The sequence below is a fragment of the Amycolatopsis sp. MJM2582 genome (assembly GCF_000754115.1).
In the GTDB taxonomy this organism is placed as follows: domain Bacteria; phylum Actinomycetota; class Actinomycetes; order Mycobacteriales; family Pseudonocardiaceae; genus Amycolatopsis; species Amycolatopsis japonica.
Genome location: NZ_JPLW01000001.1, coordinates 1,390,568 through 1,447,155, shown reverse-complemented (window position 1 = coordinate 1,447,155; position 56,588 = coordinate 1,390,568). Strand labels below are relative to the sequence as shown.

Here is a 56,588-nt window from a genome sequence, read left to right as displayed (position 1 = left end):
GTTTCGCTTCCCTCCCCCGTCGTTCCTCGGCCCCCAGCGAAGCCGATCACGCACGGGGTTCGCAAGTGGCCCGGGACAGTGGACCGGAACCTGCCACGGGATCGCGACGGCAGAACGGCCGACTCGGGTGCTGGAACAGGCCGTTTGCGGCGGCGGTGGTGATCTTGGGCGGATTCGCCGCCGGTTGCGCGGTTCGCTGCTACGGTCACTCACCGGAGTCGGCGGTGGACAACAAGTTGGTCGCGGCCGTTGGGAGAAACCATGACACGACCGGGAAGCGCAGGTGATTACGCCGAGGCCGACTTCGGGACCTCGAAGCAGATCCGCACCGCCCATCGAAGTCAAGAACAGATCGTCCTCGACGCCCTCCTGCGGATCGGGAAGACCGCCTGATGCGATCCACCGCCATGTTCCTGACCTCGGCGACACTGGCATCGATCGCGTCGCTCGGAGGCTGCGGCGACGAGAATGCCGACACCCCGCCCTCGATCAAACCTCCATCCGCCGGAGCTCCTGCCGTGACAGATCCGATCACGAACACCTCGGCGGTCGAATCAGACCCGTGCGCTGCTATTCCCGCCGCGGAGATCGAAGCCATCGCTGGGAAGGTCAAGCGGACACGTGCCGAGGACACGACCTCGGGCGCGGCTTGCACCTGGGTCTTCGGCAACAAAGACGGACTAGGCGCCCTCTACACGCAGCACGCTTCGGGAAGCCTCACGACCTTCAAGCCAGTGGATCCGATAGAGGGATACCCCGCCGTCGTATATGCCAACGGGGGCGAAGGCAAGGGAAACCGCACTCTCACCGTCGGTGTTCGGGACGACCTCGTCTACAACTTGACCCCGCGGCTTTCCAGCGAGCGCCCGTCCTATTCGGACCCCTGCGGCCTGGCGGTCAAGGTGGCCGCGGCGGCGATCAAGAACCTCAAGAAGTCCTGATCAGGCAAACCGGCTTTCCACGGCAAAACACACTGGTTCGTCCCACCTTTCGATGGTGATCTTCCGCGAAGGGGCTGATCAACGCTTTACCTGCTGCTATCGTCACCGGTTGGAGTCGGTAGGGAACTACGGGTAGGTCGCGCCCCATCGCGGCCCGTGCGGGGAGGCACGACATGACAGGACCGGGAAGTGGCCCTCAGGGGGTCTACAACCAGCTCAACACGACACCGCAGCAGGCCCCGCCGCCGGGCTCGGGGTTGATTCAGGGCGCCGCCGCGGCACCGCCACCGCCTGGTCCGCCGCCGAACTACACCGAACTGGGTAGCGGCCAGGCGAAGGCCGACTTCGCGGCCGCCTCGGCGAACGGGGGCTGGGAGTTCGATCCGGTGGCGATGGACCACGTGATCAAGTCGCTCGAGGACTGCATCGACACCGACTTCCGCCTGGCACAGAACGAAGCCACCTGGCTGACGCAGATCAAACCGCCCGGCGATGAGGTCGGCAGCCAGGGCTACACGACAGCCGCCAACGCATCTGGCGCTGCCTACCAAGCATTTCTCAAGGGTGCTCAGGACTACACCACGTCCTATGTCAGGACTCTTAAGCAGATCCGGACCGCCTATCAAGCACAGGACCAGGCGGCGATCGACGCGCTCCGCCAGATTGGAAAAGTCGACTGATGCGACCCACAGCTGCCTTCATCACCCTCGCGACGTTGGCCTCGGTTGCCTTGCTCGGTGGCTGCAGCGATCAGAAGTCCGGCACACCCACACCGACGAGCGCACCCTCCTCCACCGGACTGCCCTCTAACGGAGCTCCGGCCGTGGCCGATCCGATCACCAACACCGCGGGTGTGGAGACAGACCCGTGCAGTGCGATCCCCAACCCGGTGATCGAATCCATCGGCGGCAAGGTCAAGCGGACCGATCTTGAGAAGTTGAGTATGGGCAACTCCTGCGCTTGGATCTTCCAAGAAGCGCCGAACACCGTCAGCGCGGGGCTCGTCACCGGGAACAAGGACGGCCTGAGCGCCTTGTACGCACAGAACGCGACTGGTGGCCTCACCACCTTCAAGCCGGTCGATCCGGTCAACGGGTACCCAGCGGTCATCTACGCCAACGGTGGCGAAGGCAGGGGAACCTGCACTCTCGCCGTCGGTGTCCGAAACGACCTCGTCTACACCGTTATCCCGCGCCTGAGTGATGACCACCCTTCCTTTTCAGACCCATGCGGGATGGCGACCAAGGTCGCTGAGGCAGCGCTCAAGAATCTCAAAGGGGCGTAGGCCATGACCTACAGTGGCTGGGAGATCTTCACCAAGCTCAATACCTACCCCGAAACCACGGCGACCCTGGACAGGGCACAGCAGGCATCTCATAGCTTGATGGACACCCACGGGCGCATCAGCACGGCCATGGAGAAGAGCCAAACCGCCCTGAGTGCCTTCTGGAAGGGCAAGGCCGCCGACTCCGGAACAGCAGGCCTCGCCCCGCTCATCGCGACGTCCAAGATCGCCGGCGAGAACATGGACCGCGCCCGCCAGTCGATGTTCGATCAGAACGCCTCCTTCCATTACACGCGCGGCAATGTCCGCCCGGTCGAGAAGGAGCGCGCGGGGGACAGCGGGCCCGAGGACATCCTCTCCATCGGCGCGAGTGACGACGAGATCGCGGCGGCGAAGTTCGACGCCGACACCAAGCACAACGTCGAGATCTACGAGCCGTACTACCAGAGCACCCAGCCGCGGCAGCAGTCGCTCGCGCCGGTCTATCCGGCCGCGCATGATCCGAACGTGTCGGCGGGGCCGATCACGCCGGATCCGATCGATCCCGGGCAGACCAAGGTCAGCGGGTTCAGCGGCGGGCCGGGCGACTCCGGGCGGCACAGTGCTCCCGGTGGGTACACCGGTGGGCCGAGTTCGTACAGCGCGCCTCCGGGGGCCGAGGGGTATCAGGCGCCGAGGCCGCCGCAGGTTCCACCGGCGCCGCGGGTGCCGCAGATGCCGCGGCCACTCCCGTCTCCGCGGCCGAACGACCAGACCGACCTTTCCCGGGCGAACGACCGGATCCAAGCGAAGCCGATCGACTATCGCCAACCCGGCTTCGGGCCCGGCGGGCCGGGCACCGGTGGTCCCGGTGGCGGCAACGGCTTCGGGCCGGGATCGGGCGGTTTCAGTGGCGGTTTCGGGCCCGGCGGCGGGTTCGGGCCGGGTGGGTCGACGGGCGGGCCAGGGAGCATGGGGCCCGGTCGCGGCGTCGGCGCCGCGATGCCCGGTGAAAGCGCGATGCGCGGTACGCCGGCGGGCGGTGCCGCGGCGGCGGGTCGTCCCGGCGCGCCGGGTATGGGCGGCGGCGGCATGGGTGGCGGCGCCGGCAAGGGCAAGGGCGGCGAAGACGAGGAGCACCAGCGCAAGATCACGCTGCAGGAAGAGGACGGCGACTCCCTCTTCGGTGGTTACGACGGTGACAAGCCGGTTCCGCCGGTGATCGGCGCGTAACGTGCTGCAGAAACCCGTCGAACTGACGCTTCAGACCTACGAAACCCTGCTGGACCAACACAACCTCGGCGACATCCATCCGACGCTCGTCCGCGGCGCGCAGTGGTATCTGCCCGAGGAACGGCGTGAGCTCGCCGCCACCGCGCAGTCCGAATTGGACAGACAAGGACTGCTCAGACGCGGCAAGATCGACGACGAATTCCTCGACACACTGCGTTTCCTGCAGCGGCCGGCCGTGGAGTACTACTCGTGGGTGAAGTCCGAGGGACGTGAACGGACGGTTCGCGCCGCGGGAAGTGGCCGGGAAGCGGTCAGCGTCGTTCTGGTCGACAAGGTCGTCTACCTGACACCGACACGGCCGGACACGCTGGCGCAGGATTTCACCGGTCTGCTGCCCGAGGCACCCGCCGCGCGCACGCCGTCCTTGAACTGCTCGGAAGCCGATCTCCAGGTCCTGATGAAGGGCGAAATGCTCACCGGCTCCGGCCCGAGCATCCGCGACGCCAAGAAGATCCTCCAATGGATCCGGTCGCCGCACACCTTCTTCGGCAGGCTTTACGTCGCCATCCGTGACGGCGGCGGCAACCGGAAACGCGTCGAAAGGCCGCCGGGCTGGATGGACACCGAACACGGCCGCGTCGTGTTCGGCCCGGACGCCAAGGGCTGGGTGAGCCTCATGGGCGCCGGGCCGCACGAAATCATCGCGAAGGTCGTCCAGCTGGAGTCGCAGCTTCGCGGACGCTAGCCCTGGTGGTTCGGGTTCAGGACCCGCGAGAGGAACGTCTTCGTGCGCTCCTCCTGCGGGTCCCCGATCACCTGGTCCGGCGCGCCCTGCTCGACGACGACGCCACCGTCCATGAACAGCACGATGTCGGCCACTTCACGCGCGAACTGCATTTCGTGCGTGACGACGAGCATCGTCATACCCTCTTGCGCGAGTTGCCGCATGACCGCGAGGACGTCGCCGACCAGTTCCGGGTCCAGCGCCGACGTCGGCTCGTCGAACAGCATGACGTCGGGATCCATCGAGAGCGCCCTGGCGATCGCGACGCGCTGCTGCTGCCCGCCGGAAAGCTGTGTCGGCAGCGAAGACTCCTTCTCCGCCAACCCGACCTTCGCGAGGTTCTCCCGCGCGACGCGTTCCGCCTCTTCCTTGCCGCGCTTCAACACCTTGCGCTGAGCGACGGTGAGGTTTTCGAGCACGCTCAGGTGCGAGAAGAGGTTGAACGACTGGAAGACCATGCCGATCTTCGTGCGGGCGCCGTCGATGTCGACGTCCGGGTCGGTGATCTCGCTGCCGTTGACCACGATCTTGCCCTGCTGCGGTTCCTCGAGGAGGTTGACGCAGCGCAGCAGCGTCGATTTGCCGGAACCCGACGGGCCGATGATGCAGACGACCTGGCCGCGCTGGACCTCCAGGTCGATGCCCTTGAGCACCTCGAGCTCGCCGAACGCCTTGTGCAGTCCCGAAACTTCGACGATCGTCTGGGTGCTCATACCGTTCCTCCGCCGGGCACTCCGGCTCCGTATTTCTTCTCTAGCCGCTGCTGCAGGATCGACAGCGGAATGGTGATGACGAGGTAGCACAGACCGGCGACGACGATCGGGGTCAGGCCCTTGGCCTCCAGCAGCGCCTGACGGCTGAACTGCGCGAGTTCCTGCTGCGCCGGGGTGGTGCCGAGCAGGAACGCCAGCGAAGAGTCCTTCGTGAGCATGATCAGCTCGTTGGCCAGCGGCGGCAGGATGATCCGGAACGCCTGCGGGATCACGATGGTGATCATCGTGCGGGCGGGTGACATGCCGAGCGAACGCGCGGCCTCGATCTGGCCGCGCGGCACCGCCTGGATACCGGCGCGAATGGTCTCCGCCATGTAGGCCGAGGACACGATGCCCAGCGCCAGCATGATCGCGACGTTGCGCGGCAGCTGGGTGTTGAACGCCGTGGGCACACCGATGCCGACGGCGAGGAAGATCAGCAGCGCGGGCAGACCGCGGAAGAACTCGATGTACCCGCGCGCGAACCAGCGGTACGGGCCGACCGAGGAAAGTCTCATGAGGGCGAGCACGAGGCCCAGCCCGAGGCCGAGCGCGAAGCCCAGCGCGGTGAAGATGACGGTGTTCTTCAGCGCGACCGTGATCACGTCCGGGAACTGCTTGGCGGCGACTTCGAGGTCGAAGAACGCCTTGCCGATCTTGCTCCAGTCGGCCAGCAGCGCGAGCACGATGACGATCACCAGCAGCAGGACGTATTGCCCGGTCCGGAACGCCGAACGTCGCTGGCGGCGGCTCAAAGCCATTTCTCTCCTCAAACAGGTGGCGACAAACCTGTGGCCGGTGCGCGGGGCACCGGCCACAGGGGACGGATTATCAACCGGCGGTCGGGCTGCCCGGCTGCCAGGTCGGCGCCTTGCCGAACCACTTCTGGTAGATCTGCGCGTAGGAGCCGTCCGCCACGGACGCCTTGAGCACCTCGTTGACCTGGCCGAGGAGGGCGCTGTTGCCCTTCTTCACACCGATGCCGTAGAACTCGTTCGTCTTGAACTCGGTGACGACCGTCGTGTCCGGGTTCGTCTTCGCGAAGTCGTAGAGCACGCCGTTGTCGTTGACGCCCGCGTCGACCGTGCCGTTCTTGACGGCCTGCTCCAGCAGCGCGAGGTCGTCGAAGGTGACGATCTCGGCGCCCTTCGCCTTCTCCTTGGCGTAGTCGGCGCCGGTGGTGGCCGACTGGACACCGATCTTCTTGCCCGTCACGTTGGAGAGGTCCTTGATCGGCGAACCGGTCTTGACCAGCAGCGCCTGGGTCGCCTCGAAGTACGGGTCGGAGAAGTCGAACTTCTCCTTGCGCTTGTCGGTGATCGTCATACCGGCCGCGGCGAGGTCGCACTGTCCGCTGTTCATCGCCTCGCCGGACTCGATGTTCTCGAAGGCGATGTCGACGATGCTCTGCTCGACACCCAGCTTCTTGCCGACCAGGTCGACCAGGTCGACGTCGAAGCCGACGATCTTGTCGCCCTGCTTGACCTGGAACGGCTGGTAGGGCAGGTGCGTGCAGGTGGTGACCTTGCCGGACGCGACGAGCTGGACGCCGCCGGCCGCGGTTCCGCCTTCCTCGCCGCACGCGGACAGCGCACCCGCGGCCAGGGCGAGCGCCGGGATCAGGGCGAGCGCTTTGAATCGAGCCACGTCGTCACTCCTCGTAGTTCCCATGTGTCGAGAGCACGCATATTGCCACTCATCCGGCGGCAATCACAGCACTACGACGTTACAGCGCCGTTTCGGCCGTCACGGGCGTTGCATGAGGTATCGCGCCGACATGGCAGGGTGAGCGAGTATGGCGACCATGAACAACAACTCGGCGCCCCGTCTCCCACCTGCGGGCCGCCGCCCGCGGACGACGACGTCGGCCCGGCGCGCGGCGAAACCCGGGGCGCAGTTCGACGGCTATCTTTCGCCGTCGCGGCCGCACGCGGGCGCGTACGACGAGATGTTCACCGCCGACGGCACGGTCCGCCAGCCGTACCGCGCGCTGTACGAATCGATCTCCGCGCTGACGTCGGCGGACCTTTCGTCCCGGTCGGCGGCGATCGACCGGGCGATGGTGGATCAGGGCATCACGTTCTCGCTGTCGGGCCAGGAACGCCCGTTCCCGCTCGACCTGGTGCCGCGCGTGATCACCACCGCCGAATGGAGCAAACTCGAACGCGGTGTGGCGCAACGGGTCCGCGCGCTCGAAGCCTTTCTCGCCGACGTGTACGGCGACCGGCAGATCCTGCGTGACGGCGTCCTGCCTCGACGGCTGATCACCTCGTGCGAGCATTTCCAGCGCGAGGCGTTCGGGATCAACCCGCCCAATGGCGTCCGCATCCATGTGTCCGGTGTGGACCTGGTGCGCGACGAGGAGGGCACCTTCCGGGTACTGGAGGACAACCTCCGCAACCCGTCCGGCGTGTCGTACGTGATGGAGAACCGCCGCACGATGGCGCGCGTGTTCCCGGACCTGTTCGCCCAGCACCGGGTGCGCCCGGTCGGCGATTACGCCTCCCATCTGCTGCGCGCGCTGCGGGCGGCGGCCGCGGCGAACGTCGCCGACCCGATGGTCGTCGTGCTCACGCCCGGCGTGCACAACTCCGCGTATTTCGAGCATTCGCTGCTGGCCAGGCTCATGGGGGTCGAGCTGGTCGAAGGCCGCGACATGTTCTGCCGGGACAACGTCGTCTACTTGCGCACCACCGAGGGCGAGCGGCAGGTCGACGTCATCTACCGGCGGATCGACGACGAATTCCTCGATCCGGTGCATTACCGGCCGGATTCCGTGCTCGGTGTGGCCGGGATCCTCAACGCGGCGCGCGCGGGCAACGTGGTGATCGCGAACGCGGTCGGCAACGGCGTCGGCGACGACAAGCTCGTCTACACCTACGTGCCCGAGATGGTGAAGTACTACCTCAACGAGAAGCCGCTGCTGCCCAACGTCGACACCTTCCGGTGCTGGCTGCCGGACGAGTTCGACCACGTCATGCGGCATATGGACGAGCTGGTGATCAAACCGGTCGAAGGTTCGGGTGGGTACGGCATCGTGTTCGGCCCGGAGGCGACGCAGGCCGAGCTGACCGCGCTCAAACGCAAGGTCCGCGCGAACAAGCGTGGCTGGATCGCCCAGCCGGTGGTCCAGCTGTCCACCGTTCCGTCCAAAGTGGACGACCGGCTGGCGCCGCGGCACGTCGATCTCCGGCCGTTCGCGGTCAACGACGGCAAGGAGATCTTCGTCCTGCCGGGCGGGCTGACCAGGGTCGCACTCCCGGAGGGCAGCCTGGTCGTCAACTCGTCGCAGGGCGGCGGTTCCAAGGACACCTGGGTGCTGGCGCCACGCTCCTCGACGGCGGAACGGGAACTGGACCGGCCCGCGCTCGGCGCACTGTCCCAAGTGGACGGTCTGGTCGCCGAACAGGGCCCCGAGCTGACCACCACCCAGCAACAGCAGCAGCAACAGGCATAAGGGAGGTTGATGTGCTCGCCCGCAACGCGGAATCGCTGTACTGGATCGGCCGGTACGTCGAACGCGCCGATGACACCTCCCGGATCCTCAACGTCTCCGTGCACCAGCTGCTCGAAGACGCGAGCGTCGACCCGGACCACGCGAGCCGCCAGCTGCTCGCCGTCCTCGGCATCTCGCCGGAGGGCATGGACACCCTCGACGTGTGGAAGCTGACCGAGCTGGTCGCCTACGCCAAGGACAATCCGGCGTCGATCGTCGGCTCGATCAACTCTGCCCGCGAGAACACGCGCGGCGCCCGCGAGGTCGTCTCGACCGAGCTGTGGGAATGCCTGAACGCGACGTGGAACGCGGTGCCGGACAGGCAGCGGTACGCGCGCCGCGCCGGACCGCACGCGTTCCTCTCCTTCGTGGAGGAGCGCGCGGCGATGTTCGCCGGGCTCGCCGATTCGACGATGAGCCGCGACGACGGCTGGCTGTTCATGGTGCTCGGGCGCTCGGTCGAACGCGCGGACATGGTGGTGCGGCTGCTGCTTTCGCGGGTGCAGGACAGCGCGTCGTCACCCGGCTGGATCACCGTGCTCCGTTCGGCGGGCGCGCAGGACACCTACCTGCGGACCTATCGCGGCGCGCTCGACGCCGCCCGGGTCGTGCAGTTCCTGTTGCGGGACACGCTCTTCCCTCGTTCGGTGTTCCACGCGTTGCGCCAGGCCGAGGAATGCCTGGAGCGGCTGGATCCCGGCGTCAACTCGCGTGCCAACGAGAAGTCCGAGGCGCTGCGGCAGCTCGGCCGCGCGCGCAGCGAACTGGAGTTCCTGCGGCCGTCGGATCTGCTGGAGGACCTGCCGAAACGGCTCGGCGCCCTGCAGACCTCGATCAAGGACATCGGCGACGCGGTTTCGGTGCAGTACTTCCATTCGTCGCCTTGGGTGGCCTGGAGCGGTGCGGAGGTTTCGCTGTGACCTGGCAGCTTCGGGTGGCCCACCGGACCGGGTACCGGTACGCGACCCCGGCCACGCAGTCGTACAACGAGGCACGGCTGACCCCGCGCTCCGACCGGCGGCAGACCACGGTCGTGAACCGGGTCGAGACGACGCCGGCGACCCGTGCTTACCGGTACACGGACTACTGGGGCACCGTCGTGACCTCGTTCGACCTTCACGCGCCGCACACCGAGTTCACCGTGCTCGCGACGTCGGTGGTCGAGACCGCCGACGAAGGCGAGCCGGTCCGTTCGGCGACATGGAAGGACCTGCGCAGCGACACCGTTGTCGACCACCGCACCGAGTACCTGACGCCGACGCCGTACACGCCACGTGATCCGGAGCTGACGAAGGTCGCGCGTGAACTGCGGAAGGGGCTCGATCCGGCGGAGGCCGTGCTCGCGGTCTGCGAATGGGTCAACCAGCAGCTGAAGTACCAGCCAGGGACGACCGGCGTGCACAGCACGGCGACCGACGCGTGGCGTGCGCGCGAAGGGGTTTGCCAGGACTTCGCGCATGTCACGCTGGTGATGCTGCGCGCGATCGGCGTCCCGGCGCGGTACGTCTCCGGGTATCTGCACACGAAACCGGAGGCGAAGCTCGGCGAGACGGTCGAAGGCGAAAGCCACGCCTGGGTCGACGTCTGGACCGGCGGCTGGTGGGCCTACGACCCGACGAACGCGATCCCGGTCGGGCCGCGGCACGTCTGGGTCGCGTACGGCCGCGACTACGCCGACGTGCCACCGCTCAAGGGCATCTTCACCGGTGGCGGACAGTCCACTTTGGACGTCTCGGTGCAGCTGACCCGGCTGACCTAAGCCCTGCGCCGCAGCAACAACCAGAGCAAATAGGCGCCGCCGAGGGCTGCCGCCACGACGCCCGCGGGCAGCAGCGAGGACTCCAGCAGCCGCTGGCCGAGGTAGTCCGCCGCGACGACCAGCGCCGCGCCGACGAAGGCCGAAGCCGCCAGGTTGGGCCCCGGCAGACGCGTCATCCGGCGCGCGAGCTGGGGCGCGGCGAGCGCGATGAACGGCAGCGGCCCGGTCGCGGCGGTGGCGGCGGCGACCAGCGCGACCGCGACCAGCACCAGGGTCAGCCGCACGCGGTGGACGTCGACGCCGATACCGGTGGCGGTGTCGTCGCCCATCTCCAGCATGCGCAGCGCGCGGCCGTTGGCGAATACGACCGGGGCGAGCACCGCCACCGCGATCGCCAGCGGCACGAAGAAGCTCCAGTCGCGGCCGGCGAGGTCGCCGACCAGCCAGCCGACGGCCTGCGCGGCGGCTTCGAGGTTCGCCTTCACCAGCAGGTACGAGTTCACGCCGACCAGCACCGCGCTGACCGCGATCCCGAGCAGCACCAGCCGCGAACTCAGCAGACCGTACGGTGCGCACAAGGCCATCACGACCAGCGCGGTCAGCAGCCCGCCGACCAGCGCGCCGACGGAGACGAGCCCCGGGCCGGAGCCGAAGAGCAGCAGGGTCACGATGCCGCCGGTCGCCGAGCCGGTGGTGAAGCCGATGATGTCCGGGCTGCCGAGCGGGTTGCGCGTGATCGTCTGGAAGACCGCGCCTGCCAGTGCCAGCGCGGCCCCGACGAGGATCGCGACCAGCACGCGCGGAAGCCGTCCCATGACGACCAGGTACTGCGCCTTCGTGCCCGAACCCGCGAGTGTGGCGAGCACTTCGCCTGGGCTCATCTCGTAGTCGCCGGTGCCGACGGAAAGCACGACGAGCGTCAGTGTCACCAGGGCCAGCGCGGCGACGACGATCACCGATCGTCCGTCCACACCGGACTCACGGCGGGCGAGCGCGGTCATCGGCGCACCGCCTTCAAGCGCCGGGCCACGATCACGAACGCGATCCCGCCGACGACGTCGGTCATCACGCCGACCTGGATCTCCCCCGGCGAGCCGAGCAGGCGGCCGAGGACGTCGCAGCCGAGCAGCAGCACCGGCCCGAGCAACGCCGAAATCAGGAGCACCCATCGCTCGTCCTGGCCGATCAGCGTGCGGACGACGTGCGGGATCATCAGGCCGACGAAGGCGATCGGCCCGCAGGCCGCGGTCGCCGACGCCGAAAGCAGGCCGACGGCGACCATTCCGGCGACGCGGACGAGCGCCGGATTCGCGCCGAGACCGCGTGCCGTGTCCTCGCCGAGCGCCAGCGCGTTCAGCGCGCGGGCCAGCACGATCGCGATCACCACCCCCGCGACGAAGAACGGCAGCAAGACCGACAGCTGATCCAGGTTCCGGTTCACCAGCGAGCCGACCAGCCAGAACCGCATGGCCTGTAGGTTGTGCGTGTTGACCATCTGCATGCCCTGGTTGATCCCGACGAACACCGCCTGGACGGCGACACCGGCCAGCACCAGCCGCAGCGGGCTCGTCGCCCCGCGTGTCCCGCCGATCACCGAGACCAGCGCGGTTCCCGCGAGCGCCCCGGCGAAGGCGAACCAGACGTACTCGCCGGGCGAAGTCACCGAGAACAGCGTCGAGCCGAGCACGATCGCGACGGCGGCACCGTGGTTGATGCCGAGCAGACCGGGTTCCGCGACCGGGTTGCGGGTGATCGCCTGCATGAGCGAGCCCGCCAGCGCGAGCGCCATCCCGACCAGGACGCCGAGCACCGTGCGGGGCAGGCGATCGTCGCGGACGACGACGTCGTTGTAGCTCCCGTCGTAGGCGAAGAGGGCATGCAGGACTTCGCCGAGCGAGAGACGGTTCGAGCCGAAGCCGATCGACAGCAGGATGACCGCGGCAAGCGCTACCAGCGACCCCGTCAGGACCAGCGCTCTCAAGGAAACGCTGGTTCTCCCGGTTGTGCCGCGCTCCGTGACCTGGACCATGGCGTTCACGATAAGGGAAGGCTAGCCTAACGCCGAACTTCGGTCCCTCGCTGAAAGAAGATCTCCATGCACCTCTCCCGACGCGGCTTTCTCGCCGGCACCGCGGCGCTCGGCGCCACCGGCCTCCTGACCGCCTGCGGCTACCAGGACGAGACGCCCGCGCAAGGAGGGGGCGCGACCTGGTCGTTCACCGACGACCGCGGCCGGAAACTCGAAGGCGAGCGGCCGACGCGGATCGTCGCGCAGGTCACCGCGGCGGCGGCGCTGTGGGACCTCGGCGTGAAGTCGGTCGGGATCTTCGGCCCGTCGAAGTTCGCCGACGGCAAACCGGACCCGCAGGCGGGCGGCGTCGACCTGAACGCGGTGACCTCGCTCGGGAACGTGTGGAACGAGTTCAACTTCGACAAGTTCGTCTCGTTGAATCCGCAGCTGCTGGTCAGCGTGATGTACCTCAAGGAACAGATGTGGTACGTCCCGGACACGCAGACGGAGAAGATCGACAAGGCCGCGCCCAGCGTCGGCGTCCGGCTGCAGGACATCTCGATGCCCGAAGGGATCGCGAAGTTCATCGCGCTCGCGAAGGCGCTCGGCGCCGACACCGAGACTCCGGCGATCAAGGCCGCGAAGGAGGAGTACGAGAAGGCTGACGCCGCGCTCGCCGAAGCGGCGAAGAAGGCCGCCGGGCTGAAGATCCTTCTCGTGTCCGCGCAGAAGGACGCCGTCTACGTCTCGAACGCGCCGAAGTTTGCGACCTCGAAGCACTATCAGAGCAAGGGGCTCGACTTCGTCACGCCGGAGGCGCCGGACGAGAGCCAGGGCGGCTACTACCAGCAGATCAGCTGGGAGAACATCGGCAAGTACCCGGCCGACGTGATCATGTACGACAACCGCGGGGGTTCGCTCTCGCTCGGCCCGGACGGGCTCGGCGGCGTGCCGACCTGGGCTCAGCTGCCCGCTGTGAAAGCCGGGAAGCTGATCCCGTGGAACAACGAGACGCCGTTCTCCTACCAGCGTTTCACGCCGCAGCTGACGGAACTGACCGCGGCGCTGAACAAGTTCGCCTAGCCCAGGAACTCCCGTAACGCCGCCGCGAGGTCGGCCGGATTCTCCTCGGCCATATGGTGCCCGGATTCGATCGCGAAGCCGCGGACGTCGTCGGCCCATTCGCGCCACACCGCGATCGGGTCGCCGTACAGCTCGGCCATGTCGTCGCGGCTGGACCACAGCATGAGGACGGGACAGCCGAGCTTCCGCCCGGCCGCCTTGTCGGCGTCGTCGGCTTCGCGGTCGGGCCCGAGGCCGGCGCGGTAGTCCTCCAGCATCGCGTGGACCGTCTCGGGATCGTGGATCGCGCGCAGGAAGTCGGCGTGGTTCTCCGCGCCCATCGCTTCGGGATCACCGCCGTACCAAGCGTCCGGGTCGGCGTTGATCACCCGCTCGGCGGGTTTCGCGAGCTGGCCGAAGAAGAACCAGTGCCACCATTTCCGCGCGAAGTCCGCGTCGGCCCGCGCGAGCGCCTCACCGATCGGGACGCCATCGAGGACGACCAGTTTAGTGACCGCTTCGGGATGGTCCATGGCCAGCCGATGCGCCACGTAACTGCCGCGATCGTGCCCGGCGACGGCGAACCGTTCGTGGCCGAGATGCCGCATGAGGGCGACGATGTGCCTGGCCATGGCACGTTTCGAGTGCGCCGAGTGGTCTTCGGCGGTCTCGGGTTTCGAGGACTGGCCGTAGCCCGGGAGATCCGGGCAGACGACGGTGAACGCGTCCGCGAGCCGCGGCGCGACGTCGTACCAGGTGGTGTGGGTGCGGGGATGTCCGTGCAGGAGGACGAGCGGCGGCCCCGATCCGCCATGGCGGACCCTGAGGGTCACTTCGCCCGTGTCGACGTTTTCGAGCTCGAAGCCTTCGAACATGATCCTCCCGCGCGTGCAATGAAAGGTCCTTTCCTTGCAAATTCTGCTAGGAAAGGACCTTTCATTGCAGCGTGAGCCGGGGAATCAGCTCTTGGCGTGCGCGTCCAGGATGTGCGCGACCGCCTCGGTGACCCGCTGCGCGAAGTCGATGTTCAGCCACTCGTCCGGCACGTGGATGTTCGAGTCCGGCCCGCAGGCGCCAGTGACCACGAACTGCGCGTCCGGGTACTTCTCGCCGAGCAGCCCCATGAACGGGATCGATCCGCCCATGCCGAAGCTCTTGTGCGGCTCGCCGAAGACCTCGCCGCTGACGTGGTGCAGCACCTCGTCGAGCCACGGCGCGGTGTCCGGCGCGTTCCAGCCGTTCTCCGCCTGGAAGTCGCCGAGCTCCACCGAAGCGTCGTACGGCACGTCGGTGGTGAGCACGCGGCGGACCGCCTCCATCGCGGCCTGCGCGTCGGCGGTCGGCGGCAGGCGGAAGCTCAGGGTGAGCGTGGTGCTGTCGCGCAGCACGTTGCCTGCGTCGGCCGGGAGCGGGAAGCCCTCCGCGCCGATCACCGAAAGCGTCGGCCGCCACGAGTTGTTGAGCAGCAGTTCCAGATCGTCGTCGGAGACCGTCCGGCCGACCACCGGGAAGAGTGTCTTCGCCGCACCGGGCGCGATCTCGACGACACCGCGAGCGTCCTCGACGCGGTTCTCCGGGATGTCGACGCTCAGCTCGGCGAGCTTGATCTCACCGGTCTCGGCGTTCTCGATGCGGTCGAGCAGGACACGCAGGACGCGGAACGAACTCGCCACGATGCCGCTGGCCATGCCGGAGTGCTGCGCGGACTCGAGCACCTTCACGGTGACGTTGACGTGCAGCATGCCGCGCAGGCTGGTGGTCAGCCACAGGCGCTTGTAGTCGGTGCCGCCGGCGTCGAGGCAGACGACCAGCGAGACCGCGCCGAGCTTTTCCTTCAGGTGCTCGACGTAGGCGGGCAGATCCGGGCTGCCGGATTCCTCCCCGGTCTCCAGCAGCACGACGGCGCGGGAGTGCTCGCCACCGGCGGCGCGCACGGCTTCGATCGCCGTCGTCGCCGCGTAGCCGGAGTAGCCGTCGTCGACCGCGCCGCGGCCGTACAGCCGCCCGTCGCGGATCACCGGCGTCCACGGGTCGAGCCCCTCGGACCAGCCGCCCACCGGGGGCTGTTTGTCGAGGTGCCCGTACATGAGCACGGTGCCCTTGTCGGCGGCTTCGGACGTCGCCGGGATGTCGACGACCAGCAGCGGGCTGCGGCCTTCGAGCTCCACGACCTCGAGCGTCGCGCCGGGGATCTCCCGCGCGGCGATCCAGGAGCGGACGTGCTCGACGGCGGCGGCGAGATGGCCGGTCTTCGCCCACTCGGCGTCGAACGCCGGCGACAGGGCCGGGATCGCCACCAGGCCGGACAGGCTGGGAAGGACGTCGTTCGTCCAGTTCGAAACCACGGTTTCGCGTACGGATTTCTGCTCCACGTCCGCCATCCTGCCACGGGTGCCGGAGAGTGGGATGGATCACAACGGCGGGCACGGATCGTCATCGCCCGCGCCGGACAGGACACCCGTCCGGGTCCGTCGTCCGCTGGTCGGCCCGCGGGTGAATTCCCTACTTTCGGCGGCCCCACACTCGGGCGTCCTAGCATTTTCCCTGATCAGGCACCCTTTCTCAGCAACAAATCAGCATCCGCCACTGACCAAAACGGCATCCGGCATGCCAGGATGTCCGCACGAACCGTCAACGCCGACGGTGACCCAGCGCTTCAGATCCGACGCGCTGGTCCCCGCCGGCGCAGTCACTGTGGCCGCCACAAGTGGCCGCCAGAGGCGCCGACATCAAGGAGAGCAGCGCATGCCGTCCGAACACTGGACGCACCCGGAACCTGGAGACGGTCCCGCCGCCGTAGCGGCGCAACCTTCCCCCGAACAGGTGATCGCCGGTTTGCGAGCAACGAGCGAAGGTGGCGCTGAGCTGACTCAGCTGCTCACCCCCGAAGGCGAACGGGTCTCCTCGCCGCAATTCGACCGCTACGTCGACGACATCGACGCCGAAGCCCTCAAGGGCCTGTACCGCGACATGGTCCTGGTCCGCCGCGCGGACCGCGAGGCCAACGCGATGCAGCGCCAAGGCCAGCTCGGCATCTGGGTGCCGCTGCTCGGGCAGGAGGCCGCGCAGATCGGCTCCGGCCGCGCGCTGCGGAAGGGGGACATGGCGTTCCCCAGCTACCGCGAGCACGGTGTCGCGTACACCCGCGGCGTCGACCTCAAAGAGGTGCTCGGCATCTTCCGCTGCACCGACCACAGTGGCTGGGACTACCAGGCCCACGGCTTCCACCCGTACACCATCGTGATCGGCAACCAGGTGCTCAACGCCGCCGGTTACGCGATGGGCCAGAAGTTCGAAGGCAAGGTCGGCGACGACGACAGCGAAGCGACCATCTGTTACTTCGGTGACGGAGCGACTTCGCAGGGCGACGTGCACGAAGGCTTCGTCTGGGCCGCCGTCTACGACGCGCCGCTCGTGTTCTTCTGCCAGAACAACCAGTGGGCGATCTCCGAGCCCACCGAGCGCCAGTCGCGCCTGCCGCTGTACCAGCGCGCCCGCGGCTACGGCTTCCCCGGCATCCGCGTGGACGGCAACGACGTCCTCGCCTGCCTCGCGGTCTCCCGCTGGGCGCTGGAGGAGTGCCGTCACGGCAACGGCCCGGTGCTGATCGAGGCGTTCACCTACCGGATGGACGCGCACACCACCACCGACGACCCCACCCGCTACCGGCTCTCCGACGAGCTGGAGGAGTGGAAGCTGAAGGACCCGATCGAGCGCGTCCGGGCGTACCTCGCCCGCGGTGGCGGCGCAGACCAGGCGTTCTTCGACCAGGTGCAGGCCGATTCGGACGCGTTCGCGGCCGAACTGCGCGACTACTGCTTCAACATGCCCGAACCGCCACCGGACCGGATCTTCTCCAACGTGTACGCGGAGTCCACTCCGCTGCTGGACGCGCAGCGTGAAGAGTTCCTGTCCTACATGGACGGTTTCGTCGGGGCGGGGGAGCACTGAAATGGCCGACCTCCAGAAACTCACCATCGGCAAGGCCCTCAACCTCGGCCTCCGGCGCGCCATGGAAGAGGACCCGAAGGTCCTGATCATGGGTGAGGACGTCGGCAAGCTCGGCGGCGTCTTCCGCATCACCGACGGCCTGCAGAAGGACTTCGGCGAGCAGCGCGTGCTGGACACGCCGCTCGCGGAATCGGGCATTATCGGCACCGCGGTCGGCCTCGCCGTCCGCGGTTTCCGCCCGGTGTGCGAAATCCAGTTCGAAGGCTTCATCTTCCCTGGCTTCGACCAGATCTCCAGCCAGGTCGCGAAGCTGCACTACCGGACGCAGGGCAAGATCAAGATGCCCATCGTGATCCGGGTGCCGTTCGGTGGCGGCATCGGCGCGGTCGAGCACCACTCGGAGTCGCCGGAGTCGCTGTTCGCGCACATCCCCGGCCTGAAGGTCGTTTCGGTTTCGAACGCCGTCGACGCCTACTGGGGCATCCAGCAGGCGATCAAGTCCGACGACCCGATCCTGTTCTTCGAGCCGAAGAAGCTGTACCACTCGGGCGCGATGAAGTCCGAGGTCGACACCGACACCACGCCGGACCCGCTGTTCAAGTCCCGCGTCGTCCGCGAAGGCACGACGGCCACCGTCGTCGCGTACGGCCCGTCGGTGAAGGTCGCGCTCGACGCGGCGACCGCCGCCGAAGACGAGGGCAAGTCCCTGGAGGTCATCGACCTGCGGACGCTGTCCCCGCTCGACCTGGAGCCGGTTTTCGAGTCGGTGCGCAAGACCGGACGGCTCATCGCGCTGAGCGAGGCGCCGTCGGAATCGTCGCTGACTTCGGAGATCGCCGCGCGCGTGCAGCAGAAATGCTTCTACTCGCTGGAAGCCCCCGTGCTGCGGGTGACCGGATTCGACACGCCGTACCCGCCGGCCAAACTCGAGGAGCACTACCTCCCCGACCTGGACCGGGTGCTGCACACCGTCGACCGTTCGCTCGCCTGGTAAGGGGGAAATCGCTGAAATGCCCGAGTACAAACAATTCCCCCTGGCCGACACGGCGGAGGGGCTGACCGAGGCCGACATCATCGCCTGGCAGGTCAAGCCGGGTGACACCGTGACGGTGAACCAGATCGTCGTCGAGGTCGAGACCGCGAAGGCCGCCGTCGAACTGCCCATCCCGTGGGCGGGCGTGATCACCGAACTGCTCGTCGAGCCGGGTCAGACGGTGGAGGTCGGCGCGCCGATCCTCACCATCGACGTCGACCCCGGCGGCAAGGCGGCCCCGGCACCCACCGCTCCCGCGGCGGAAGAGCCGGCGGAAGAGGAGATGAAGCCGCTGGTCGGCTACGGCTCCAAGGCCGTCGTCACGCAGCGCCGGGCGCGGAAGGGCGCGGCTCCCGCTGCTGCTCCGGTGGTCGCGGCTCCTGCTCCCGTCGCACCTGCCGCGCCTGCGGTCGCTTCGAAGCCGAAGGGCGGGTACGTGCCGCTGGCGAAGCCGCCGGTGCGCAAGCTCGCCAAGGACCTCGGCGTCGATCTGCACGCGCTCACCGGCACCGCCGACGGCGGCGTCATCACGCGTGACGACGTGCAGGCGGCCGCCAACGGTTCGGCCGCACCAGCGGCTTCGTCGTCCACTGTGGATAGTGGTTACGACCCGGCGACGCGGGAACGCCGCGTTCCGATCAAGGGCGTCCGCAAGGCCACCGCCGCCGCGATGGTGCAGAGCGCCTACACCGCCCCGCACGTCACGGAGTTCCTGACCATCGACGTCACGCCGATGATGGAATTCCGGGAGAAGCTGAAGAAGTCGCGCGAGTTCGCCGGGGTCAAGGTCACCCCGCTGACCTTCGCGGCGAAGGCCGTCTGCCTGGCGGCCAAGCGCACTCCGGACGTCAACGCGGTGTGGGACGAGGCTGCGCAGGAGATCGTCTACAAGGACTACGTGCACCTCGGGATCGCCGCGGCCACCCCGCGCGGGCTCGTCGTGCCCAAGGTCCGTGACGCGGATTCGATGTCCCTCAAGGAACTCGCGATCGCGCTCACCGAGCTGACCGACGTCGCCCGCGAGGGCAAGACCACCCCGGCGGCGATGCTCGGCGGCACGATCACCATCACCAACGTCGGCGTCTTCGGCGTCGACACCGGTACGCCGATCATCAACCCCGGCGAGTCCGCGATCCTGTGCCTCGGCGCGATCAAGGACACCCCGTGGGTGGTCGACGGCGAGATCAAGGTGCGCAAGGTGCTCCAGCTTTCGCTGAGCTTCGACCACCGCGTGGTCGACGGGCAGCAGGGCTCGGAGTTCCTGGCCGACGTCGGCGCTCTGCTGGCCGACCCGGCGGTCGCGATCACCTACTGACGTTTCGCGCGTGAAGGCCCCCTTCCCTCGGCTCAGTCGAGGGAAGGGGGCCTTCACGCGCATCTACTTCTTCGGCCCTGGCGGGTAGCGCCACCAGGGCATAGGGCTGGCCGAGACCGGAACCGACTCCTTCACCAACGCGTTCCGCAAGCCCGCGAGCTTGGCTTGGATCGGCACGATCAAGGGGACGTCGGAGCCGAAGTCGAACAGCTCTGGCTCCGGTTCGTGCGAGAAGAACATCCCGTGCGGCAACAGTGTCCCGCCCCATTCCCGGTTTTCCGCGCCGTCGGGCCTGCTCACCTCGACCGAGATCCAGAACGTGATCTTCGCGCCGTCCTTCTTGATCGGTGCCGGTTCGGCCCGCCAGCGGGTGAAGAGGTCCGCGAAGGGCCATTCGCTGGGATTGGCGCTCGCTTCGAGCGGGGTGCCGTGACGCGAATCCGTCGTGACGGCGAAGGTCAGGTCCTGGTCCGGGATCCGGGGATCGATCAGCGGCCCGCCCAGTTCCTCCGTCCAGTTCAAGCCGGCGAATTGCCGTCCGCCGGCGAGGACGGGGAACATCCCCTTCGCGCTGACCGCACCCCATCGCCAATGGGTGTGGAAACAGTGGAAAGCCCCCGGCGAGGACGGCAGGCTGCCGTCCTCGGCCGAAGGGAAGTGGTGGTAATTGTCCCAGGTTTGGAGATCGGGGCCGGTGTCGCGCTTCGTCCGCTCCCGGAGCCCCGGCCCGATCAGGTCGTGATGCAACGGTTTCTCCGCGCCCGCGAACACATCCTGCAGCAGTGGTGGCCTTCCGCCGTGGATGTTCTCGTCGGCGATCGAGAGACTGACATGCTCTTCATCGCGGAACACCCCGCCGAGGTCGTGTCCGTCTCCCTTCCGGTGCAGCGCCAGGTCGAACCGGAGGTCCGCGCGGAAGTACGACGGTCCGGGGAGATTCTCCTTGCCCGGTTTCAGCCGGAACTCCAGCAAGGGGAAGAACCTGGCCGCGCGGAGAACCGAGCCGGGTTCGTGCGCGGGATGTTTCGAGTACGCCCCGAACAGATAGCGCTGGCTGACGGTCAGGACATCGTTGCGGACACCGGGAATCGCGATCTCCGCCTCGTAGTCCACCCCGAGCCCGCCGACCACCGGATAGAGTGCGAAGTCGCCGATCGACTGCCCGCCGCGGACGAGTTCGTAGGGCGCGCTTTTCGCGTGCATGTCCTTCCCGAGGACGAAGGCCCGCTTTTTGGCCTTGAGCAGCGGAACCGGTCCGCCCGAACGGATCCGCGGCGGTGGCGCGGCGACCCAGACCCTCGGGAATCGGATGTCGGAGGCCAACGGATAGTCCCGATGCCAGACGGAGTCGAGGATCAGCCCGCCGTCGTCCAGCCGATCGCGGAACTCCCAGCCACCGAAGAATCGCTCAGCCATTCGTGCCCACCACTCTCAGCATCGCTTTCTCCGTGACGTCGTTGACCACGTCCCGGACCCGGGCGACGACGTCCCAGACACCGACCCCCACCCTGGCCGAAGCCCCTCGGGACAGGGAGACGAACTCGGCCGGCGCCAGCGGTGACCACGCCTGCCAGCTGTATTCGAACCGCCCGGAGCCGCCGACCGTGAGCGCTTCGAGGGCGACTCCGCCCGGAAACCGCGTGGGCACCAGGCGCACCGCCATCGAGTGCCCGCTCGCCGGAGAGATCACGGCGAGCTCCTCGCCCCAGCGAATCCAAAAAGGACAGATGGCGTCCCGTTCCTCGTCCTCGTCGCCGCTGAGATAGATGAGCCCCGCCTCCTTCCCGTGTTCGTGAAAGGTCTCCGGATCCGGTGAAGGCAGCCTGGCGACGGTCGTGTCCGCTACGAGCAGACGACAGGTGGATCCGAAGGAGCGGACCACCCCGGCGGCGTCCACCCAGATCTCCACCATCTCCCCGAACACCGGCACCGGCGGCTCGGCCGGAGACGGCCGGAGCGTGCGAGCGAAGCGGCAGACCGTGGTGCCGCCGCGATCGCCACCGCCTTCGGAGCCCGCCCAGGTGTCGAGCAGACGAAGGTCGACGGGCACGATTCCGGCCAGGCGCCCGTCCTCCGCCGCGAGCCGGCGTCGCGCATCGGCGAGGAACGCCGCCGCGGCCTCACGGGCCTGGATCGGTGACGGCGGTCGAGGCCCGCCCGTCCGGCGGGCGCCGCCGAACCAGAGCGCCCCGCTGGCCGGATGCACCTGAAGCCGGCGCTCCCGCACGTCCGGGAACAGCGCGCGCTGGATCAGTTCGGCCTTGCCGCCGATTTCGGCGGGGTCTCCCGGGCGATAGATCCGGATCGACTCCTTGACCTTCGGCGGCCCGTGCGGCGGTTCGGGCCGCGACGGCGGGACGATCGGCTCGATGAACGGTGCTCCCGGCGGCGGGTCGTGATGGAACACCCGCACCCCTATCGCTGCTGCCCGGTCTTGGGGTCGTACTCGACCTCCACGGCGACGACCTGGTCGGTCGGCAGGACTTCGACCCATTCATCGAAGATCTGGTAGGGCAACGCCGGGCGGAACCCGCCGTCGAGCGGGTCGAAACCGGTTTCGAACACGCGCTCCGTGGCCAGAGTGTTGTCCATGTTCGTATTGGCGGCCTCGAGTTCCTTGGCCAGTTCGTCGAGTACCCATCCGATGGTCTGGCCACGCCAGGTCTCCGGGTCACCTGTCTGCCATTCGTACTGTTTGCCGAGAGCGGCCTCGCCCTCGACATCGGCGCGTTTCAGCCAGTCGATGGCCTTGGTCTCGTGGCCCGGCCGGATCGGGAGCACCACCTTGACCCAGGCGGCGTTGAGGAATTCGTTACGCCGTTCGTCCCCGTCGGACTGGATCAACCAGCCGAGCGAACTTCCGGTGGGCGCCGGGTTCGATTTCTCGGTGATCAGGTAGTTGACGCGGTATTCCGGGTCCTTGACGGGATCGCCCGGCCCGCGGTTCTCCGAGCTGGTGTGGGAATACCAGCTCACCACCGTCTCGCCGTCGATCGGATCCGGCGACTTGTTGTCCCAGTTGTGCGGCGGCACCGGATAGCGGCCCTTGGTGTCCGGCCCCGCCGGGTCGGTGACGTTCATCGGCCGCCAGTAGTCGGGTGCGACGAAGTAGAGCATCCGGTCGACGTCGAACATCTGCCGGATCAGCTCGGCGGCCAGATGTCCGTCCGGGACCTGTTTGTTGAGCTGCTTGACCAGATCCGCGAACACGACCTGGCGTTCCTCCTTGCGGAGTTCCTCCGACGACCGGGCACGGACCTTGCTGACCAGGTCGACCCGGTCACTGACGGCCTGCGCGTACGTGCGGCGCTGGATCACCGCGACCGCGGCCTCGTACTCCTTGAGCGCACGGTCATAGGATCCCTGGTCCGGGTGGGACTCGGGCGGTACCCACGTCAGCGAGAACGTCAGCGTCATCGAATCGGTGCCCGCCCAGCTGGCTTCGCTCGCCGTCAAGGAGAACTTCCCGCTCTTCGCGTTCTCGGGCCGTACTTCGATGTGGTGCGGGATGAGTTTGGCCGGCCCGCCGTTGCCGTTCTTCGCCTCCAGGACCACGATCCGGTCGCTCAGCTTGTACCCGGGAGCGGGCGGGACGGCCACGAAATCGTTGACCGCGTGGACGTGCTCGTTGTCCTCGTCCTCGTTGTTCATCCACAGCAGGCTTCCGTCCAGCAGATACGTCGCGCCGTTGTGCGGCGGGTTGCTGTTCTCCCGGTGATACCAGCGAAACGGGAAGACGCCGGTGAAGGTGACCGTCTTCTCTTCGAGTGCTGCGAGTGGCTCGGGTTTGCGCAGCGACGAAAGGTCCGGAGCCGGCACCACGTGGACGAGTTCACCGAGCCCCAGTTTCCGGCCGGGCGCCACCGACGGCTTCGGATCCGTTCCTGGCGGCGTGATCCCGCCTGGCCCGAGGAACACCTGCCAGCTCAGCTGCGTGCCGAGATGTTGCATCTGGACACCGACCTTGCGCATTTTGCGCCGCAGCTCGTAGTTGACGAGCTTGTTCGTGGTGTTCTGCACGACGTACCGACGGCTGGAGGTGTCCGTGGTCTCCGTGACGGTCTTGAAGGTCGTCTTGAAGTTACGGACGATCTCGCTGCTGACCTTCGAACTCTGCGTCCGGCTGTGCTTGTGGGTCTGTTCCGACGATTTGCCGGTCGACGTGGTCGTGCTGAACGTCGTGCTGACGTCGCCGTGATAGATCCCCGCGAACTTGGCCCCGGCGCTGGCACTCGCGCCGAGTGTGGTGTCGTTCGCGTTGTCCTCCTTGACCGCGTCCGCGACGTCGGTCTGTTCGGTCAGGCTCTCCTCGACCCGGCGCGTCGTCTGCTCGGACTGCTCGGCCGTCCGTTCGGTCAGCGTGCGGCGTGAGCTCGTTTCGACGACCTCGACGGTTCCGCCGGGGCTCAGCCAAAGATGCCCGGCGGGAACACCGAGGAAGGTGTCGAACTCGAAGAAGTACTCGCGGAACAGGTTGACGAGGCCGACCGGCGAAAGGATCCCTTCGACGGGTGCTTCGTCCGCCAGCGCCGCGACGGCCGCACCAGGCACCCGCTCCCCGGCGAAGCGTTCTGAACTCTGCGCACCCATCCAGCCCACGAGCGGCTGGTAGACACCGAAGACCTCGCTCGCGTAGGGGTAGGTACCGGCGAAGTCGGCGACGGGCCGCCCGGTGAAGACCTGTCCTGCCGGCGAAGGCAGCGACTGGACGTTCGCGACCGTGCCTCCCGCGGTCTTCGCGAACGGCACCACACTCCACGGCCGCCCCGCCCCGGACGCGGCGACGAGGAAGAGCTCACGTTCGGTCTGTGCGGCAGGTGCGACGAAGGAGATCGTCTGGGTCCCGTTCGGCGAGCTGATCACCTTGCCCGCGTACTGGCGGCTGATCGTCGTGTCCTTCTCGAGGAACGCTCCGTTCAGCGCGGTGACATCCGGATACCGGCGAGGATCCTGGACATCGACCTCGGCAGCCAACGCCAGCGCGAACCGCTGGTTCACGCCGATGAAGTCGCCGGGCGAGCCCTGCAGGGTGTAGGTCCAGACGTGATAGTGCGCGTTCGGGCCGCTGGTGGACAGCGGCACCTTTCCGGTGAACGTCACGGTCAATGGCACGGTGTTCCGCCCCTCGTCGATCTTCGCTGAATCGATGTCCATGCTTCAGCGGGCGGATCTTTCGAGCAGTGGACGGAGGGTTCGCCCAAAGGGCTTGATCGACCGCCCGTTGGTGCGGCGAGCCGGGTCGCGCCTTATTCGCTTGACGGAGTGAGCGCTCACTCCGCACACTGGACACATGACAGAAACCACCGCCCGGCGGAGAGCGCCGGGGATGAGCGCCGACGAGCGGCGCCGGATGATCGTCCAGTCCGTGCTGCCCTTGCTGGTGGAGCACGGCGCCGGTGTCACGTCGAGCCAGATCGCGCGCGCCGCGGGCATCGGCGAAGGCACCGTCTTCCGCGTGTTCAAGGACAAGGACGAACTGTTCGCCACCTGCTTCGCCGAAGCGCTGAAGCCCGACCAGGTACTCGACGCGATCGCGGTCATCGACCTCGAACAGCCCCTCGACGACAGGCTCATCGAGGCGGCCGACGCGCTCAGCGCGCACCTCCAGCGGATGGGCGCGCTCATGGCGGTCATGCACGGTTCCGGCAGGCGACTGGAGCATCGCCATGACGATCGCCGAGACCGGCGCAAGGAGTCGATGAGCGTAATGCGCGACGCCATGGCCGAACTGTTCGAGCCGGAGAAGGACCGGCTCCGCCTGCCACCGTCGCAGTCCGCGGCGCTCTTCCTGTCGCTGCTGTTCAGCGGCCGGATCCGATTCAGCGAGACCGGTGACGAGCCCACCACGATGGAGCTCGTCGACGTGTTCCTCAACGGCGCCTTGGCGGCCGCGTGATCGGCCCGCCCGGTGGGGGAGGCGGCCTGGAGCTGTTCATGGCCCGCGGCGGCAGGCGCCGTCGTCCGCCGTCGACGGTGCCCGACAGCGGGCTGACCGGCCCGGTCGACATCCCGGAGCCCGAGCCCGAAGCCGTCCCGAAAGACCTCAAATCCCGGCTCAACCGCATGTGGGTCAACGTCGCGGGGACGGTTCGCGGCCTGCCGAAGGTCGCGAAGCTGACCTGGCAGGCAAGCCCGGTGCTGACCATCGTGATCACCCTGGTGACGCTGCTTTCCGGTCTCCTCCCGACGGCGACCGCGTACATCGCGAAGCTGCTGATCGACTCGGTGGTCGCGGCGATCCAGGGACACGGGACGAAGAGCGCGATCGTCGGTGTCGCCCTCTTCCAGTTCGGCATCCTCGTGCTCACTGCGGTTTCGCAGGCGCTGACCACCTATGGCCAGTCACTGCTGCAGGAACGGATGACGCTGACCATCCGCCACCAGGTGATGGACCACGCAAGCAAACTGCATCTTTCGTACTTCGAGGGTTCCGCGTCCTACGACATGCTGCGCCAAGCCGCGCAGGAGGCGCCGACCCGGCCGCTGTCGATGATGAACTCGGCCTTGGGCCTGGTCCGGACCGTGATCACCTTCGGCAGCATGATCGCGCTGCTCGTCTCGATCAGCCCGCTGCTGGCGCTCGTCGCCCTCTTGGCGCCGATCCCCGCGTTCATCTCGCAGTCGAAGTACGGCGCCCGCGCCTTCTGGCTGACGTTGATGATGTCGCCGCTGAAACGACGGATGGATTATCTGTCCTCTTTGGTCACCACCGACACGTATGCCAAGGAGACCAAGCTCTTCGGGCTCGGCCCGTATTTCGTCGACCGGTTCCAGCGGCTCGGGCAGGTCTTCTACGACCGTCAGCGGACACTGACCCGCAAGCGCAGTGTCAGCTCGACATCGTGGGGTCTGCTCAGCACCGCCGCCGGTTCCGCGATCGCGTTGTACATCGCGTTGGAGGCCGTCGGCGGCAGGCTCACCCTCGGCGACCTCGCGCTGTACACGGCGGCCGCGGCGTCGGTGCAGACGTCCGTCCAGGGTCTGTTCACCGCGTTTTCCGGGATGTACGAGAACAATCTCTACCTCGACACGCTGTATCGCTTCCTCGGCACGAAACCGGAGATCGTCGCGCCACCCGAGCCGCGACCGCTTCCGTCCACTGTGGAGGGACACATCCAGTTCGAAGAGGTGTCCTTCACCTATCCAGGAGCGGCCGATCCCGCGCTCGACGGCGTGAGCTTCGAGATCCGGCCGGGTGAAACGGTCGCCGTCGTCGGCCGCAACGGGGCCGGGAAGTCGACACTGTTCAAACTGCTGTGCCGGCTGTACGACCCGACGGGCGGGCGGATCCTGCTCGACGGCGTCGACATCCGCGAATACGACCCGGTGGCACTGCGGCGACAGATCAGCGCGATGTTCCAGGATTACGTGACCTACCAGGGCACCGCCGCCGAGAACATCGGACTCGGCGACCTGACGCACCTCGTCGACCGCGAACGGATCGAGACGTCGGCGAAACGCGCCGGCGCCGACGAGCGGATCGAGCGCCTGCCCAGCGGGTACGACAGCCCGCTCGGGCGCTGGTTCGACCAGGGCGTCAGCCTGTCCGGCGGCGAATGGCAGAAGATCGCGCTGGCCAGGGCGTTCCTGCGGGAAGCGCCGATCCTGATCCTCGACGAACCGACGTCCGCGCTGGACGCCCAAGCCGAGCACGACCTCTTCTCGCGGCTGCGGGAGCTTTCGGAGGGGCGCACGACGCTGTACATCTCGCACCGGTTCTCCACCGTGCGGCAGGCGGAGCGGATCCTGTTGCTGGAGCACGGAAAGGTCGCCGAATACGGGACACACGACGAGCTGATGGCGGCGGAGGGGGGCTACGCCGAACTGTTCACCCTGCAGGCGGCCGCATACCTCGACGAGGCTTGAGCGTGCGGCGCATCATGGTCGTCGGCTGCAGTGGCGCCGGGAAGTCGACGTTTTCGCGACGACTCGGCGCCGCGCTCGGCTTGCCGGTCATCCACCTCGACCGGCTCTACTGGCGGCCGGGGTGGACACCGGCGCCGGACGCCGAGTTCCACGCCGCGCAACAGGAGGTCATCGCATCCGACGCCTGGGTGATCGACGGGAACTACGGAGCGTCGATGCATCTTCGCCTGCCGAGGGCGGACACGATCGTGTTCCTCGACTACCCGCGCCGCATCTGCCTCCGGCGGGTGCTGGTGCGGAGCCTGCGCGAATACGGCCGGGACAACCAGGCGCCCGGCTGCCCCGAAAGACTGGATCCGGGGTTCTATTCCTACGTCTGGCGCTGGCCGAAGCACCACCGGGAACGGACGGTGCGACGACTGGCGGAGCAAGGCGCGCACGCACGGCGGATCGTGCTGACCACGCCACGTGAGGCGGAGGAGTTCCTTCGCCGGATCGGCTGACCGGGGGTTGGGAGCAAAACGGGCAAGCCGTACGTTGTCCAGGTATGGCTGTCGCGTTCCTGCTCTATGTCGTCGCCGAGATCGCCGCCGTATGGACGGTGGGCTCGGCCATTGGCGTGCTCGGCACGATCGCGCTGCTCTTCGCCGGCGCGTTCGTCGGATCCTGGCTCGCGCGCCGTGAAGGCGGCCGCGCCTTCCGGGCGTTCGCCGAATCCGCGCGGCTCGGCCGTCCCGCCGACGCGGAGAAGGAACTCACCGACGGGATGCTGATCGGGCTCGGCGGTCTGCTGATCCTGCTGCCCGGTTTCGTCAGCGACGTTATCGGCCTGCTGTTCATCCTGCCGCCGACGCGGAGTGTCGCGCGCAAGGTGTGGCAGAAGCGGATGCAGCGCCGGGCGGTCAAGTTCGCGAACCGCGCCCGCGGGCCGGTGATGGTCGTGGACAGCGAGGTCGTGACGGACACGCCGCCCGCGGAGGCCGCCAAGAAGCAGCCGCCGGTGATCGAGGGCCGCATCGTCGAGGGCTGACCCTCGCCAGCTTAGACACTAGCTTCGCCGCTAGGCTCCAGTGTCTAAGCTAGTGTCTAAGCTAGTGTCTAAGCTGGGACGGCGGCATGCTCTACGACGACCTCGCCGAGATCATCGCGAACCTTCGCGGCCTCGGCGGCGACCACGCCTTTGTCGAGGCCAAACGAGCCGAGTCAAAGCTTCCGAAGAGCGTCCGCGAAACGCTCTCGGCGTTCGCCAATACCAGCGGCGGCGTCCTGATCCTCGGCCTCGACGAAACCCGAGGGTTCGAGGCGACCGGTGTTCGCGACCCGGCGAAGATGGAAGCCGACCTGGCGGCCTTGTGCTCGGAAAACCTGGAGCCGCCGCTACGACCTCTCATCGGGACCCACCGTTTCGAAGGGGCGGATCTCGTGGTCGCCGAGATTCCCGAACTGCCGCCGGGCAGCAAGCCTTCGTTCAATCGGGGCGTCGGCATGACGCAGGGGAGCTTCGTCAGAGTCGCCGACGGGGATCGAAGGCTGAGCCCATACGAAGTGCAGCTGATGATGGCGAACCGCGGTCAACCGCGGGATGACGAGCAGCCCGTGGCCGGTACCACCATCGCGAACCTCGACCATGCCCTGGTCGACACTTTTCTCAGCCGACTCCGCCGCCACCGAAGCAGGGCTTTCGCGAACTTGGACACCACCGCGGCACTGCGCCGCGCGAAGGTTCTCGTCGGCACCGAGCTTTCCCTTGCCGGGCTTCTGGCGCTGGGGGAATACCCTCAGGAGTTCTTCCCGCAGCTCATGTTGACTTTCGTGCACTACCCGACGAAATCCGGGCCTGATCCTCGAAACGGAACGCGGTTCATCGACAACGTCGCCGCGGAGGGGCCGATTCCGGTGATGGTGGACGAAGCGCTCATCGCTCTCCGCCGGAACATGAAACGACGATCCACCGTCCGCGGCGCCGGACGGGCCGAAACGTACGAGTACCCGGAGACCGCACTACGAGAAGCAGTGGTGAACGCACTGGTACACCGCGACTACTCGGGTACTTCCCACGGGACGCAGGTGCAGGTCGAGATGTATCCCGACCGGCTGCTCATCCGTAACCCAGGGGGCCTTTACGGGTCGGTCCGCGAAGAGAATCTCGGCGTCGAAGGGACGTCCTCGGCCCGCAACGCGACACTGCTGAAGATTCTCGAAGACATCCCGTTGCCCGGGTCGGATCGTCCGATCTGCGAGAACCGCGGTTCCGGGATCCCGGCGATGCTGACGGCGATGCGGGACGCCAAGCTCAGTCCGCCACGGTTCGCCGATGACATTTCCACTTTCTCGGCCACTTTCCCGAACCACACCTTGATGGGCGAAGACGCGGTTCGCTGGATCGCTTCGTTGGACGAGCACGGTCTCACCGACAGCCAATGCCACGGCCTCGCGATGCTGTTCCACGGGGAGACGCTCAACAACCAGGCCTACCGGAACGCCAACGACCTCGATTCGAGGGTGGCGACCGAAGAACTCGGTGATCTTGTCGCGCGAGGTCTCCTTGTCCCGGCCGGAGGGCGCCGGTACGCGCACTACACCCTCGCGGAAGACGCGACTCCCGCTCCCACCGACAGACCGGCACCGCCGAAGCGGCGCGCCGATCGGCGTGAAGAGATCCTCGATGCCCTAGGTGACAACGAGGCGACACGTGCCGACCTGGTCGCGGTGACCGGGCTGCACGACCGCACGATGACGCGCTGGCTGACCGTCTTGCTCAGGCAAGGACTGATCGAAGCGACCGAGCGAAATCTGCGGAGCCCCAACGTCCGCTATCGCCGTACGTCCAAGCGAACCCTCGATGAAACAGGTGGCTAGCCCACGCTCGGCTTCGGGATGTCGAAGTACCCGCTGAACCGCACGGCCGGCGCGTACTCGCCCTTCACCTTCACCTTGCCCGTCACGAACATCGCCGCCACCGCCGCGTTGCCGGTCGCCATCCGGATGAAGTCGTCGACGGAAAGGGTGATGGTGGTGTCCGGAGTGCGCGCGAGATCCGTGCTCGAAACGCAGACGCCGTCTTCGATGACCGTTTGAAAACGATCGAAACCGTCTTCTCCGTCACCATCGGTGAAACGCCATGCGACGACGAAGTCGACATGCCGCGCGCGTTCGGGAACGAAATGGTCCGACATTCTGCGGAAAATCTCGTCGAGGAACGCCGAACGCAGTTCCGGGTGATCGGCGATCGCCTTGAGCTGCTCCCGCGACGCCCGTTGCACGACGTCGACGAGCACCTCGGTCTCCAGCGAGCTCAGCTCGATGCCCGCACCGGTTTCGCCCAGCATGTGCAGGGTTTCCAGCACCTGGGTGAACTGCTCTGGGCTCAGTTTGGCGAGTTCGAGCTTCTCCGCGAACGCGTTGACGACGTGCTCGCCACCGGTGCGCGTCTTGTGCGTCCTCAACGGACGGGAAAGGCGTACCTTGTCCCGCCAGCGCCGGTTCGGGGAATTTCGGGGCACGGCACGGAAGTGTATCTGCTCGGCCGGGTTCAGGACGGTTTCGGAAGGTCGAAGAAACCGATGAGACCGGCCGCGAACGCCAGGTCACCTTTTACTTTGATCTTTCCGGTGACGAATAGCACAGCGGGCGTCGCCTGATGGGTGATGAGCCGGAAGAAGTCGACGGGCGCGATCGTGATCGTCACCCTCGGCTTCTCCTTCATGCCGCGGCTGACCGTGCACTCACCGTGCGAAATCACCGTCTCGTAGCGGTCATAACCGCCGTCGCCGGTGCCGCCGGACAGCCGCCAGTGGACGACGGCGTGCAGTGTCTTCGCGCGGTCCTGCCGGATGTGCGCGCCCATGCGGTCGAAGATCTCGCGCAGCACGCGCTCCCGGAGCGGCCGTTCGGCGACGACGCTCTCGAGTTGCGTGCGCGAGGCACGGGCGACGAGATTCGCGAACCGGGCCGGGTCCAGCTTGCGGAGGTCGAACGCGGGCGCGGACTCGGCGAGCCGCCCCAGCGCGGTGAGCAGCCGCCGGACGTCGTCCTTGCCGAGGTCCTTCGGGTCGATGGCGCCCGCGACCTCGTTGACGTCGAGAGAGTGCGCTTCGGCCGAGTCCGGCTCGATCCGTTCCAGCGCGTCGACCAGCGCGCGGCCGGTCAGCCCCACGATCTCGGTCATCTTCCCTCCAGTTCCACCTACCAAGGCGTAAGGCTACCCGCCAGTAGGTAGGCGGGCAAGCGTGCCGAAATCACCCATGCCGGTGGCAGCCCGGTAGCGTCTTACGCGAGCTAATGGGAGGTCATGAGTTGTCCGAGGAAGTGCCGCGTCCCGCCGAACGCGCCAAAAGGCTGCCGAGAGCGGTGCGGGAACGCCAGATCCTGGACGCAGCGGTCTCGGTGTTCTCGCGCTACGGCTATCACTCCGCGTCGATGGACGAGATCTCCGAGGTCGCCGGCGTGTCCAAGCCGATGATCTACACCTACCTCGGCTCCAAGGAAGACCTCTTCGGCGCGTGCATCCGCCGCGAAGCCACCCGCCTGCTGGAGGCGGTGCAGGACGGGATCAAACCCGATCTGCCGCCCGACATGCAGCTTTGGCACGGCCTGCGCGCGTTCTACCGCTTCGTCGCCGACTATCGCGAGTCCTGGACGGTGCTGCACCGCCAGGCCATGACCGTCGGCGGCGCCTTCGCCGCGGAGATCACCGACATGCGCACCCGCGCGATCGAGCTGGTCGCCGCGCTTGTCGTCTCCGCGGGCACCCGCAAGGGCCTCGGCGAGCAGGCCGAGTTCTCCGGCGCCGGGCTGTCCGCCGCGCTGGTCGGGGCGGCCGAGTCGCTGGCCGACTGGGCGCTCGACCACCCCGATGTCTCCGACGGCGTACTCGCCTCATGGCTGATGAACCTGGTCTGGCTCGGGTTCAACGACCTGGTCGAGGGCGAGATCTGGAAGCCGTCAGAGAGCGACGACTGAGCCCTCCAGATGCGGCTTCGGCTTGCGCGCGTTCCACAGCTCGAACGCCCAGCCATCGCCTTCACTCCACGTGGTGAAAGCGGCCTTGGCGGGCAGCAGGACCGGCTGCTTGAACTTGACGTCGACGGTGAACGCCTCCGGAAGCCTGCCTTCGAACGCCGCGAGCGCGTGCGCCTTCGTCCACATGCCGTGCGCGATCGCGGACGGGAACCCGAACGCCTTCGCGGTGATCGGGTGCAGGTGGATCGGGTTGCGGTCGCCGGAGACCTCGGCGTAGCGGCGGCCGATGTCGCCGGGCACGTGCCAGATCGCGGTGGGCGAGGGCTGTGAGAGCTGGCCGCGCGAAGTCTTCTCGCCGCTGCCACCGCCGCGGCGCAGGTACGTGCTGACGTCCGTCCACACTGGACTGTCGTTGACGAGCAGCTCGCTGATCACGTCGAACTGCTTGCCCTTCTCGTGCGGGCGCAGATCCTCGGCGCGCACGCGCAGGGTGAACGACTCGTCGAGCCGCAGCTGCCGGTGCTGGGTGATCCGGTTGGCGACGTGCACCATGCCCAGCAACGGGAACGGGAAGTCGTCCTCGGTCATCAGCGCCATCTGCAGCGGGAACGCGAGGATGTGCGGATACGTCGCCGGGAGCACGTCGTCCAGCCGGAATCCGCACACCTGGTTGTACGCGGCGAGATGGGCCGGGTCGACGACGACGCCCTCGCGGACGAACTCGGTCGACGGCAGCGCGTTCCCGCCGCTTTTGCGCAGCGAACCGAGCAACGCCTTGGGATACAACGAAGACAGGCTCGGCGACTCGTGGAGTTCCTTGACCGCCATGTTCACGCCCCCAGCAGTGCCTGGCCGCAGACGCGGACCACGTTGCCGTTGACCGCGGCCGAAGCCGGGTTCGCGTACCAGGCGATCGTCTCGGCGACGTCGACCGGCAGCCCGCCCTGGCCGAGGCTGGACAGCCGCCGCCCGGCCTCGCGGATGAACAGCGGGACGGCGGCGGTCATCTTGGTCTCGATGAAGCCGGGCGCGACGGCGTTGATCGTGCCGCCGTACTCGGCGAGCTTCGGCGCGCCGACGTTCACCATGCCGATGACGCCCGCCTTGCTGGTGGCGTAGTTGGTCTGGCCGACGTTGCCCGCGATGCCGGCGATCGAGGAGACGCCGATGATACGGCCGTTCTCGCGCAGCACCTTGTCCGTGAGCAGCTTCTCGTTCACCGCGAGCTGCGACGCGAGGTTGACGGAGATGACCGAGTCCCAGCCGCCTTCGGTCATGTTGCCCAGCGTCTTGTCGCGGGTGATGCCCGCGTTGTGCACGACGATGTCGACGCCGCCGTGGCGGGTGACGAGGTACTCGGCGAGCTTCTCGGGAGCGTCGGCGGCGGTGATGTCGAGCTGCAGCGCCGAGCCGCCGACCTTGTTGGCCACCTTCGACAGGTCCGCGCCCTGCGCGGGGATGTCGAGCGCGACGACGTGGGCGCCGTCGCGGCCCAGCACCTCGGCGATGGCGGCGCCGATACCGCGGGAAGCGCCGGTGACCAGGGCGACCTTGCCGTCCAGCGGCTTCGCCCAGTCGGCGGGCGCGGAGGCGGTCTTGGTCTCGGTGCCGACGCGGATGACCTGGGCGTCGACGAAGGCGGACTTCGACGAGAGCAGGAAGCGGAGCGTGGACTCAGTAGCCTCTTCGGCTCCTTCGGCGACGTACACGAGCTGAGCGGTCGCGCCGCGCTTCAGTTCCTTACCGACGGAACGGACGAAGCCTTCGAGTGCGCGCTGGGCGATCCGCTCATTGCCTTCGGCCAGCTCCGGCGGCGTCCCGAGGACGACGACGCGGCCCGACGGCCCGACGCTCCGGATCACCGGGTGGAAGAAGTTGTAGACCTCGCGAAGCTGCTTCGGGTCTTTCACGCCTGTCGCGTCGAAGACGAGCGCGGCGTGCCTGTCCGTCGCCGCCGAGATGACCTCGATCCCCGCGCGGTGCAGCTGCGCCTCGATCACCTTTTCGAGGCGACCGCCCGGCGCGGCACCCAGAAGTGCGGGACCCTCGAGAGCGGGCTGGCCGGGCTTGTACCGGCGGAGCGTCGCGGGGTTCGGCAGGCCGAGCTTCGGCACCACGAATTTCCCCACGGGGGATTTCGTGAACTGCTGGTACCTGTCAGCCATTACGTGCCTCCCGTGCAGTTTGCGTCACGTCGCATTCTAACCTACTCGCTAGTAGGTTACAGTGTGAGAGAGCCTACGGAGGAGTGGAAAAAATGGCCACGAAAAGGACGGCACCCGTGCGCAAGGTCGCGATCATCGGCGGCAACCGGATCCCCTTCGCCCGCTCGAACGGTCCGTACGCGAAAGCGTCGAACCAGGACATGTTCACGGCCGCCCTCGACGGCCTGGTCAGCCGCTTCTCCCTGCAGGACGAGGTGATCGGCGAGGTCGCCGCCGGCGCGGTGCTCAAGCACGCCCGCGACTTCAACCTCGCCCGTGAAAGCGTCCTCGGCAGCAGGCTGAACCCCGCCACCCCGGCCTCCGACGTGCAGATGGCGTGCGGCACCGGCCTGCAGGCGATCATCAACGTCGCCAACAAGATCGCCCTCGGCCAGATCGACTCGGCCATCGCGGGCGGCGTCGACACCACGTCCGACGCTCCGCTGGCGGTCAACGACGACCTGCGCCAGATCCTCGTGCAGCTGAATGCCGCGAAGACGCTCCCCGATCGGCTGAAGCTGGCCGCGAAGCTGCGTCCCGGGCACATCGTCCCCGAGATCCCGCGCAACTCCGAGCCGCGCACCGGCCTGTCCATGGGCGAGCACGCCGCGCTGACCGCGAAGGTCTGGGAGATCACGCGCGAGGCGCAGGACGAGCTCGCCGCCACCAGCCACCAGCGTCTCGGCGCCGCGTACGACAAGGGCTTCTTCGACGACCTGGTCACGCCGTACCTCAAGCTGGCCCGCGACCAGAACCTGCGGCCGGACTCCAGCGTCGAGAAGCTCGCGAAGCTGAAGCCCGCCTTCGGTGGTCCTGACGGCACGATGACCGCGGGCAACTCGACGCCGCTGTCCGACGGCGCGTCGACCGTCCTGCTCGCGACCGAGCAGTGGGCGAAGGCGCGGAAGCTGCCGGTGCTGGCGTACCTGACGTTCTCGCAGACCGCGGCCGTCGACTACGTCCACGGCGACGAAGGCCTGCTGATGGCGCCCGCGTACGCCGTCCCGCAGATGCTCACGCGTGCCGGACTCACTCTGCAGGACTTCGACTTCTACGAGATCCACGAGGCCTTCGCCTCGCAGGTGCTCGCCACCCTCAAGGCGTGGGAGGACCCGCAGTTCGCGAAGTCGAAGCTGGGTCTCGACGAGCCGCTCGGCTCCATCGATCGGGCGAAGCTGAACGTGAACGGCTCGTCGCTGGCGGCCGGGCACCCGTTCGCCGCGACCGGTGGCCGCATCGTCGCCACCCTCGCGAAACTGTTGAGCGAGAAGGGATCCGGCCGCGGACTCATCTCGATCTGCGCCGCGGGCGGCCAGGGCGTCACCGCGATCCTCGAAAAGTAGCGTTCGCCCGCAGCGGATCGGGGAAAAACCCGGGTGTCTTTGTCGGTGCCCGGGTCTAGCGTGTGCGCATGTTCGCAGTTCAGGCGAAAGCGCTGGTCAAGACCTACGGTTCCACCCGCGCGCTCGACGGGGTCGATCTGTCGATCCCGACGGGCAAGGTGCTGGGGCTGCTGGGGCCGAACGGCGCCGGCAAGACGACGACGGTCCGCATCCTGACCACCCTGCTCCGCCCGGATTCGGGCGAGGCGGAGGTGGCCGGGCACGACGTGCTGGCCCAGCCCGACGCCGTCCGGCGGTCGATCGGGCTGTCCGGGCAGTACGCCGCCGTGGACGAGAACCTCACCGGCTTCGAGAACCTGTACATGGTCGGCAGGCTGTACGGGAGCAAGAAGGCGGCGGCGAAGTCCAGGGCGCGCGAGCTGCTCGCCCGGTTCCGCCTGGAGGACGCGGCGGATCGCCCCGCCAAGACGTACTCCGGCGGCATGCGGCGGCGGCTCGACCTGGCGGGCGCGCTGGTCGCCGAGCCGACCGTGGTGATCCTCGACGAACCGACCACCGGGCTCGATCCGCGCGGCCGGATCGACACCTGGGAGGTCATCAAGGAGCTCGTCGCCGACGGCACCACCGTGCTGCTGACCACGCAGTACCTGGAGGAGGCCGATCAGCTCGCCGACTCGATCGTCGTGATCGACAAGGGGAAGGTCATCGCGCGCGGCACCGCCGACGAGCTGAAGCAGGAGATCGGCGGTGAACGGCTGGAGCTCGTCGTGGCGGACACGAGCGACCTCGCCATGACCGCACAGGTGCTCACCGAGGTCGGGTCGGGCACGCCGTCGGTCGACGAGCACACCCGCAAGGTCGACGTCCTGGTCGAGGGCGGGCCGAAGGCGCTGATCGAAGCACTGCGGCGGCTCGACGGCCACGGCGTCGCCGTCCAGGACGTCGCGCTGCACCGGCCGACGCTCGACGATGTCTTCCTTTCGCTGACAGGGCACGCCACGGACGAGGGGGAAAAGAAGTGAGCGCGGTCGCGAAGGCCTTTTCCGACGGTGGCGTGATCACCTGGCGGAACCTGAAGAACGTCCAGCGCAACCCGGACTGGCTGATGGCGGCGACACTGCAGCCGATCATGTTCGTGCTGCTGTTCGCGTACGTCTTCGGGGACGCGATCGGCGGCGAGGCGGGCGGGCTCGCGTACCGGGAGTTCCTGATCGCCGGCATCTTCGCGCAGACGGTCGCGTTCAACTCGGCGTTCACCGTGATCGGGTTCGCGAACGACCTGCAGAAGGGCATCATCGACAGGTTCCGTTCGCTGCCGATCTCGCGGCTGGCGGTGATCTTCGGCCGGACGACGTCCGACCTGGTGATCAGCGTGGTCGCGCTGGTCGTCATGTCGCTGTGCGGGCTGCTGGTCGGCTGGCGGATCCGCGGCAGCTTCCTCGACGCCGTGCTCGGCTACCTGGTGATGCTGATGTTCGCCTGGGCGCTGTCCTGGGTCGGCGCCTGGATCGGGCTGGTCGCGCGCAGTGTCGAGGTGGCGCAGAGCGCCGGGCTGATGTGGATGTTCCCGTTGAGCTTCATCTCGACGGCGTTCGTCCCGGCGGACAAGCTGCCGGGCGTGCTGAAGGCCATCGCCGACTGGAACCCGTTCACCGCGGTGATCAACTCGGCCCGTGACCTGTTCGGGAACCGTTTCGGCGCGCCCCCGACGGGCTGGCCCGCCGAGCACGCGTCGCTGTACGCGATCCTGTGCTGCATCGCCATCATCGCGATCTTCGCGCCGCTGGCGACGGCCCAGTACAAGAAGGTCGCGAGCCGGTAGAAAAAACTTCCGTGCACAAATGTCGAACCGCCGTCGAGCCGCTCGACGCGTCGGTGAAGGCGGGGTAGAAACAGCCCCGCCAAGACACTGAGGAGCGACGATGCGGTTTCTGATGATGCACCGGCTGGACGAGAGCGCCCCGGAGGCCTGGAACCCCAGCAAGGAGTTCATCGAGAAGATGGGCGCCTTCATCGAGGACTCGTTCGAGAAGGGCATCCTCATCACGGCGGAGGGCGTGCACCCCTCCGAGCGGGGCGCGAAGGTCCGCAAGGTGCGCGGCGGCAAGATCACCGCGACCGACGGCCCGTTCACCGAGGCCAAGGAGGTCATCGGCGGGTTCGCGCTGATCAACGCGAAGGACCTGGCGGAGGCTGTCTCGTTCGCCGAGTCCTACGCCGCGCTGTTCGACGAGATCGAGGTCGAGGTCCGCACCGTCGTCGAGGCGGAGGACATCGAGGCCTTCACCTCATGACCCCACGCGTTTAGTCCTCTGGATGCGCTTTTCCGCATCCAGAGGACTAAACGCGGGTCGTCACTTCGTGATGGCCTTCTCGGCCTTCTTCGCCAGCTTCTCGGCGCGCTTCTCCGTCTTGGCCGCAGCACGCTTGGCGCGCCAGCCGAGCGACGGCTTGCCCGCGGTGTCGGCGGCGGCCAGCAGCAGGCCACCGGCGAGGCCGGCGTTCTTGATGAACTGGATCTGCTGCTGCTGACGCTCGGCCGGTTCCTTGATCTCCCAGAACCGGTGCGCGGCCAGCGTGGTCGGGACGAGGCTGCCGAGCAGCAGCATCGAGGCCAGGCGCGGCGCCTTGCCCGCGGCGAGCGCGACCCCGGCGCCGACCTTCACCGCGGCGTCGATCCGGACGAGGGTGGCGGGGTCGCGCGGCACCGATTCCGGCACCACGCCCTCCAGTTTGTCGAAGGACTCGGTGAGGAACGGCTCCACGGCTTTGGCGTGCCCCTGGGTGTCCTTCAGCGCACCGATCCCGCCGGAGATGAAGATCGCGGCGAGGAGCGGACGTGCGACGCGACGGAGAATCACGGTCGTAAACCTTTCTGGATCCGGACCCGGGAAACAAACCTATCCCCAGTCTTCCCGCCCGCCACCGCGCCGAACCGCGCTAACGGTGTATCCCGGAATATTTCTCTGACGCTAGACAGCGCTAGATTGTGCTAGCGGGCCCGATACGCCTTCGGCAGCTTGAAACCGCGGTCGGCCGCGACCTGCCGCAGCCGGTCCGGATAGTCGGTGATGATGCCGTCGACGCCGTCGTCGATGAGCTTGTGCATGGTGGCCGGGTCGTCGATCGTCCAGGGCACGACCTTGATCCCCGCCCGGTGCGCCTCGCTGACCAGCGCCTTCGTGGTGAACGGCCGGTAGTCGGGGTCGCCGACCTTGCCGCCCTGCGGGTTGCCGTGCACCGGCGAAAGCGCGCTCGCGCCGAACGACTTCACCGCGCGGACGGGGCTGCCGCCGAAGTCGTCGATGTCGAGACCGCCGAGCCACGGCGACTTGCCCGGCTGCCCGACCTGCAGGAACTCGGGCTGGGTCAGCGCGACCGTCGGGATCCACGGCGCCACTTCGCGAAGCCGCATCAACGCGCCCCAGTCGAAGCTCTGGACGGTGACGTTCCGCGCGAACCCGCCACGCAGGATCTCGCGCACCACCCGTTGGACGAACTGCTCACGCGGCGCCGTCTCGTGCGGCGCGGCGGCCTCGACCTTGGTCTCGATGTTGAACTCGATCCCCCAGGCGTGGTGGTCCCTGGCGAGCTGGAAGAGCTCGGCGAGTGTCGGCATCTTGGCGCCGGGGGACAGCGTCTGACCGGGGTGGGCGGGCTGCCGGATCGAGCCGCAATCGAGCGTGCGGACCTGCGCGAACGTCAGATCGTTCACGTACTTGCCGACGTACGGATACGCCGGGTCGCCAGGCGTCGCGGGCGCGGTGTCGCGGCACTTCGCGGGTGTCGTCTTGCGGTCGTGGGTGATGACCTCGCGACCGTCCTTGGTGATCTGGATGTCGAGTTCGAGCGTGGTCACCCCCAGCTCCATCGCCTTGCCGAAGGACGCGAGCGTGCTCTCGACGGTGAGGCCGAGCCCGCCGCGGTGAGCCTGGATGTCGAAGGCGCGACGCGGTTGCGCGTCGGCGACCCCGGCCGTCGTCAAGGTCAGCGCAGCGGCCATGACCAGCGCGAATGTCTTCATCCGTGAACCATGCCACGGTCGGGTGAACTTCGATTGACTTTGACGCAACGTCAACCTCTACCTTCGTGGACATGCCGAACGAGACGGAGTGGTCGATTCAGGACATCGCCCGCTCGGCCGGGACCACGAGCCGCACGCTGCGCCACTACGGCGACATCGGACTGCTCGAACCGAGCCGGGTGGGGAGCAACGGATACCGCTACTACGACCAGGACGCGCTGGTGCGGCTGCAACGGATCCTGCTGCTTCGCGAACTCGGGCTGAGCCTGCCCGCGATCGGCGAAGTCCTCGAAGGGGAGCAGGACACGACGGCGGCGCTACGCACCCACCTGAAGTGGCTGGAGCAGGAGCGACAGCGGCTCGGACGGCAGATCGATTCGGTCAAAACGACCTTGAGGAAGACGGAGAGAGGTGAACAACTGATGGCAACGGAAGTGTTCGACGGCTTCGACCACACGAAGTACGAGAAGGAGGTCACCGAACGCTGGGGCGCCGACGCCTACAAGCAGGGTGACCGGTGGTGGAAGTCGCTGAGCGCCGAGGACAAGAAGGCGCACCAGCAGGAACAGAAGGACATCGCGGCCGCGTTCGGCGAGGCCCGCGCGCAGGGCCTGCCCGCCGACGGCGACGAGGCACAGGCGATCACGCGGCGGCTGTACGAATGGCTGCGGCCGGCGGTGCGAGCCGTGTCGAAGGGCTACTTCGCCGGTCTCGGACAGCTGTACGTCGACGACCCGCGCTACGGGCAGTACGACGAGAAGCACGGCGCGGGCACCGCAGAATACATCCGTGACGCGATGACGATCTACGCGGAACGCAACCTGAGTGAGTAGAAACGGGGGACGGGGCTGCAGACCCATCTCTCGGCTCAACCGCGGGGTCTCCCGAAGGGCGCCCGCGCCCGACGGAGACTTCACCGTCGCGCGCCTCTTTTGGCCGAAGGCCACGGAAATGCGATGAAGGGGCGCCGCTGTTCGTCAAGGTGACGAGCGAACCGGAACAGCGCCTCTTCGGCGCTTTTCCGTCAGCGCGACACGCCGTAGGCAAATATCACTGCATATCGGGCGAGAGCTAGAAACCCCGATAGCGTGTGAGAGTGGATCCCATCCGCAACCCCTTCGCTCCGGGTGCCGGTCAACGGCCGCCCGAGCTGGCAGGTCGCGTCCGCGAGCTCCAGGCCTTCGAGGTCGTGCTCGAACGGGTCGCGCGGGGGAGACCCGAACGCAGCCTGATGCTGACCGGCCTGCGCGGCGTGGGGAAGACCGTATTGCTGGGCGAGCTGCGCTCGCGGGCCATCAAGCACGGCTGGGGCGCCGGCAAGATCGAGGCCCGCCCGGACACCGAACTGAGGCGGCCGCTCTCGGCCGCGCTGCACCGCGCGATCCGCGATCTCGCCGTGCGCCATCGCGCGCCGGACCGGGTCGAGCAGGTGCTGGGCGTACTCAAGGCGTTCGCGCTGCGCGCCAACAAACCGGACGCGAAGCTGCGCGACCGCTGGCAGCCGGGCATCGACGTGCCCGCCGCGCAGGGCCGCGCCGATTCCGGTGACATCGAGATCGACCTGGTCGAACTGTTCACCGAGGTCGCGGAGCTGGCTGCCGACGTCGGCACCGGGGTCGCGCTGCTGATCGACGAGATCCAGGACCTGCTGCCTGAGGACGTTTCCGCGCTCTGCGCCGCCTGCCACGAACTTTCGCAGTCCGGGGCGCCGTTGGTCGTGGTCGGCGCGGGACTGCCGCATGTGCCCGCCGTCCTGTCGGCGTCGAAGTCGTACTCGGAGCGTCTCTTCCGCTATGCGCGCATCGACAGGCTGGAGCGCGAAGACGCCGACCTCGCGGTGATGGCGCCGATCGAACGCGAGGACGCGGGCATCGAGCCGGAGGCGCTTGACGCCCTGTTCGACGCGTCCGGCGGCTATCCGTATTTCATCCAGGCCTACGGCAAGGCCGCCTGGGACGCCGCGCCGGCGGACCCCATCACCGTGAAGGACGTCCAGGTCGCCGCCCCGGAGGCCGAGTCCGAGCTCGCGGTCGGCTTCTTCGGCTCCCGCTACGAACGCGCGACACCCGCGGAACGCGAGTACCTGCTCGCGATGGCGGAGCTGACGCAGGGGCGGGACGAGTCCGCCGGGACCGCCGATGTGGCCGTCTACCTGGGGCGGAAGCCTTCGTCGCTGTCACCGGCGCGGGACAGCCTGATGAAGAAGGGGCTGGTGTACTCCGCCGAACGCGGGCACATCGCCTTCACCGTCCCGCACTTCGGCCACTACCTGCTCGGCCGGGACTAAGCCTCTCTCAAGCTTTATAGCCTCAGCTCTAGAAAGCGGTAGAGACCCCTACCGTCGCTTCGTCGCGCCTTCCGGCGTTATCAAGAAGTGACCGGCGCCACCAAATCTCTCCGGTTTTACGCTCATGTTGCCGATGATTCATCGGCAGGTGTGCCAAGTCACCGGATAATCGTTGGATTCCTTGTGAAAAAGGGTGCATACTAGGAGCACAGCCACGAAGACGCAAGACCTACTCCCAAGGGGATGACAAAAACCGATGAACAACATCGCCGCCAAGCTCCGTGCCCGTCGCGCCGAGGCTCGCACTCGCCGGGCGCTGAACCGGGCGATCGACACCGCGGCCACCGCGACCGTTCGTCAGGAGCTCATCGCTATCTCCCAGGCGCGTCACACGCACATGCGCTGACCCGACAACAACCGTTGTAGGTGTCGCCCGTTCGAGTGACCTACGACACATAGTGCGTGAGGTGTAACGCCGCGGAACGCGGCGTCGATACCCACTACGACCCCGTGATGCTGGCGGACCCCCGACCTGGCAGCATCACGGGGTTTCCATATGTCCGGACCCCGAAAGATTCTTGCCTTCACCGCTTCGCGGAGTAACACTTGACCTCGTCAACGAATCTGTTGAGGTGGTCAAATGAATCGTTCCGCAGACCGGGTGGCGACCGTCCGGGCCTTCAACCGCCTGTACACCGGCGTGATCGGCGTCCTCGACGAAGGACCGGCCGACGCCGAGTACTCCCTGAGCGAAGCCAGGGTCATCTTCGAACTCGCGCAGCAGGAGCAGACCCAGGTCACCGACCTGCGCAAACGTCTCGACCTCGACGCCGGGTACGCGAGCAGGCTGCTCGCGAGGCTTGAAGGGCGCGGCCTGCTCACCCGTGAACGCAGCGACGAGGACGCCCGCCGTCAGATCGTCCGGCTGACCGACAACGGCCGCGAGGCCTTCGCCGTCCTCGACGAACGGTCGGTGGGCCGGATCGGCTCGCTGCTCGGCCGGTTCGGCGACGACGAACAGCAACGGCTGCTCGGCGCCATGGACACGATCACCTCGCTGGTCGGCGAGCGCGCCGCGGATCCCACGCTGGTCCTGCGTCCGCCCCGGCCGGGTGACTTCGGCTGGGTGGTCCACCGTCACGGCGCCCTCTACTCCCGCGAGTACGGCTGGGACGAACGCTTCGAAGCTCTCGTCGCCCGTGTCGTCGCGGAGTACGTCGACAGGCGCGGCGATCCACGCCAAGCGGGCTGGATCGCCGAACTCGACGGGGAGCGCGTCGGCAGCATCTTCTGCATGCCCGCCGAAGACGGCGTCACCGCGAAGCTGCGCATGTTGCTCCTCGAACCGGCCGCACGAGGACGGGGTGTCGGGAAACGCCTGGTCAGCGAGTGCGTCGAGTTCGCGAGGGCGTCCGGCTACCCGGCGATGGAGCTCTGGACGGTCTCACTGCTGGAGGCGGCGAGGGCGATCTACCAGAAGGCCGGCTTCCAGCTGGTGAGCGAAGAGACGATCACGGGCTTCGGTTACGAGCTGACCGGGCAGACCTGGCGGCTGGAGCTGTGACGTGTTCGTCGTCTACTGCCCCGTCTGCGATCGGCGGTCCGTGGTCGGGGTCGACTCGATCGATTTCGTCGACGACCTGACGCCGGGCATGATCTCCGTTTCCGGCCGCTGCCCGGACGGCCACTACGCCGTCCTGCTGACCGGGAAATCCTTCGCGCCCGACGAGCCCTGTGTGCGCGAAGTCCAGCACGTGTTGAAACGCCGTCGCCGCCGGACCAGGCTTGGTGCCTGGTTCGCGCGGCAACGTGAACTGCACGACCGGCTCTTCCGCTATTGATGTCGATTCCCCGGGGGCTCGTTCGTCTAGGGGCCATCGATTCCAAGGAGGACACCATGCCCCAGTACGTCGGTTTCCTGCGGTCCCAGTCGGATTCGCATGATCACCTCGGCCCCGACGAAGCACAACGCGTGCTCGAGAGCTACATCGCCTGGGCCGACGAACGCACGAAGGAGGGCCGTTTCGTCGTCGGCGGCGGGCTGTCGCGAGGCGGCCGGGTGCTGCGCGGCACGGGCGGCGAGGTCGGCGCGACCGACGGACCGCACACCGAAGCCACCGAGATCGTCGGCGGCTACCAGGTGATCGAGGCCGTGGATCTCGACCAGGCGGAGAAGATCTTCGCGACGCATCCGCATCTGAGGTTCGGGCCGATCGAGGTGCGCAAGGTCGGCGAACGCGGTTGTGAGGACTGACGCCGTCATGAGCCGCCCGGCCGGCGTGGTGGAGCATCTGTTCCGGCACAGCGCCGGGCGGATCGTCGCCACGCTGGCCAGGGCGTTCGGCCCCGAACGCCTGGACCTGGCCGAGGAGGCCGTCGCCGACGCGCTGGAGCAGGCGCTGCGGACCTGGCCGCAGACCGGCGTGCCGGACAATCCGCGCGGTTGGCTGTTCCGGGCGGCGAGGAACCGGGCGTTGGACGTCGTCCGGCGCGAACAGGCCTTGCGCGCGCTGCTGCCGCGGCTCGTGGAGCTGAACGGCCACGAAGCCGACCGGCGTACGGACGACGAGCTCGTGTTGATGCTGCTGTGCTGCCATCCCGCGCTGCCGATGGTCTCGCAGGTGGCGCTGACGCTGAAGACCGTCGGTGGGCTCGGGGTGAACGAGATCGCGGCGGCCCTGCTGACGAAACCGGCGACCGTGGCGCAGCGGCTCGTGCGGGCGAAGAAATGGCTGCGGGAGTCGGGGAAGCCGCTCACGCTGCCGGGGCCGGACGCGCTGGAGTCCAGAGTGGACAGTGTGCTGGCCGTGCTCTACCTGCTGTTCAACGAGGGCTACGACGCGACGACCGGCGAGGTCGCGGTGCGCGGCGAACTGTGCGGCGAGGCGATCCGGCTGGGGCGGCTGCTGCTGGCCGAGCCGAAGACGGATCTGCCGAGGGTGCGGGCGCTGGTCGCGCTGATGCTGTTGCAGGGGAGCAGGCTGCCCGCGCGGGTGGACCGCGACGGTGACCTGCTGCTGCTCGACGAGCAGGACCGGGACCGCTGGGATCACGCGATGATCGCCGAGGGGACGCGGCTGTTCGAGCGGGCGTGCACCGGGCCGGAGATGTCGGCGTATCACGTCGAAGCGGCGATCGCGCTGTGCCACAGCACGGCTTCGCCGCCGGATTGGCGCCGGATCGTCGGCCTGTACGACGACCTGCTGGCGCTGCGGCCGTCGCCGGTGGCGCGGCTGAATCGCGCGATCGCGCTTTCGATGGTGGATGGCGCGGCGGCCGGGATCGCCGAACTCGAAGCCGTCGAGGCCGATCTGCCGGACTACACGCTGCTGCCCGCCGTCCTCGGCGCGCTGTGGCTGCGGGCCGGCGACCCCGGGCGAGCCGCGGACCATTACCGGCGGGCGCTCGCGCTGCCCTGCTCGGAGCCGCGACGTCGCTTCCTCAACCGACGACTGGCGTCCTGCTCACCCGATTGACCAGGCTTTTTTCGCTTCCCCGCGCGTACCCCACCCCCCACCGCTCCCAGGGGGGCGCGCCCCGCACCAGCGTATCGGGAGGGGGTGACGCGGGGTGGGTTCCGGCGGCGGTGGGGGCCGAGTTGTCCACAACGGCGGGTGGGTGTGGACAACTCGGGGTGGGTGTCTCAAAGGGGGCCTTGGGGACATCGAGCGTCTCAAAGGGACCCTTCAGGACGCGGAGATCCGGCAGGTGTCCAGCGCGAAAGACACCTTCGGTTCACGCGGGCACGGTTACCTGGGGGAGTGAACTGGACGGCGTACGTCGACGGCTACTGCGAACGCCTCGCTCCCGGCCTTGGGGGCGAGCCGCTCAACAGCCTCAGCAATCTCGCGTTCCTGATCGCGGCGATCGCGGTCTGGCGGCAGCCGAAGGGCCGCGTCTTCGCCGTCCTCATCGGACTGGTGTTCCTCGGCAGCACGGCCTTCCACCTGCTCGCCACCCGCTGGTCCGCGGCCGCCGACACCGGCTTCATCCTGGTGTTCGTCCTGTACTACGCCGCCGTGTTCCCGCATCTGTTCTTCGGCGTCCGCCGCGGGCTCTCGTGGCTCGGCATCCCCGTGTTCCTCGCCTTCACCGCCGTCGTCGCGTCACTGGGCGGCGGGCTGTACCTCTCGGCACTGCTCGGGCTCGTGATCTTCGCGATCATCCTCAGGGGTGAACATCGCCGCAGGTTCGCCCTCGCCGCGGCCGTATTCGGGGTGTCCCTGTCGTTCCGCACGGCCGACCACACGGTCTGCGGCAGCTTTCCCGCCGGGACGCACTTCCTCTGGCACCTGCTGAACGGCCTCACCCTCTACCTGGCGGCGACCGCGGCCACGAAAAGGGCCGCGTCCCGGCAGGACGCGGCCCCTTCGATCAGCGGTGACTAGTGGACGCCGATTTCGCGGAGATCCTTGTCGTGTTCGTCGGCGTGGTAGTCCTCGGCCTCGGTGTCGTCCGTGCCGTTGAAGACCTTCAGCTGCCGCGCGATCACCGTGAAGATCACGGCGACCAGCAGGTTCGCGATCAGCGCCACGAATCCGACGTAGATCTGCAGCTGCGAGCCGCTGAGCGGATGCCAGCCGAAGATCGACAGGTCCCCGAGCTTCAGCGCCGAGCCACCGAAGTGCGCCTTGCCGGTCGCCGGGTTCGGGATGTTGTAGAGCATGATCAGGCCCCACCCGATGCCGACCACCCAGCCGGCGATCAGGCCCCAGCGGTGGAACCACCGCGTGTAGAGCGAGATCGCCACCGCGGGCAGCGTCTGCAGGATCAGCACCCCGCCGATGAGCTGCAGGTCGATCGAGAACTGCGGGTCGATGAACAGGATGAACGCCACCGCGCCGAACTTCACGATCAGCGAAGCGAGCTTGGCCTGCTTCGCTTCCTGGCCCGGCGTCGCGTTCTTCTTGATGTACTCCTTGTAGATGTTGCGGGTCCACAGGTTGGCCGCCGCGATCGACATGATCGCCGCGGGCACCAGCGCGCCGATGCCGATCGCGGCGAACGCGATCCCGGCGAACCACGACGAGAACTGCGTGTCGAACAGCACCGGGACGACGGTGTTCGTGTCGGGTTTGCCGGTGGCGTTGTTCGTGATCGGCTTGACCGAGGCACTGATCGCGACGTAGCCGAGCAGCGCCAGCAGGCCCAGGACCAGCGAGTACGCCGGCAGCGCGACCATGTTCCGCTTGATCACGCTGCGGCCGCGCGAGGCGAGCACGCTGGTGAGCGAGTGCGGGTACAGGAACAGCGCGAGCGCCGAACCGAGCGCCAGCGTGGCGTACTGCAACTGGTTGTTGGTGTTGAGCAGGATGCCGTCCGCCGGAGAGGGCGTCTTGTCGAATTTCGCGTCGGCCGCGTCGAAGATCGCCGACCAGCCGCCGAGCTTCGAGGGCAGGTAGATGATCGCCACGAGGATCACGAGGTAGATCAGGATGTCCTTGACGAACGCGATCAGCGCGGGCGCGCGAAGGCCCGACTGGTAGGTGTAGACCGCCAGGATGATGAAGGCGACCAGCAGCGGCAGGTGACCGACGATGCCGGAGCCGTTGATGCCCATGGTCCGCAGAACCGCCTCGAGCCCGACGAGCTGCAGCGCGATGTACGGCATCGTGGCGATGATGCCGGTGATGGCAATCAGCAGCGCCAGCGTCGGCGAACCGAACCGGCCGCGGACGAAGTCGGCGGGGGTGACGTAGCCGCGGACGCGCGAGACCGACCACATGCGCAGCGCCGGCATCAACACGATCGGGTAGACGATGATCGTGTACGGCAGCGCGAACAGGCCCATCGCGCCGGCGCTGAACATCAGCGCGGGAACGGCCACGAACGTGTAAGCCGTGTAGAGGTCACCGCCGAGCAAGAACCAGGTGATCCACGAGCCGAACTTGCGGCCGCCGAGACCCCACTCGTCCAGGTGATCGAGGGTGTTGCCCGCCTTCCAGCGAGACGCGACGAAGCCGAGGACGGTGACGACCGCGAAGAGGATCGTGAAGATGATCAGCTCGGGCCATTGGATGTTGGTCACTTGACGTCCCCCTCGTCGAGCTCGTCCACGGACAGCCGGTCGGGACGCTCACTGGTCGGCTTGTCCTTCGTCATCACGTAGACGATCCATGTGCAGAGGACACCGACCGCCACGAACACGAATTGGAACCAGTAGAAGAACGGCATCCCGAACAGCCGGGGACCGTCCGAATTGAACAAGGACGTGATCAGCACCAGCAACGGGATGATCAACAGGAGGTTCCAGGGGCTGAACTGAAAGCCCCTCACCTTCCCGTCTGCCTTACCTGACGCCATCGGACCTCACCTAACGTTCCCGTACCCCCGGATCGACCCGATGACCCTAGAACCTCTCACCCGCCCGGGTCACGCGTGCCGGATATCGATTTGATCAGCGACGCCTCATACGACGAAGGGCGGTTGCCGTCGGAGTCCCCGGCGGATATCAATAGCCGCAAGTCGCGAACAGGAACTTCGCACGCAACATCAAAGGGGCATCGGATGAAGAAACTCCGCTATGCGGTGGTGATCCCGGCTGTCGCCGGCACCATGCTGGCCGGGTTCACGCCTGCGTTCGCAGGGCCGGAGGCTGCCGGGCAGCAGCCGCTGAACTCCACCAACATTCCGGCGAAGTACGCGGACCAGAAGCTGGACTGGCACAAGTGCACCGCCAGTGAGCTGCCGTCCGCGCCGCCTCCGGGGGCCGAGAACATCGAGTGTGCGACCTACCGCTCGCCGCGTAACTGGTACAAGCCGAACGAGGCCATCGACCTGACGATCGCCGTCAGCCGCCTCGCCGCCACCAGCGGCAACGCGACGGCCAGTGTCATCACGAACCCGGGTGGTCCCGGCGCTCCCGGCCGTAACTTCCCGGCCCGTCTGCGTAACCAGACGAAGCTGCGCGCGAACCAGGAGATCATCGGTCTCGACCCGCGCGGCACCGGCAAGAGCACCAACATCACCTGCGGCAACGCGATCGGCACCGGCTCCGACCTGGACCCGCGCGACCGCAGCCGGGCGAACCTCAACCTGATCCTGGACGCCACCAAGTACGCGGCGGACTCCTGCCAGGTGAAGTCCGGCGAGCTGGGCCCGCTCATCAACACCGCCCAGACCATCCGCGACATCGACCTGCTGCGTGTCCTCCTGGGCCGCGACAAGATCAACTGGGTCGGCTACTCGGCGGGTACCTGGATGGGCGCGCACTACGCGCAGCAGTTCCCGACCAGGACCGGCCGCTTCCTGCTCGACTCCTCGACCGAGTTCACCACCACCTGGCAGAACTCGTTCGACGGGCAGCCGCTCGGCTTCGAGCGCCGCTGGCGTCAGGACTTCCTGCCGTGGATGGGCAAGTACGACAAGGTCTACGGCTTCGGCAAGAACGGTGAGGCCGCTCGCCAGACCTACGAGAAGGTCCGCTTCGCGCTGACCCAGAACCCGGTCGAGGTGGACGGCGTCCCGGTTTCGGCCAACGCCCTCGACTCGACCATCGCTTCGTACCTCTACTCGAAGCGCAACTTCCCGGCGCTGGCCGACTACCTGGTCAACCTGAAGACGCTGACCGAGGGCACCTCGTCGCAGCAGCAGAAGGCCTCGGCCGCGCAGAAGGTCAAGGCCGAGACCGTCGACGGTGACGGCGTCATCGGCCCGCAGCCGCTGTTCGTCCCGAGCGACGGCGACTCCTACAACGCCAGCTTCTGGTCCATCCCCTGCAACGAGGGCAAGTGGACCGGCACCCGGCAGAGCGTCATCCGCCAGTCGCAGAAGCTGATCGACCGCGATCTGCCGCTGCTCGGCGCCGGCTGGCTGATCCAGCCGTGCATTTTCTGGAAGAACAAGCCGGTCGACCTGCCGAAGCTCGACGGCCGCGGCGTCCCGCCGGTGCTGATCGTCCAGTCGGTGCACGACCCCGCGACCCCGATCGAGGGCGCGACCCGTGCGCACCGCGCGTTCGCCAACTCGCGGATGATCACCGTGACCGGTGAGGGTGACCACGGTATCTACGCCGGCGGCAACGTGGGTGTGGACAAGGTCGTGGAGGACTACCTCGTCGACGGCAAGGTGCCGAACGACCAGAGCCTCCCCGGACTCCCACTTCCGGTGCCCGCGGGCGCCTGAAGCCACTAGGGATTGTGGCCCCGTCGAGTTTCGGCTCGGCGGGGCCCTTTTCTTGGGGTTGTCCACGACCTGTGCACAGAGTTGTCCACAGGCTGGGGGTAACTCAGTGGGCCGGTCGTAAGTGGCGTGGCGCTTTCGCGGGATCAGTTGGACGACACGCGTGTTTGGATGGACGACACGCGTGATCCAGCGGACGGTTCGTGGCGTCTCGTCCATCCAGTCACGCGTGTCGTCCGCCCAAACACGTGACATCGCCGGTGCCGCACCTCGTGAGTGGTAAGGACGGTGCGACCCGGATCGCCACTCACGACCAATCCGACCGGTATTAGTATTGGGCTCATGGTGCGAGTGCCGTTGACGGACGAGGAACGCGAACGCGGCGAGCGGCTGGGGCTGGCGCTCCGGGACGCGCGCGCGGCGTCGTCGCGGAGCATGGTCGAGGTCGCGGCCGAGGCCGGGATCTCGGTGGAGACGCTCCGGAAGATCGAGACCGGGCGGATCCCGACGCCCGCCTTCTTCACCGTGATGGCGATCGCGGACGCCGTCGCGCTGCCGCTGGACGCACTGCGTTCGGCCGCCGAGGGCAACGCCGAAGAGGTCGCCGAAGCGAGCTGACGAGGGCTTCAGCACCGCTTCGTGAGCGGTGGGTGTACTCGAGAAGCGGGCGAAGGACGCTTTCGCCGCATCGCATGCGGTCAAGGCCCCCTTCGTCCCACTATCCACAGGCCCCCGCCGTTGTGGACAACTCCCGCCCTCGATCACCGTCCACGCCGTTTCCGTCACCCACCGCCGATACGCTGGTGCAGGGCGCGCCCCCCAGGGATGGGTGGGGGGTGGGGTGCGCGGGGGACGCCGAGATCAGGGGCGCAGGGCGGCCAGGGCGTGTGCCCGGTCGTTCAGGTAGAGGAAGCCGTCGATCGGCAGGTCGAAGCTGTTCAGCAGGCTTTCCAGGGTGGCGTACTCGTCCACGCCGAGGTGCAGGTTCTCCTTCAGCGCGTGCGCGACGAGGACGTCCGCCAGTTCTTCCCACTCGCCCGACCAGTGCAGCGTGCGGTAGAAGGCCAGGAGGTCCGGCGCGATCCGGTCGCCGATCTGGTCGAGCAGGCTGTCGCCGAAGAAGCTGATCCGGCCGGCGGCGAGGTCGGCGACGGTCGGGTTCGCCGGGTCGGCGGCGGTGTCGGGATTGCGGACCACGCCGGGGCCCGCCACCGGATAACCGGTCTTGACGTGGCCGTTGTCTTCGACCAGCACGATCAGGTGCACGCCGTACCGTTCGCCGGCGCAGCGCCAACGGCCGTTGTGGAGTCTGAGGCGGGGTTCGCTCGGATCGTTCGCGACGTCCTTGATCACCGCGATGATCTGCTCGTCGGTCCAGCCCGCGGGGAACTCGCTGGTCGCCCGCCGCCCCTTCCCCGGTGCGTGCCCGCCGCCCACTCGTGCTCCTTTCGTCGCATCGAGGGTAACCCGCGTTCGGAGTATCCGAATGATCCGAACGCGGGAACGGGTGACCTCAGGCGATCACGCTGAGCAAGACGGCACCGACGACGAGGACGTCCACGCCGCGCAGGGCCTGCAGCCCGGCCGCCCCGCCGCTGACGTCGTAGTTCATCGGTGGCCGGGTCGCCGTCCGCAGCGCGGCGAACACCGCGAGCGGGATCGCGAGCCACACCGGCCAGGCGGGGATCACGCCGAGGAGCAGCGTCACGAGACCGAGCAGGATCCCCCAAGCGACACCCAGCAGGGTGATCACCAGCCCGTTGACCAGCCGTAACTCCCAGTCGGACGCGCCGAGCCACCGCCTGCGGCCGGGGTTGCGCCACAGTTCGCCGAGCCCGCCGACGAACGGCACGAGCGCCGCGTACGCGCCGAGCGCGAACAGCGCCGCCGCGGGGATCGCCGGAAAGGCCAAGTGCGTGACGCCGGCCAGGCACGCGATCACCACGCTCGACGCCGCGTAGCGCGCCCGGCCGAGCACCCCCGCCCACGCGAGCCGCAGCGTCGTCGGACGCCGCAGCGACAGCCACGGCACCGGTTTCGACTCCGGGATCAGCAGCATGGGATCCATGAAGACCGCGGCCATCGCCCGCAGCAGCCGCGCGTTCCAGCCGTCGACGAGTTCCTGGCGGCCGACCCCGGACATCGGCTCCCCGCCGAAGGCCACCGCGACCGCCACCACGAACAGCACGCCGGCCAGCACCTCGACGGCGACCGGGCCGAGACCCGCGGCCGCGAACGCCAGACCGGCGAGCGCGAGCACGACCGGCGCGAGCGTTTCCCCTCGGATCGCCGTCCGCCGCGCGGTGACGGCGGCCAGGATCGCGCCGGAGGCGGTCAACGCCGACATCGCGATCCACACGTCCTTCGACCCGCCACCGATCGCGGTGACCAGCGCCCCGGTGTAGCCGACCACCAGGACCAAGCCGGACCACAGCGTCCACATCCGCTTCACGACAACGCGGCGCCTGTCGACGCGGGCGAAGTCCATCCACGTCAGCGCCGCCGGTTCGGCCCAGACGAAACCGCGGCGCAGCAGGCCGCGCCAGAACATCGCGCAGAGCACGACGAGTAGCCCGAAAACCGCCGGAAAGTCCACAACGGACTGTCCAAAGAGGAAATCGCGGAGCTTCGGCAGGTTCTGGAAGGCGGTGAACAGCGCGCCGAAACCGAACAATGCCAGGAAGGTCTGGTAGTCACCGTTGAGCAGCCCGCCGAAACGCTGCCGTCCTGGGACGTGCGTGGGCGCTTTCGTGGTCACCACAACTCGAGGGTGGAGTCGGCCGCTTCGAGCAGCGGAGGGTGATGCGTGGCCACGACGACGGCCGCCCCGGCGTCGGTCGAACGCTTGATCAACGACGTCAGCCATTCCTTGCCCGCGACATCGAGCGCCCGCTCGGGCTCGTCGAGCAGGAGGACGTCGTGCGGCCGCGCCGTCGCACCGAGGAGCAACAGCCGACGGCGTTGCCCGGCCGAGAACTTGCCCGCGGTGACCTTCGCCCGCTCGGCGAGCCCCGCGTCCGCGAGGAGCGCGCCGTAGTCGCCGAGATCGGCGCCGAACGAACCCTCCAGCAGTTCGAGATGCTGGAGCGGCGTCAGCTCGGCGAAGAAATCGGAGTCGTCGAACAGAACGGAAACCTTGCGACGGAAGGCAACATCGCGTTCGTCGGGCTTTCCGCCCGCGACGACGACGCGGCCGCGCTGCGGAGTTTGCGTGCCGTACAAACACCGCAGCAGGGTGGATTTCCCGACTCCGTTGGGGCCGACGATGACCGCGCATTCGCCCGCCTCGACCTCGAAGTCGAGGCCGTCGAACAACCAGTGCTCCCCGGCCTGGACGCCGAGCCCGCGTACGTCGATCATCGGCCGCGCAAGGATTCGATCACCGGAGCGAGCGCGTCCACGTTGTGTTCCAGCACGGTGAAGTAGGTGAAGCCGAAGCGTTCGCGATGCGCCAGGATCTGTTCGGCGATCTGTTCGTGGGTGCCGACCAAAGCCGTCGGCAGTTCGGCGAGTTGTTCGACGGTGAGCTTGCCATCGAGCAACTCTCGCAGGCTCTCCAACCCCTTTCGCCGGTCTTCGACCACGGCGACGAAATGCGAGAGGATGTTGAATTCGACCGCGCGGCCGTTCAGTTTCCCGCGGACGAAGTTCACCCGCTCCTCGATTCCGGCGGCGTCGTCGACGGCGAGCGCGCCGCCGTCGGGAACGGCCGCCGTGCCGGTGAAGCCGATGATGTCGGCGTGTTCGGCGGCGAGGGTGAGGAGCCTGTCACCGCGGCCGGCGATCATCAGCGGCGGGCCCGGTTTCTGCACTGTCGGCGGTTTGTGGTTTTCGTCGGCATAGAGCCGTTTCAGCTCTTTGATGGTGTTCTCGAGATGGTCCACGCGTTTGCCCGCACGCGGGAACTCCATGCCCGCCGCTTCGAATTCGGCCTTCACGTAACCGGCCCCCAGGCCGAGCTCCAGCCTGCCTTCGGTGAACTGATCCGTGCCGGTGACGTCGCGGGCCAGCAGCACCGGGTTGTAGAAGGCGGTGTTGATGACGAAAGTGTTGAGCCGAGGACGGTTCGTCACCTCGGCGGCGAGCACGAGGGCCGGGAACGGCGGTGCCATGCCGAGGTGGTCGGCCGCGCCGATCACGTCGAATCCGAGGTCCTCGGCCTTGCGGCACTTTTCGACCCACGCGGCACGGCTTTCCGGGACGACCATGTTGACGCCGAATTTGACCATGCGGCCACGGTACCGAGCGGGAAAGAAGAAGGCCTCATCCTCGGGAATGACTCCGAGGATGAGGCCTGCTCCGGCGTTCGGGCGATCAGCCGAGGCGCTGCTTCAGCGCGTCCAGCTCGTCACGCAGCGACGACGGGACCTTGTCGCCGATCTTGTCGAACCACTCCTCGATGAGCGGCAGTTCCTGGCGCCACTCTTCGGCGGAGACGTCCAGCGCGGCCTGGATGTCGGCCAGCGGCTCCTTGAGGCCCTCGGTGTCGAGGTCCTCGGCGTTCGGCACGAAGCCGACCGGGGTCTCGTTCGCGTTGCCCTTGCCCTCGACGCGGTCGATGACCCACTTCAGGATCCGCGAGTTCTCGCCGAAGCCCGGCCACAGGAAGCGGCCGTCGTCGCCACGGCGGAACCAGTTGACGTAGAAGATCTTCGGCAGCTTGTCCGCGTCGGCGTTCTTGCCGAGGTCCAGCCAGTGCTTGAAGTAGTCACCGGCGTGGTAGCCGAGGAACGGCAGCATGGCCATCGGGTCGCGGCGCACGTTGCCGACCGCGCCGGCGGCGGCCGCGGTGGTCTCCGACGACATGGTGGCGCCCATGAACACGCCGTGCTGCCAGTCGCGGGCCTCGTTCACCAGCGGGACCGTGGTCTTGCGGCGGCCGCCGAACAGGATCGCCGAGATCGGCACGCCCTTCGGGTCGTCCCACTCCGGCGCGAGGATCGGGCACTGCGACATCGGGGTGCAGTAGCGCGAGTTCGGGTGCGCGGCCTTCTCTTCCGACTCCGGCGTCCAGTCCTGCTTCTTCCAGGAGGTGGCGTGCTCGGGCTTGTCGCCCATGCCCTCCCACCAGACGTCGCCGTCGTCGGTGAGCGCGACGTTCGTGTAGACCGTGTTGCCCTTTTCGATGGTGCGCATCGCGTTGGGGTTGGTGTGCCAGTCGGTGCCCGGCGCGACGCCGAAGAAGCCGAATTCGGGGTTCACCGCGTACAGGCGGCCGTCCTCGCCGAACCGCATCCACGCGATGTCGTCACCGAGGGTCTCGGCGCGCCAGCCGGGGATGGTCGGCTGCAGCATGGCGAGGTTGGTCTTGCCGCAGGCGCTCGGGAACGCCGCCGCGACGTAGTGGACCTTGTCCTCGGGCGAGATCAGCTTGAGGATCAGCATGTGCTCGGCCAGCCAGCCCTCGTCGCGGGCGATGACCGAGCCGATGCGCAGCGAGTAGCACTTCTTGCCAAGCAGCGAGTTGCCGCCGTAGCCGGAGCCGTAGCTCCAGATCTCGCGGGTCTCGGGGAAGTGCGAGATGTACTTGGTGGTGTTGCACGGCCAAGAGACGTCCTCCTGACCCGGCTCCAGCGGCGCGCCGACGGAGTGCAGGGCCGGGACGAACTCGCGCTCGGTGCCGTCCTCGGTGACGAACTTGTCCAGCGCGGCCTTGCCGGCGCGGGTCATCACGCGCATGGAGGCGACGACGTAGGCGAAGTCGGTGATCTCGATGCCGAGCTTGGGGTCCTCGGCTCCGAGAGGGCCCATGCAGAAGGGGATGACGTACATCGTGCGACCGCGCATGCATCCGCGGTACAGCTCGGTCATCGTGGCCTTCATCTCGGCCGGGTCCATCCAGTTGTTGGTGGGACCGGCGTCCTCTTCCTTCTCGGAACAGATGAAGGTGCGCTCTTCGACGCGGGCGACGTCATTCGGGTCGGAAGCGGCCCAGTACGAGTTGGGCTTCGCGTCGAGCTGCACGAACGTGCCGGCGGAGACCAGCTCGGCGTTGATCCGGGCGGCCTCTTCGTCGGACCCGTCGACCCACACCACACGGTCCGGAGTGGTCAGTTCGGCGACCTCTCGGACCCAGGACAGCACGCCACTGTGCGTCGTCGGCGCATTTTCCAGTCCGGGGATGGCGACTGCGGTCATCTCTTCTCCTGACTTCCGACGGCAGAAGCCCACACCGGGAAC

The 56,588-nt window shown here is 67.7% G+C and carries 56 protein-coding genes; 33 read left to right on the top strand and 23 right to left on the bottom strand.

Annotation, left to right across the window (positions count from 1 at the left end):
* The first annotated feature begins 261 nt into the window (after positions 1-261).
* The 6 genes from ED92_RS43635 to ED92_RS07065 all read left to right on the top strand — a co-directional run bounded on the left by ED92_RS43635 (position 262) and on the right by ED92_RS07065 (position 4,183).
* Positions 262-393 carry a hypothetical protein gene (locus ED92_RS43635; protein ID WP_255355305.1) on the top strand — a complete coding sequence of 44 codons (132 nt, stop codon included), beginning with the start codon at positions 262-264 and terminating at the stop codon, positions 391-393.
* Complete coding sequence (locus ED92_RS07085) at positions 393-941, top strand: DUF3558 family protein (RefSeq protein ID WP_235213209.1); 549 nt, start codon at positions 393-395, stop codon at positions 939-941. The genes ED92_RS43635 and ED92_RS07085 overlap by 1 nt, the downstream gene beginning before the upstream one ends.
* A 173-nt stretch (positions 942-1,114) precedes the next feature.
* Positions 1,115-1,621 carry a PE domain-containing protein gene (locus tag ED92_RS07080; protein WP_037334394.1) on the top strand — a complete coding sequence of 169 codons (507 nt, stop codon included), beginning with the start codon at positions 1,115-1,117 and terminating at the stop codon, positions 1,619-1,621.
* Positions 1,621-2,226, top strand: a complete 606-nt coding sequence (locus tag ED92_RS07075; RefSeq protein WP_037334391.1) for a DUF3558 domain-containing protein — start codon at positions 1,621-1,623, stop codon at positions 2,224-2,226. The genes ED92_RS07080 and ED92_RS07075 overlap by 1 nt, the downstream gene beginning before the upstream one ends.
* Positions 2,227-2,229: 3 nt before the next feature.
* Complete coding sequence (locus ED92_RS07070; RefSeq protein WP_037334388.1) at positions 2,230-3,438, top strand: hypothetical protein; 1,209 nt, start codon at positions 2,230-2,232, stop codon at positions 3,436-3,438.
* A gap of 1 nt (position 3,439) precedes the next feature.
* The gene (locus ED92_RS07065) at positions 3,440-4,183 is read left to right on the top strand and encodes an ESX secretion-associated protein EspG (RefSeq protein WP_037334385.1); all 744 of its coding nucleotides are present in this window, start codon (positions 3,440-3,442) and stop codon (positions 4,181-4,183) included.
* Here the strand turns inward: ED92_RS07065 and ED92_RS07060 are convergent.
* From ED92_RS07060 to ED92_RS07050, 3 genes are all read right to left on the bottom strand, one after another.
* Entirely contained in the window at positions 4,180-4,935 is a 756-nt protein-coding gene (locus ED92_RS07060) for an amino acid ABC transporter ATP-binding protein (RefSeq protein WP_037334383.1), read from the bottom strand. The two genes, ED92_RS07065 and ED92_RS07060, sit on opposite strands and share 4 nt — an antisense overlap.
* Positions 4,932-5,735 carry an amino acid ABC transporter permease gene (locus ED92_RS07055; protein WP_037334379.1) on the bottom strand — a complete coding sequence of 268 codons (804 nt, stop codon included), beginning with the start codon at positions 5,733-5,735 and terminating at the stop codon, positions 4,932-4,934. Before ED92_RS07055 ends, ED92_RS07060 begins: the two co-directional genes overlap by 4 nt.
* A 70-nt stretch (positions 5,736-5,805) precedes the next feature.
* A complete protein-coding gene (locus ED92_RS07050) occupies positions 5,806-6,621 on the bottom strand; it encodes a basic amino acid ABC transporter substrate-binding protein (protein WP_037334376.1) in 816 nt (271 codons plus the stop codon).
* A 148-nt stretch (positions 6,622-6,769) separates the two neighbouring features.
* On the opposite strand from ED92_RS07050, the gene ED92_RS07045 reads away from it, so the two are divergent.
* Genes ED92_RS07045 through ED92_RS07035 form a run of 3 tightly spaced genes read left to right on the top strand, consistent with a single transcriptional unit; the run spans position 6,770 to position 10,229 of the window.
* Positions 6,770-8,431 carry a circularly permuted type 2 ATP-grasp protein gene (locus tag ED92_RS07045; RefSeq protein ID WP_052120306.1) on the top strand — a complete coding sequence of 554 codons (1,662 nt, stop codon included), beginning with the start codon at positions 6,770-6,772 and terminating at the stop codon, positions 8,429-8,431.
* 11 nt (positions 8,432-8,442) lie between these two features.
* Positions 8,443-9,390 (top strand): alpha-E domain-containing protein, encoded by a 948-nt coding sequence (locus ED92_RS07040; RefSeq protein WP_016338202.1) that lies wholly within the window; start codon positions 8,443-8,445, stop codon positions 9,388-9,390.
* The gene (locus tag ED92_RS07035) at positions 9,387-10,229 is read left to right on the top strand and encodes a transglutaminase family protein (protein WP_037334373.1); all 843 of its coding nucleotides are present in this window, start codon (positions 9,387-9,389) and stop codon (positions 10,227-10,229) included. Before ED92_RS07040 ends, ED92_RS07035 begins: the two co-directional genes overlap by 4 nt.
* On the opposite strand, the gene ED92_RS07030 is transcribed toward ED92_RS07035, so the two are convergent.
* A complete protein-coding gene (locus ED92_RS07030) occupies positions 10,226-11,230 on the bottom strand; it encodes an iron chelate uptake ABC transporter family permease subunit (RefSeq protein WP_037334370.1) in 1,005 nt (334 codons plus the stop codon). The genes ED92_RS07035 and ED92_RS07030 overlap by 4 nt on opposite strands.
* Entirely contained in the window at positions 11,227-12,210 is a 984-nt protein-coding gene (locus ED92_RS07025; RefSeq protein WP_081975747.1) for an iron ABC transporter permease, read from the bottom strand. The genes ED92_RS07030 and ED92_RS07025 overlap by 4 nt, the downstream gene beginning before the upstream one ends.
* 114 nt (positions 12,211-12,324) lie before the next feature.
* Between ED92_RS07025 and ED92_RS07020 the strand changes: the two genes are divergently transcribed.
* Complete coding sequence (locus tag ED92_RS07020; protein WP_037334367.1) at positions 12,325-13,323, top strand: ABC transporter substrate-binding protein; 999 nt, start codon at positions 12,325-12,327, stop codon at positions 13,321-13,323.
* Here ED92_RS07020 and ED92_RS07015 read toward each other — a convergent pair.
* The gene (locus tag ED92_RS07015) at positions 13,320-14,177 is read right to left on the bottom strand and encodes an alpha/beta fold hydrolase (protein ID WP_037334364.1); all 858 of its coding nucleotides are present in this window, start codon (positions 14,175-14,177) and stop codon (positions 13,320-13,322) included. The genes ED92_RS07020 and ED92_RS07015 overlap by 4 nt on opposite strands.
* Before the next feature lie 84 nt (positions 14,178-14,261).
* A complete protein-coding gene (locus ED92_RS07010; protein WP_037334361.1) occupies positions 14,262-15,674 on the bottom strand; it encodes a M20/M25/M40 family metallo-hydrolase in 1,413 nt (470 codons plus the stop codon).
* A 373-nt stretch (positions 15,675-16,047) separates the two neighbouring features.
* On the opposite strand from ED92_RS07010, the gene pdhA reads away from it, so the two are divergent.
* The 3 genes from pdhA to ED92_RS06995 are packed head-to-tail and all read left to right on the top strand — an operon-like array spanning position 16,048 to position 19,601.
* Complete coding sequence (gene pdhA / locus ED92_RS07005; RefSeq protein WP_037334358.1) at positions 16,048-17,253, top strand: pyruvate dehydrogenase (acetyl-transferring) E1 component subunit alpha; 1,206 nt, start codon at positions 16,048-16,050, stop codon at positions 17,251-17,253.
* A gap of 1 nt (position 17,254) precedes the next feature.
* On the top strand, positions 17,255-18,247 hold the full coding sequence (locus ED92_RS07000; RefSeq protein WP_037334355.1) for an alpha-ketoacid dehydrogenase subunit beta: 993 nt from the start codon (positions 17,255-17,257) through the stop codon (positions 18,245-18,247).
* A gap of 16 nt (positions 18,248-18,263) precedes the next feature.
* Complete coding sequence (locus ED92_RS06995) at positions 18,264-19,601, top strand: dihydrolipoamide acetyltransferase family protein (RefSeq protein ID WP_037334352.1); 1,338 nt, start codon at positions 18,264-18,266, stop codon at positions 19,599-19,601.
* Between the two features lie 63 nt (positions 19,602-19,664).
* On the opposite strand, the gene ED92_RS06990 is transcribed toward ED92_RS06995, so the two are convergent.
* The 3 genes from ED92_RS06990 to ED92_RS06980 are packed head-to-tail and all read right to left on the bottom strand — an operon-like array spanning position 19,665 to position 24,755.
* A complete protein-coding gene (locus ED92_RS06990; protein ID WP_037334350.1) occupies positions 19,665-21,017 on the bottom strand; it encodes a hypothetical protein in 1,353 nt (450 codons plus the stop codon).
* Positions 21,010-22,008 (bottom strand): hypothetical protein, encoded by a 999-nt coding sequence (locus ED92_RS06985; protein WP_152610836.1) that lies wholly within the window; start codon positions 22,006-22,008, stop codon positions 21,010-21,012. Before ED92_RS06985 ends, ED92_RS06990 begins: the two co-directional genes overlap by 8 nt.
* Positions 22,009-22,016: 8 nt before the next feature.
* Entirely contained in the window at positions 22,017-24,755 is a 2,739-nt protein-coding gene (locus tag ED92_RS06980) for a hypothetical protein (protein ID WP_052120304.1), read from the bottom strand.
* A gap of 172 nt (positions 24,756-24,927) precedes the next feature.
* Here ED92_RS06980 and ED92_RS06975 point away from each other — a divergent pair, with 172 nt between their 5' ends.
* From ED92_RS06975 to ED92_RS06955, 5 genes are all read left to right on the top strand, one after another.
* Positions 24,928-25,497, top strand: coding sequence for a TetR/AcrR family transcriptional regulator (locus ED92_RS06975; RefSeq protein ID WP_037334344.1), 570 nt, complete (start codon positions 24,928-24,930; stop codon positions 25,495-25,497).
* A gap of 26 nt (positions 25,498-25,523) precedes the next feature.
* Positions 25,524-27,467, top strand: a complete 1,944-nt coding sequence (locus ED92_RS06970; RefSeq protein WP_152610876.1) for an ABC transporter ATP-binding protein — start codon at positions 25,524-25,526, stop codon at positions 27,465-27,467.
* Between the two features lie 2 nt (positions 27,468-27,469).
* Positions 27,470-27,970, top strand: a complete 501-nt coding sequence (locus ED92_RS06965) for an AAA family ATPase (protein ID WP_037334342.1) — start codon at positions 27,470-27,472, stop codon at positions 27,968-27,970.
* 44 nt (positions 27,971-28,014) lie between these two features.
* A complete protein-coding gene (locus ED92_RS06960; protein WP_037334339.1) occupies positions 28,015-28,497 on the top strand; it encodes an FxsA family protein in 483 nt (160 codons plus the stop codon).
* An 86-nt stretch (positions 28,498-28,583) separates the two neighbouring features.
* A complete protein-coding gene (locus tag ED92_RS06955; RefSeq protein ID WP_037334337.1) occupies positions 28,584-30,326 on the top strand; it encodes an ATP-binding protein in 1,743 nt (580 codons plus the stop codon).
* On the opposite strand, the gene ED92_RS06950 is transcribed toward ED92_RS06955, so the two are convergent.
* On the bottom strand, positions 30,323-30,913 hold the full coding sequence (locus ED92_RS06950) for an SCP2 sterol-binding domain-containing protein (protein WP_037334334.1): 591 nt from the start codon (positions 30,911-30,913) through the stop codon (positions 30,323-30,325). The two genes, ED92_RS06955 and ED92_RS06950, sit on opposite strands and share 4 nt — an antisense overlap.
* 86 nt (positions 30,914-30,999) lie before the next feature.
* A complete protein-coding gene (locus tag ED92_RS06945; RefSeq protein WP_037334331.1) occupies positions 31,000-31,635 on the bottom strand; it encodes an SCP2 sterol-binding domain-containing protein in 636 nt (211 codons plus the stop codon).
* A 128-nt stretch (positions 31,636-31,763) separates the two neighbouring features.
* On the opposite strand from ED92_RS06945, the gene ED92_RS06940 reads away from it, so the two are divergent.
* Positions 31,764-32,429: a TetR/AcrR family transcriptional regulator gene (locus tag ED92_RS06940; protein ID WP_007032385.1), complete on the top strand. Its 666-nt coding sequence runs from the start codon at positions 31,764-31,766 to the stop codon at positions 32,427-32,429.
* Here the strand turns inward: ED92_RS06940 and ED92_RS06935 are convergent.
* Together ED92_RS06935 and ED92_RS06930 are read right to left on the bottom strand one after the other, a co-directional pair.
* Positions 32,412-33,257 carry a MaoC/PaaZ C-terminal domain-containing protein gene (locus ED92_RS06935; protein ID WP_037334328.1) on the bottom strand — a complete coding sequence of 282 codons (846 nt, stop codon included), beginning with the start codon at positions 33,255-33,257 and terminating at the stop codon, positions 32,412-32,414. The two genes, ED92_RS06940 and ED92_RS06935, sit on opposite strands and share 18 nt — an antisense overlap.
* A 2-nt stretch (positions 33,258-33,259) precedes the next feature.
* Entirely contained in the window at positions 33,260-34,594 is a 1,335-nt protein-coding gene (locus tag ED92_RS06930) for a 3-oxoacyl-ACP reductase (protein WP_037334325.1), read from the bottom strand.
* A 92-nt stretch (positions 34,595-34,686) separates the two neighbouring features.
* Here ED92_RS06930 and ED92_RS06925 point away from each other — a divergent pair, with 92 nt between their 5' ends.
* The 4 genes from ED92_RS06925 to ED92_RS06910 all read left to right on the top strand — a co-directional run bounded on the left by ED92_RS06925 (position 34,687) and on the right by ED92_RS06910 (position 38,270).
* Positions 34,687-35,976, top strand: coding sequence for an acetyl-CoA C-acetyltransferase (locus ED92_RS06925; RefSeq protein ID WP_037334323.1), 1,290 nt, complete (start codon positions 34,687-34,689; stop codon positions 35,974-35,976).
* Positions 35,977-36,044: 68 nt separating this feature from the next.
* Positions 36,045-36,998: a daunorubicin resistance protein DrrA family ABC transporter ATP-binding protein gene (locus ED92_RS06920; protein ID WP_037334320.1), complete on the top strand. Its 954-nt coding sequence runs from the start codon at positions 36,045-36,047 to the stop codon at positions 36,996-36,998.
* Positions 36,995-37,798: an ABC transporter permease gene (locus ED92_RS06915; RefSeq protein WP_037334316.1), complete on the top strand. Its 804-nt coding sequence runs from the start codon at positions 36,995-36,997 to the stop codon at positions 37,796-37,798. The genes ED92_RS06920 and ED92_RS06915 overlap by 4 nt, the downstream gene beginning before the upstream one ends.
* A gap of 100 nt (positions 37,799-37,898) precedes the next feature.
* Entirely contained in the window at positions 37,899-38,270 is a 372-nt protein-coding gene (locus tag ED92_RS06910; RefSeq protein ID WP_081975715.1) for a YciI family protein, read from the top strand.
* Positions 38,271-38,330: 60 nt separating this feature from the next.
* On the opposite strand, the gene ED92_RS06905 is transcribed toward ED92_RS06910, so the two are convergent.
* Complete coding sequence (locus ED92_RS06905; protein WP_037334313.1) at positions 38,331-38,837, bottom strand: DoxX family protein; 507 nt, start codon at positions 38,835-38,837, stop codon at positions 38,331-38,333.
* Between the two features lie 131 nt (positions 38,838-38,968).
* Positions 38,969-40,000 (bottom strand): glycerophosphodiester phosphodiesterase family protein, encoded by a 1,032-nt coding sequence (locus tag ED92_RS06900; RefSeq protein WP_037334310.1) that lies wholly within the window; start codon positions 39,998-40,000, stop codon positions 38,969-38,971.
* Between the two features lie 71 nt (positions 40,001-40,071).
* Between ED92_RS06900 and ED92_RS06895 the strand changes: the two genes are divergently transcribed.
* From ED92_RS06895 to ED92_RS06865, 8 genes are all read left to right on the top strand, one after another.
* The gene (locus ED92_RS06895) at positions 40,072-40,833 is read left to right on the top strand and encodes a MerR family transcriptional regulator (protein WP_037336144.1); all 762 of its coding nucleotides are present in this window, start codon (positions 40,072-40,074) and stop codon (positions 40,831-40,833) included.
* 263 nt (positions 40,834-41,096) lie between these two features.
* Positions 41,097-42,287 carry an ATP-binding protein gene (locus ED92_RS06890; protein WP_007032375.1) on the top strand — a complete coding sequence of 397 codons (1,191 nt, stop codon included), beginning with the start codon at positions 41,097-41,099 and terminating at the stop codon, positions 42,285-42,287.
* Positions 42,288-42,543: 256 nt separating this feature from the next.
* The gene (locus ED92_RS42980; RefSeq protein ID WP_007032374.1) at positions 42,544-42,693 is read left to right on the top strand and encodes a hypothetical protein; all 150 of its coding nucleotides are present in this window, start codon (positions 42,544-42,546) and stop codon (positions 42,691-42,693) included.
* Between the two features lie 234 nt (positions 42,694-42,927).
* Positions 42,928-43,851 carry a helix-turn-helix domain-containing GNAT family N-acetyltransferase gene (locus ED92_RS06885; protein WP_037334307.1) on the top strand — a complete coding sequence of 308 codons (924 nt, stop codon included), beginning with the start codon at positions 42,928-42,930 and terminating at the stop codon, positions 43,849-43,851.
* 1 nt (position 43,852) lies between these two features.
* Positions 43,853-44,128 carry a hypothetical protein gene (locus ED92_RS06880; RefSeq protein WP_037334305.1) on the top strand — a complete coding sequence of 92 codons (276 nt, stop codon included), beginning with the start codon at positions 43,853-43,855 and terminating at the stop codon, positions 44,126-44,128.
* Positions 44,129-44,184: 56 nt separating this feature from the next.
* A complete protein-coding gene (locus tag ED92_RS06875; RefSeq protein WP_037334303.1) occupies positions 44,185-44,541 on the top strand; it encodes a YciI family protein in 357 nt (118 codons plus the stop codon).
* A gap of 7 nt (positions 44,542-44,548) precedes the next feature.
* Positions 44,549-45,763: an RNA polymerase sigma factor gene (locus ED92_RS06870; protein ID WP_037334299.1), complete on the top strand. Its 1,215-nt coding sequence runs from the start codon at positions 44,549-44,551 to the stop codon at positions 45,761-45,763.
* Positions 45,764-46,048: 285 nt separating this feature from the next.
* Positions 46,049-46,675 carry a hypothetical protein gene (locus tag ED92_RS06865; protein WP_037334297.1) on the top strand — a complete coding sequence of 209 codons (627 nt, stop codon included), beginning with the start codon at positions 46,049-46,051 and terminating at the stop codon, positions 46,673-46,675.
* On the opposite strand, the gene mctP is transcribed toward ED92_RS06865, so the two are convergent.
* Together mctP and ED92_RS06855 are read right to left on the bottom strand one after the other, a co-directional pair.
* On the bottom strand, positions 46,672-48,315 hold the full coding sequence (gene mctP, locus ED92_RS06860; protein ID WP_037334294.1) for a monocarboxylate uptake permease MctP: 1,644 nt from the start codon (positions 48,313-48,315) through the stop codon (positions 46,672-46,674). The two genes, ED92_RS06865 and mctP, sit on opposite strands and share 4 nt — an antisense overlap.
* Positions 48,312-48,590, bottom strand: coding sequence for a DUF3311 domain-containing protein (locus tag ED92_RS06855; RefSeq protein ID WP_037334291.1), 279 nt, complete (start codon positions 48,588-48,590; stop codon positions 48,312-48,314). The genes mctP and ED92_RS06855 overlap by 4 nt, the downstream gene beginning before the upstream one ends.
* Before the next feature lie 204 nt (positions 48,591-48,794).
* On the opposite strand from ED92_RS06855, the gene ED92_RS06850 reads away from it, so the two are divergent.
* Entirely contained in the window at positions 48,795-50,411 is a 1,617-nt protein-coding gene (locus ED92_RS06850; RefSeq protein ID WP_037334288.1) for an alpha/beta hydrolase, read from the top strand.
* A gap of 339 nt (positions 50,412-50,750) precedes the next feature.
* Positions 50,751-51,026 (top strand): helix-turn-helix domain-containing protein, encoded by a 276-nt coding sequence (locus tag ED92_RS06845; protein WP_037334285.1) that lies wholly within the window; start codon positions 50,751-50,753, stop codon positions 51,024-51,026.
* A 243-nt stretch (positions 51,027-51,269) separates the two neighbouring features.
* On the opposite strand, the gene ED92_RS06840 is transcribed toward ED92_RS06845, so the two are convergent.
* From ED92_RS06840 to ED92_RS06820, 5 genes are all read right to left on the bottom strand, one after another.
* Positions 51,270-51,845: an EndoU domain-containing protein gene (locus ED92_RS06840; RefSeq protein WP_037334282.1), complete on the bottom strand. Its 576-nt coding sequence runs from the start codon at positions 51,843-51,845 to the stop codon at positions 51,270-51,272.
* 76 nt (positions 51,846-51,921) lie between these two features.
* On the bottom strand, positions 51,922-53,169 hold the full coding sequence (locus ED92_RS06835; protein WP_037334279.1) for a DUF6297 family protein: 1,248 nt from the start codon (positions 53,167-53,169) through the stop codon (positions 51,922-51,924).
* The gene (locus ED92_RS06830; RefSeq protein WP_037334276.1) at positions 53,163-53,768 is read right to left on the bottom strand and encodes an ABC transporter ATP-binding protein; all 606 of its coding nucleotides are present in this window, start codon (positions 53,766-53,768) and stop codon (positions 53,163-53,165) included. The genes ED92_RS06835 and ED92_RS06830 overlap by 7 nt, the downstream gene beginning before the upstream one ends.
* Entirely contained in the window at positions 53,765-54,637 is an 873-nt protein-coding gene (locus ED92_RS06825; RefSeq protein WP_037334274.1) for an LLM class F420-dependent oxidoreductase, read from the bottom strand. The genes ED92_RS06830 and ED92_RS06825 overlap by 4 nt, the downstream gene beginning before the upstream one ends.
* An 85-nt stretch (positions 54,638-54,722) precedes the next feature.
* Positions 54,723-56,546: a phosphoenolpyruvate carboxykinase (GTP) gene (locus tag ED92_RS06820; RefSeq protein ID WP_037334271.1), complete on the bottom strand. Its 1,824-nt coding sequence runs from the start codon at positions 56,544-56,546 to the stop codon at positions 54,723-54,725.
* Positions 56,547-56,588: the final 42 nt, after the last annotated feature.

Bases quoted from the DNA above. Each gene is read 5' to 3' on its own strand.
- ED92_RS07055 (WP_037334379.1), bottom strand. From the start codon at position 5,735: ATGGCTTTGAGCCGCCGCCAGCGACGTTCGGCGTTCCGGACCGGGCAA.
- ED92_RS06900 (WP_037334310.1), bottom strand. From the start codon at position 40,000: ATGAAGACATTCGCGCTGGTCATGGCCGCTGCGCTGACCTTGACGACG.
- ED92_RS06945 (WP_037334331.1), bottom strand. From the start codon at position 31,635: ATGACCGAGATCGTGGGGCTGACCGGCCGCGCGCTGGTCGACGCGCTG.
- ED92_RS06875 (WP_037334303.1), top strand. From the start codon at position 44,185: ATGCCCCAGTACGTCGGTTTCCTGCGGTCCCAGTCGGATTCGCATGAT.
- ED92_RS07020 (WP_037334367.1), top strand. From the start codon at position 12,325: ATGCACCTCTCCCGACGCGGCTTTCTCGCCGGCACCGCGGCGCTCGGC.
- ED92_RS07075 (WP_037334391.1), top strand. From the start codon at position 1,621: ATGCGACCCACAGCTGCCTTCATCACCCTCGCGACGTTGGCCTCGGTT.
- ED92_RS07030 (WP_037334370.1), bottom strand. From the start codon at position 11,230: ATGACCGCGCTCGCCCGCCGTGAGTCCGGTGTGGACGGACGATCGGTG.
- ED92_RS06845 (WP_037334285.1), top strand. From the start codon at position 50,751: ATGGTGCGAGTGCCGTTGACGGACGAGGAACGCGAACGCGGCGAGCGG.
- ED92_RS07085 (WP_235213209.1), top strand. From the start codon at position 393: ATGCGATCCACCGCCATGTTCCTGACCTCGGCGACACTGGCATCGATC.
- ED92_RS06825 (WP_037334274.1), bottom strand. From the start codon at position 54,637: ATGGTCAAATTCGGCGTCAACATGGTCGTCCCGGAAAGCCGTGCCGCG.
- ED92_RS06980 (WP_052120304.1), bottom strand. From the start codon at position 24,755: ATGGACATCGATTCAGCGAAGATCGACGAGGGGCGGAACACCGTGCCA.
- ED92_RS06870 (WP_037334299.1), top strand. From the start codon at position 44,549: ATGAGCCGCCCGGCCGGCGTGGTGGAGCATCTGTTCCGGCACAGCGCC.
- ED92_RS07045 (WP_052120306.1), top strand. From the start codon at position 6,770: ATGGCGACCATGAACAACAACTCGGCGCCCCGTCTCCCACCTGCGGGC.
- pdhA (WP_037334358.1), top strand. From the start codon at position 16,048: ATGCCGTCCGAACACTGGACGCACCCGGAACCTGGAGACGGTCCCGCC.
- ED92_RS43635 (WP_255355305.1), top strand. From the start codon at position 262: ATGACACGACCGGGAAGCGCAGGTGATTACGCCGAGGCCGACTTCGGG.
- ED92_RS07060 (WP_037334383.1), bottom strand. From the start codon at position 4,935: ATGAGCACCCAGACGATCGTCGAAGTTTCGGGACTGCACAAGGCGTTC.
- ED92_RS07080 (WP_037334394.1), top strand. From the start codon at position 1,115: ATGACAGGACCGGGAAGTGGCCCTCAGGGGGTCTACAACCAGCTCAAC.
- ED92_RS06925 (WP_037334323.1), top strand. From the start codon at position 34,687: ATGGCCACGAAAAGGACGGCACCCGTGCGCAAGGTCGCGATCATCGGC.
- ED92_RS06955 (WP_037334337.1), top strand. From the start codon at position 28,584: ATGCTCTACGACGACCTCGCCGAGATCATCGCGAACCTTCGCGGCCTC.
- ED92_RS06830 (WP_037334276.1), bottom strand. From the start codon at position 53,768: ATGATCGACGTACGCGGGCTCGGCGTCCAGGCCGGGGAGCACTGGTTG.
- ED92_RS06930 (WP_037334325.1), bottom strand. From the start codon at position 34,594: ATGGCTGACAGGTACCAGCAGTTCACGAAATCCCCCGTGGGGAAATTC.
- ED92_RS06920 (WP_037334320.1), top strand. From the start codon at position 36,045: ATGTTCGCAGTTCAGGCGAAAGCGCTGGTCAAGACCTACGGTTCCACC.
- ED92_RS06990 (WP_037334350.1), bottom strand. From the start codon at position 21,017: ATGGCTGAGCGATTCTTCGGTGGCTGGGAGTTCCGCGATCGGCTGGAC.
- ED92_RS07070 (WP_037334388.1), top strand. From the start codon at position 2,230: ATGACCTACAGTGGCTGGGAGATCTTCACCAAGCTCAATACCTACCCC.
- ED92_RS06855 (WP_037334291.1), bottom strand. From the start codon at position 48,590: ATGGCGTCAGGTAAGGCAGACGGGAAGGTGAGGGGCTTTCAGTTCAGC.
- ED92_RS06895 (WP_037336144.1), top strand. From the start codon at position 40,072: ATGCCGAACGAGACGGAGTGGTCGATTCAGGACATCGCCCGCTCGGCC.
- ED92_RS06935 (WP_037334328.1), bottom strand. From the start codon at position 33,257: ATGGCGGTCAAGGAACTCCACGAGTCGCCGAGCCTGTCTTCGTTGTAT.
- ED92_RS07000 (WP_037334355.1), top strand. From the start codon at position 17,255: ATGGCCGACCTCCAGAAACTCACCATCGGCAAGGCCCTCAACCTCGGC.
- ED92_RS06995 (WP_037334352.1), top strand. From the start codon at position 18,264: ATGCCCGAGTACAAACAATTCCCCCTGGCCGACACGGCGGAGGGGCTG.
- ED92_RS06850 (WP_037334288.1), top strand. From the start codon at position 48,795: ATGAAGAAACTCCGCTATGCGGTGGTGATCCCGGCTGTCGCCGGCACC.
- ED92_RS42980 (WP_007032374.1), top strand. From the start codon at position 42,544: ATGAACAACATCGCCGCCAAGCTCCGTGCCCGTCGCGCCGAGGCTCGC.
- ED92_RS06910 (WP_081975715.1), top strand. From the start codon at position 37,899: ATGCGGTTTCTGATGATGCACCGGCTGGACGAGAGCGCCCCGGAGGCC.
- ED92_RS06975 (WP_037334344.1), top strand. From the start codon at position 24,928: ATGAGCGCCGACGAGCGGCGCCGGATGATCGTCCAGTCCGTGCTGCCC.
- ED92_RS06960 (WP_037334339.1), top strand. From the start codon at position 28,015: ATGGCTGTCGCGTTCCTGCTCTATGTCGTCGCCGAGATCGCCGCCGTA.
- ED92_RS06885 (WP_037334307.1), top strand. From the start codon at position 42,928: ATGAATCGTTCCGCAGACCGGGTGGCGACCGTCCGGGCCTTCAACCGC.
- ED92_RS06820 (WP_037334271.1), bottom strand. From the start codon at position 56,546: ATGACCGCAGTCGCCATCCCCGGACTGGAAAATGCGCCGACGACGCAC.
- ED92_RS07015 (WP_037334364.1), bottom strand. From the start codon at position 14,177: ATGTTCGAAGGCTTCGAGCTCGAAAACGTCGACACGGGCGAAGTGACC.